Source organism: Cytobacillus oceanisediminis (assembly GCF_022811925.1).
GTDB lineage: Bacteria > Bacillota > Bacilli > Bacillales > Cytobacillaceae > Cytobacillus > Cytobacillus oceanisediminis_D.
Map to the genome: position 1 here is coordinate 5,175,674 of NZ_CP065511.1, position 57,671 is coordinate 5,233,344.

A 57,671-nucleotide genomic window follows, 5' to 3' on the forward strand; every position below is an offset into this window, starting at 1 on the left:
TGGCCCATGGTTTTCTTGCATTAGCTCAGTATCTCTGGTGATTCCATGAGAACGGAATTGCAAAAGCTTTTCATAGTATTTCTTATTGTTCGTAACAATCATACCGCCTTCACCTGAGGTTACATGTTTGACAGGGTGAAAGCTGAACATGGTCATATCACTTAATGATCCCACTTTTTTCCCTTTGTATTCAGCCCCAATAGCATGCGCAGCATCCTCAATAACAACTAAGTCATGCTTCTTAGCTAGTTCATGGATTTTATCTAATTCTACTGGTTGTCCAGTAAAATCTACTGGAATAATTGCTTTAGTATTCTTCGTAATTTTGTTCGCTATTTCATTTGGATCAATGTTATATGTTTTAGGATCAATATCAGCAAAAACCACTGTTCCACCTTGATATAGTACACAGTTGGCACTAGCTGCAAACGTCATTGGAGTTGTGATTACTTCATCACCATTACCAATACCAGCTGCAAAGCAGGCACCATGTAGGGCAGCGGTACCATTTGAAAAGGCTACTGCAAATTTCGCTCCAACATATTCTGCTACTTTTTGCTCAAATGCTTGTATAGCAGGTCCAGTCGTTAAATAATCACCTTTTAAAACCTTAACAACAGCCTCTATATCTTCCTCATCAATCCACTGTTTCCCATAGGGTAAATAGGTGTCTCTAGTCGTTTCAGAAACATTCTTTGTCTTCATTATGGTCCTCCTAAAAAAGAAATGTAATCAAAGATTACATTTCTTCTACTAATGAACGTAATTCGTCAACAGTAAGCCATTCAGTATTCAAATCACTCGTGTATTTGAAACCATCCTCTAATTCCTTACCATCATGTTTATACTCTTCAGACCACCAAGGAAATTCAGGTTGAATTACATAGTAGGATTCAAATTCTAATGTACGTCTTGCATCATCTTCAGTGATCATCGCTTCATGCAACTTTTCCCCTGGACGAATTCCAACATATTCAATTTCACACTCTGGAGCAATTGCTTCTGCCAAATCAGTAACTTTCATGCTTGGAATTTTCGGAACAAAAATTTCTCCGCCGTTCATTCTATCTAAATTATCTAAAACAAACTGCACACCTTGCTCCAATGTAATCCAGAATCTTGTCATTCTTTCATCTGTGATTGGCAATTTACCTGTTTCACGGATTTTCTTGAAGAATGGAACAACACTTCCACGGCTGCCAACTACATTACCATAGCGTACAACAGAGAACCTTGTATCCTTATCTCCTGCATATGAATTTGCTGCAACAAATAATTTGTCAGAAGCAAGCTTAGTTGCACCATATAGGTTAACAGGACTAGCAGCTTTATCAGTACTTAAAGCAATAACCCTTTGTACACCACGATCAATGGCAGCTTCAATAATATTTTGTGCACCATGGATATTTGTTTTAACCGCTTCAAACGGGTTATATTCACATGCACCTACATGCTTTAACGCTGCAGCATGAATTACTACATCAACTCCATCAAAAGCTCTATATAAGCGGTCCTTATCACGAACATCCCCAATGAAGAAACGAATACGAGAGTCAGTGAATTCCTGTGCCATCTCATATTGCTTTAATTCGTCACGGCTAAAAACAATAACTTTTTTAACATCCTGTTGTAATACCTTATTTATAAATTTCTTACCGAAAGAACCCGTTCCTCCAGTTACTAAAATAGTTTTTCCATTCAGATTATACATAATATATTCCTCTTTCTTTTATTTGATTTTTATTTTATTAGATTTCATTAATAGTACTCTTGTATATAACTACTAATATGCACCTTTTCTTAGCAAAACAAGTAATACAGTTTTAATTAAAATCTTAATATCTAATGATAGAGATTGATTATATACATAAAATAGTTCAATATCTACTCTTTCTGGGTAACCAACATCACTTCTGCCACATACTTGCCAATAACCAGTGATTCCCGGTTTTACTGAAAGAAATTCTGCTTTTCTATGTTTATATTCCATTAACTCTTCCTTAACTACAGGTCTTGGACCAACTAAACTCATATCACCTTTTAGAACATTTATGAATTGAGGTAACTCATCTAAGCTTGTTTTCCTAATAAATTGTCCAAATTTTGTTATTCGAGGATCTTCTTCTGGCTCTAATTTATAATTATTAGCTTTATATTTTTCATATAGAGCTTTATCACTCTTAAGTTTCTCCTCTGCTTTTACCACCATGGAACGGAACTTATAGATATAAAATTCTTTACCATCCTGCCCTATGCGAATTTGCTTAAAGAAAATTGGGCCTTTATTATCGCCAAACACATAGAATAGAGAAAGCAAAACGAATGCCGGGAATAATATTATAAGGCCAAATATAGAGCCAATTATATCTAGTGACCTCTTTATACCTCTTTCAAATATACTCTTTTGCAGAATAGGGCTTTCTTTTAAATATTGACTTGAATTCAGTTGAGCTTTTGCCATCACGATACACCTACTTTCTTCTCAAACTCCTTTATTTTTTCTTTCATATAGCAAACAATTTCTTCTTCTAAATCTTTATGTTGTAAAGCAAATTGAATAGTTGTTTTCACAAAACCAGAGGTTTCTCCCACATCGTACCGGTCTCCTTCGAAATCATAAGCAAAAACTCTCTGGATCTGATTTAGATGCTGGATTGCATCTGTTAACTGTACCTCACCCCCGGCACCTTTTTCTTGTTTATCTAGGAACATGAAGATTTCAGGTGTTAAAATATATCGACCCATAATTGCTAAATTAGATGGTGCTGTGCCTGGCTTTGGCTTTTCTACAAAATTACTGACCTGATAACGTCTTCCATTCTGTGTCTCAGGGTCAATAATTCCATAACGATGAGTGTCTTGTTCAGAGACTTTTTGTACACCAATAACAGAAGAATGAATTTCTTCATATTGGTCAATTAACTGTCTTAAGCAGGGCGTGTCGCTTTGAACAATATCATCACCAAGCAGAACAGCGAATGGCTCATCACCAATAAAGTTACGGGCACACCATACTGCATGACCTAATCCCTTAGGTTCTTTTTGTCTAATGTAATGGATATCTGCCAAATTCGTAGAGTAGCGCACCTTTTCTAGTAAGTCGAGCTTCCCCTTTTCAGCCAGATTCTGCTCAAGCTCTGGTGCAAAATCAAAATGATCTTCAATCGCACGCTTCCCTTTACCAGTAACAATAATAATATCTTCAATTCCTGAAGCTACCGCTTCTTCCACTATGTATTGAATTGTAGGTTTATCCACAATTGGCAGCATTTCCTTTGGCATCGCTTTTGTTGCTGGCAAAAATCTTGTACCGAGACCTGCAGCAGGAATAATCGCCTTACGTACCCTCTTCATTAATTCTTTTCTCCTTTCAATTGTCAAAGCTAAAATGCCCAAAATAAATATCTAATGGTAAAACAGGATAACTCCTGTACTAGCATTAGATATTTACATTTTTATATTTATTTCTGTAAGCGAAATAAATCTGAATGGCATAGTGCCACGGGGCATCTAACCCCCCCTCACACCATGCTATCGACGACACCGCGTCTAAGGTAAGTTCTCTACCCACAGCATGGCCGAGTGCCTCCATTGGTATCGGGTTAGGAGACATTACCGGTCATTTTTCTAACATTTAATTATTACTCAAGTAAAAATTACTAAAAGATTCCAAGAAATTTCTTGCGTTTGATTTTCTCGGGTATTTCTTTATAAATATTTTGATTTTGAACTAGAAGCTCCGCATTCTCCGTAAACATGTAAACCATGTCTACTCCATACTGAGTTTCTATTTCATCCAAAGCTTCTGACATTTTAAATGTCCTGTTCTTTATGTTATGTGCATCAGATGCAATAAAGTGAGTTAAGTTCGCTTCTATTAATTGATGTGAGAATTTCTTTATGTTTTTCCCAAAATAGCCACATAAGCTGGATGCTGTTACTTGAGTCAGTGCCCCTTTTTCCACGAATTGATATAGGAGGTCTGACTGCTCCAGTAATTGTTTGTTTCGTTCCGGGTGTACAATAACCGGAATTAAACCTTGCAGCTGAATATCAAATAGAAGTCTTTCAGCATATCTTGGTACATGATTTGAAGGAAATTCAATAAATAGATATTGGGATTCACATAAAGGAAGAATCGTTCCTTTTTCCAGATCCTCTAGTAGCTCACCATATATTCTTACTTCTTGTCCTGAAAGTATTGTTATTGAAATTGCTTCCTCTTTAAGTCTCGTGTTTAATTCCTTTACTTTCAAAAGAATCTCTGGTTTTTCGTTCTGATAAGAAGAGTTATGGTGAGGGGTAGCGATGATAGAGGTAATGCCCTCTTTGACTGCTTCCTTTGCCATCTCCAGGCTATCTTCCATCGTTTGTGCCCCGTCATCTACTCCAGGCAATATATGACAATGAATATCTATCATTTCGCTCAACCCTCCCGTTTTTTGTCAGCTTTTAGTTCTTTTGTAATGGTAACACGTTGCTTTAATACCGTAAAGAGTAAAACCTGTCGATATTTGTCAGTTCGCTCCGTAATAATAATAATGTTGGTTTTCTTTCATTTTCTTATTATTTAATACGACACCTAACAGCTTGCCTTGAGCACCCGTTAACAACTCTTTCGTTTTGATTAACTGATCTTTCTCTGCTTTTCCGCTGCCTGCCACGATGATTGTTCCCTGGCATTTGTTTGATAGTATTTGTGCATCTGTTACTGCCAAAACTGGCGGTGTATCAAATAGGATAATATCAAATTCTTCCAAAGCAGCCTTCATAAAATAATCCATCGCTCTTGATCCCAATAATTCTGATGGATTAGGCGGAATTGGACCGCTTGGAAGTATGAATAAATTCTTCACATCAATCGCTTTAACAGATTCCATAAGCGAAAGCTGGCTTGTTAATACACTAGTTAATCCTGATGTATTTAATACATTAAAGGTATAGTGTACGGTTGGCTTTCTTAAATCCGCATCTACAAGTAGTACCTTTTTACCTTGCTGTGCAAATACAACTGCTAGGTTTGCCGTTGTGGTGGATTTACCTTCTCCAGGACCTGACGATGTCACCATCATGGTTCGAATTTCTTCATCTATAGAAGAGAATTGTATATTTGTTCTGATTGTGCGGTATTGCTCAGACACAGGTGATTTGGGATCGTTCTTTGTGATGAGCTTGCGCTTATGTTCCATCGCCATCTTTTTCACTGCTTTTTTAAGAGCCAATCGTCTCACCCCTTAATCTTGAGCTTCTTTCTGAACGGCTTGGGCTTTCGCTTGTTTCTTCAATCGTTGCAATGACCCCAAGAACCGGAAGGCCTACTGCTTTTTCAATATCCTGTTCATCTTTGATAGTGTTATCTAAGTATTCTAATAGAAAGGCAATTCCGACACCTGCCATCAAACCTACCACCATTGCGATTGCAATATTAAGAAGAGGCTGTGGCTTAACCGGTGAAGGGTTTTCCCCTAATTCGGCTTTAGCAAGGATCGTTACATTGTTAACGTTCATAATATTTACAATTTCTTTTTGGAAAACTTCTGCTGTTTTATTGGCTATATCCGCTGCCATCTGCGGGTCTTCATCCTGCACTGAGATTGTGACAACCTGTGAACTTTGCTCACTTTGAACGGTTATTTTTTCATTCAGTGCACCTGTAATGATATCAAGGTCCAATTCCTTTTTGACTAATTCAAGAATCGCTGCACTTTTAATAATGACGTTATATGTGTTAATTAACTGCAGGTTGGTTTGAACTTCTCCGGCAGTATATACCCCTTGTTCATCTTTCGCCTGGTTAACGAGAATCTGTGTTGATGATTGATAAATCGGTGTTAATAAGAAATAACTGACTATCCCGCTGATCATGACTGCTACAATGGTTATGGCTATAATAAGAGAGAATCTCTTTTTTAACGTCTGGAATAGTTCTTTTAGACTAATCGTTTCCTCCATGATATCCTCCTAGTTATATGTTTAAAACAAAAGGTATTATATCATAAAATATTGCTAAATTTGTGTTTTTTTGTCATAATTTTAATGAAAATGTAAAGAACTCGTAATCACTGTTTCTATTTAACTATAAATTGTAAGATTTTGATAGATGTTATCCCTTTTTGGAAATTATTACATGTATATAAATTTTTCTGGAGGTTGTTATGAAGCATTTATTGATTATTATCCTTGCGATAGGCTGTGCAGTGGTCCTTTTTTTAGGAAATGCCCATTGGAATGAAAGGACTGGGCTTTCTAAACAGGAGCCCGTACAGGAAAGTAAAGAATCAGACTCTGACACAAAGGCATCTAAAACTGAAGCTCCATCGAGTACTTCAAAGGTCACTTTAGAAGAGTTCGAGATTCTTTCCAAAAATTGGCCTGATGCAGCAAAAAAACAATTTGAATTGTCTCTGCAAAAGGAAGAGCCTTTTAAAATTGTCCTTGCTGGCTCTGAAGCCCTTGGCAATGATACCAATGGCTGGGCCCAATTAACAAAGGCAGAGCTTGAGAAAGCATATGGCGCTGATTCATTAGAAGTAGTCATCCAAACTTATAATGGAACCTCCATGGATTTCTCTGCTGAAAATAAAGCTAAGGAACTGGCAGCTCTAAAGCCCGATCTAATCCTTTTAGAGCCATTGACTCTAAATGATAACGGCGAGGTCCGTATTGAGGATTCTCATACCCATATATCTAATTGGATCGATACAGTAAATGCCGAAAATCCGGAAGCCGTATTTATCATTCAGCCTCCACATCCAATCTATCAGGCAAGTTATTATCCTGTTCAGGTGGAAGAGTTAAAAAACTATGCAGAAACAAACGATATTCCGTATCTTGATCACTGGACAGCATGGCCTGATCCGCAGGGTGAAGAAATTCTCGGTTACTTATCCGAAGAAGGAGACGTGCCTAACGAAGAGGGACACCTTCTTTGGAGCAAGTTTGTAAACGAATATTTTATCAGCAAGTAAATTTAAACCACCATTGAAACTTCAATGGTGGTTTTTCATTTTAAAAACAGGAAGAGGGCGTTGATGAATTTGGCAGCAGTTTAATCGGATCAACCGCATTGGACTTCGATCCATTCCATAGCCCCAAATGTGTTTCAAAATGAAGATGCTGGCCTGTTACCTGGCCGGTACTGCCCATCCAGCCAATCTGCTGGCCTGTTTTGACTATCTGGCCTTTCTTGACTGATATGCTCCTTAAGTGGGCATATAACGTCTCCTGTGCGTCTCCTCTGTGTCTAATCATGATGGTATTGCCGTACCCGCTCATTGTCCCTGCATAGCTAACGGTTCCATCGTATGCTGCTTTTACAGGCACATCTCCTTTTTTGGCAATATCAATTCCATAATGGAAGCTTCCCCATCGAGATCCGAAACCTGATGTTAGAGTCCCATCTGCGGGCCAGTTAAAAGGAGGGCAAGAATTCCCGGCTAAAAGACCATAGCCCGTTAACACCTTATCCGTTACAGCACCTGTTCCTCCCAAAACGTATACCTTTGGATCGATTTGATTTACATAATCATAGACCGGGTCCTGTACACTCGTCGGATGGACAAGCACAATATTTGTATTTAATTTTTTTGCCAATCCGGAAGAAGCAACAGCATCCGGATATTCAGGGTATGTTTGATTAGTGGATGTACCCCTTACAAAAATGACATTGTCAGTATTATTATTTAAGTTTGCTGCCTCTACGCTTGTGCTGTAGCGGTTTTCACCTGACACTCTTTGTACTTTAATCCCCTTTGCAGCAAGTGACTTTTTTAGGTTCTCGCTGACCACTCCTGTTCCGCCAAAAATGATTACCTCTTTGATTGCAGGAGGAAGGGTTTTTGGAAGCGAATCCCTTTTGGCAAGATAGATAGGGATTTTATTGATAGCTGAATAGCTGGACGCAGGCAATGCATCGACAATGGTATCCCCGTTTACGAGAATGGCTTTAGCAGATGAAGCCCCTGTTATGGAATTGATGGCAGCTGCCGTATCATAGCGGGTGCTTCCTTTGACCCTTTGTGTGGCAATTCCTTTGTTTCTGATCGCATTTTCCACCCCTGCGCTAATCGCACCTGCTCCACCCAATATGTATACTTTTGCAGCTTTTAAGCGTGACATTTCATTCAAAGTGGCCGCATCTATTGTGTTTGGGTAGGTTAATAGAATCGGAGCATCCTTTACACCAACCAAGCTTGCGGCCGCCAGGGCATCAGCCGGATTATCAGCTCTTGCAAGGATAACGGCTCTTTCCTGTGAAACCAGACCCTTTGGCCAGCCTCTTTGTGATATTTTAATACCTGTATGTATTCGGTTATCTCCCGATATTCTTTCAAGATTTGAATTTGCCTTTGCCTCTGGGATATCAATATTCCATATAATTGCAAACACCGACAACAGCAGGATTAAACATTGACTGATCCTTTTCATTCTTTCCCCCTATATGACATTTATCTGTATTTTTAGACATATTTATCATAGCATTTCTTCTTATATCTAAAAATAGTAAATTATTGAAAAAGGGAAACAAAGGATCCAATCAGTTAATTTTTGCTGTCAGTTCTCTCCTTTATGATGGTTTTCAGTTTCTTCTCCAACTTTGTATTTTCCATTTTCAGTTTTGTATTTTCAATTCTTAGCTCGCTCACTTCTTTTTGCAGTTTGGCTAGTTCCTTTTCATTCTTTTCAGCCTCTTCCTGACTGCTGCATCCGCTAGCTAATAGGATCAATAATATGAATGATAGGTTCATTACTTTTTTCATGATAAGTTATTTCCTTTCTATTATATTGACATAACAAAATCCCCCCATATAAGGAGGGATCCTGCTTACTTTTATACAAGCTTCTTTCTTCTGCTGTGCCATAGCATGATCATGGACCCAGCGAATAACAAAGTCAATCCCAGCGCCAGCATGTTATACATATTCGTCGCTGTGTTTGGAAGCTTCTTGCCTGATTTAGTGTTTTTTACAGTCTGTTTGGCTGGCTTGTTGTCTTTCACGTTCTGATCTTTTGCTGGTGAGCCTGTTTTACCTTTATCTTTTTCCGGTGTTCCGCCTTTGCCGGGATTTTTACCCGGAACAGTGCCGCCATCCTCTTCCTCGGCTTTTTCCGTGCTAATCAGCAGCGAATCAAACGCAACAACTTCTCCATCCAGAATAGCTTCAATGCTAATTTCATAATCAGTACCTTCTCTTAAGCCGGTGAATTCATAGAATGATTCTTCTGGATCCAGGGTTACCGCTAATTCACCATCCAGATAGAGAGAATACTCATCAAGCTCTGAGCCTGTATATTCCCAATAAGCCTCAATCGTGTTTTCTGTTGCTGCTGCATCCACGAACTTTACAGCACTGTCACTGTCTGTCTGAACTTCAGTGGAAGTAAAGGAAACCACTGATTCTTCTGTATTGACCGCCTCAAGGGCTAATGTATAGGATGTTCTCGGCATTAATTCTTCAAACCTATAATTATTTGTTTCGGCGTCAACAAACTCCAGGAACTCGCCATCCAAATATACATTGTAGCCGCTTAGCTCTTCATTCCCTGTATAGTCCCAAGAGGCTTCAATTGAGCTATCAGATGTACTGATATCAGTAAAATTTAAGTCTTCGCTTAACGTCCAAACATAAGCAAAGGCATAGTCTATAAATTCTTCTCCAGACCAAGCTTCTACCACTATTTCATATTCTTTTCCGGACTCCAATCCTTCAAAAGTAAAGAAAGGTTCTGAAGGGTCTGCACTTCCTATTAGCTCGCCATTCAGATACAGCTGATACTCCTCAATCTCCTCTTCCCCTTCATATGTCCAAGAGACATCAATGGTATTACTTGTTGAGGTTATTGAGTCAAAATAAAGCATTCCTTCATCAAAGTCTTCGTATTCAACAAAGACTCCCTTTGCCTGAAGCTGCTCAATGATTTTCATTGCTTCGGAGCCTTCCGACAGATCCAGCTCCTCATTGTTAAATAATATTACATATTCTAACTTTTCAAGCTCAAGCAGAACTCCAATATCACTGATCTGATTATCGTTTGCCATAAGCATGGATAAGTTTTTCATATTCTTCAGTGGTGAGATATCGTTGAGATTGTTTCCAGCAACTGCAAGGCCCTCTAATTGTGTTAAATCTGCAGCCCACTTAAGGTTTTGCATATCTGTATAAGAAGCATCCAAATATAGCAGCTTCATTTTGGACAGCGCTGAAAAGTCGGATACCGGATTGCTTTCAATGGTCAGCATCATCAGGTTTGACAGTCCTTCAAGTCCCTTAAGAGATGTTATGTCGTTGCTGCTCAACTCCAATATCTCGAGGTTTTTCAGCCCGGATAAATCCGGAATGCTTCCGATGCCGTTATTTGAGAGTGTCAAATACATTAAGCCGGATAGGTTATTTAAGCTGGAAAAGTCTTTAATCCCAGTATTGGAAAGAAACAATGCAAACAGATTAGATAATCCTGTAAGCGGTTTAAGGTCTGTAATCGGATTTCCATCCAAATCCAGACTCATTAAATGTGTTAAGCCGCCTAATGGGGATAAGTCTTTGATGTTATTATCCCAAAGAGACAAATCCTCCAAATTGACCGCTTTCTCCAGACCGGATAGGTTCTTAATTTCTGCGGATGATAAGTCTATCGAAATCAGCGTGAGCATGTCACTTTCCTGGATATCGCGATCCAGCCCGAGCCTCTCCTTCAATGCCTTTTCCAGCTTCTTATCCGGAAAATGAATAATCTCTCCACTTGGCAGCTGTGCTGTTTTTACAGTCAGCGCTGCCTTTCCGATTAATTTCCCTTCCTGATAGGCTTTAACTTTAAAGCTATACTCTGTTTCTGGTTTTAAGTCAGTAAAAATCTCTGAATTTGTTTCGCCTTCGATTTCTTTTTCCACACCATCCACAGAAAGCACGTATTGATCAGGATAGGAGTAATCATCCTCTTCCTCTGTCCAATAGTCCCAGGAGATTCCGATTTTCGATTCATTCACAAAATCAGTATAGATTTCCATATTCACATTCTCGTCAAAATCGTAATTCACTTCCACACCTTTGGAACGCAGATACTCAAGCACCTCTATTGATGGGGCATGGTCCTCAATCTGAAGGTTTCCATATAGATAAACTGCTTGAAGGCCTGGAAGTTCTTTTAGGAAAGTAAAATCTTCAAATTCTGTGTAGGATACATCCAGATTGGCAAGCTTAGTCAGATTCTTAAAAATAGAAGAATCCGAAACAGGGTTATCGCCAATATCCAGGATGATAAGCTTTGTTAGACTTTTCAGAGGAGCTAAATCCTCTATATTGTTATCGTAAATAACCAGATGGTCCAAATTCACTGCATCCTCCAAGCCATCGAGCGACTCAATTTCCATTCCCGGAGCAAAAAGAGCCGTCAATCTCTCCATGTCACTCGTATAAAGTTCACGATCAAGGCCAAGCTCTTCTTTGATGGCTGCTTCAAGATTAGAGTCTGATATTGTTACTTTTTCTCCCAATGGAGAAGCTAACGTATTGAAGGAAAACTCATTTTCTGCCATTACACTACCAGCACCTAAAGCGCTTACTTTAATATTATAGGTGGATGAAGGCTTAAGCCCAGTTAAATGATATTCATATACGTCACCTTCCAGTGTGTCAATAACATCTCCGTTAACAGATAAAGTGTATTGATCTACTTTTCCTGACCCGTACATCCCCCATGAAACTTGAGCAGAGGATTCGGTAATCCGATAGACATTTAAAAGAAACGATTTACTGTCATCCAAAACTTCAATCTGAGTGCCTCTATGGGATAAATCCCTTAGCACTTCTGATGGACCCAGGTCCATCTCCAGATTCCCTATTTGAACTTTTTCCAGAAGCGGAAGCATTAAAAGACTATCAATATTCTCCAAAGGCAATGAATTTAGTCTTAATTCAGTTAGGTTCGTTAAGTTTTCAAGGGCGCTGATATCTGATATCGACACATCTTCAATTATTAAATGTTGCAGATTAACCGCAAGCTCTAATCCTTTTAAACTATCGATATCTCCAAGCCGGTCATTTACATTCAGGAAAGTTAACTTTTCCAGATCTTCTTTTAAAAGGGCGCCTTCTGGTTTAGGCAGCTGCTCGCGGATGATTTTTTCAAGATTAGGGTTATCTAGGGTAACCACTTCTCCAACAGATTTAGTTGGTTCTTCTGTTGAAGCGGAATCCTTTTCAGACGCCGGTTGTTCTTGGCTGCCATCTGAAGGCTCGGTAGTTTCAGCCTTTTCTTCTTTGGCCTCTTCTACGGGCTCTTCACTTTCTTCTTGTGAGGATTGGTTGTCCTCTATGTATACTGATACCGTTTTTGCAGCACTTGTTAACTCCACATCACCCTGTTGGCCCTTAATAGAGTAAACATATACTTCATCTTCTGCTGTAGCCTGGTCAATATACTCGTATGTTTTAACGGCATTTTCACCTAGGATTTCATTGGATATCAAAGTTGGCTCGACATCCAGGGTTTCATCGTTTTTAATAATCTGATAGGTTTCCGGGCTTTGATTCTGGACAGATAAAATGGTTTTCCAGGTTAACGTTACTTTTCCATCCTCCACCACAGGGTCCGCCAAATCAATCATGGCAGCTGCAGTTGTCAGTCCATGCGTCTGGGAAATTGGACTAAAAAGTGAGAAAATAATAGCCATAACCACTGCAATGTTTAACCAGTTTTTCCTTTTCTTCATTCGCTTGCTCCTTTTTGGAATTAGTTAATATTTACTATTATTTACTAGAATTATACAATTAAGATAATTATAATGGTTAATAAATAAATGTAAATCTTTATTTTTAGCCGTTTTTCGACAATAAGGGGGAAGGCATGAAAACGCTCATTTATTTGCTTCTATTACTTGGAGCAGCCATTACGGCTTATTCTTTGTTCGAGATAAGAGATTCCCAGATTCAGGTTGAGGAAAGAAAAGAGGAAGCCGTTAAAATGCTTGTTGAAGATACAGAAAAGAAGCTGATATTTGAACAAAATGAAACGATCGGACTTCTTTCGGTTCCTAAAATTAATAAGGATATCCCCATCATCGAAGGAACAGATAATGATCAGCTTGAGGCTGGTGTGGGCCACTACACCGGGACGGCTTTTCCCGGCCAAAAAGATCAAATTGTTCTTTCAGGGCACAGGGACACAGTCTTTCGGAACTTTGACCAGCTTAAAGTGGGGGACATCTTTACTGTGAAATTGTCGTATGGGGACTTTTCTTATGAAATATATGATACGAAGATTGTTGATGCGGATGACCTTACCATTATTAAAAGCACGTCTCCGGAAGAGGTATTGACTGTAACTACCTGCTACCCTTTTAACTTTATCGGGGACGCGCCTGAGCGCTTTGTCTTTTATGCCCGGCCAAAAAATTGAATATAGAAGCCAGGGGACTTACGTCATACCCGACTTAACCAAAGAATTGTTTATATGAGTGAAAGGTTGGCTTAATTCTAATATCACTGTATTTCTTTTCTTAATTAATATACCCCTTGTTATTAGATAAAAAAGAGACAGAACCCCTCTGTCTCTTTCCAAGTTTATTATTGAATTAGTGACCAAATTTCGTCTTCAACGTCAAGGCTCACTGCACCTTTTCCGCCAATAATGGTGTACCACAAGACTTGTTCATCAACAAAAAGTTTTTTTGCAGCTGGGTGAAGTGTATTTGGTGTTGTTAATACAATAGGCTGACCGTAAAATCCTGCTAAGACTGACCCTGTTAGAGCATCTGCAAAGTTGCTTCCTGTTGTCACAAATGCAAAGTCAATTCCAGCCGAGAATAATTGTTTAGATACGTTCGCCGATGTCTCATAGCGGTTTTTACCGCTTATTCGATCAGGGCTAGGCAATTGTTTACGAACATTTTCTGAAACTGCACCTGTTCCGCCAATGACAAATGTATGGCTGTATTTTTTTACTTGAGCTGCAGTTGGTGAAGGCAGCGTATTGGCCTGAGTTAATAAGATTGGAATACCATTCATAGCAGCATACGGCCCAATAGATAAGGCATCCGGATAATTCTCCCCTGAAACGACAACAGATGTTTCTTGAAGCGGCAGCTTATTTGCAATCTGAACCGCCGTTTCATATCTTGTCTTTCCAGAAATGCGTGCCACTGTTAGTCCAAGAGTATTCTTAAGATAGTTCTCGACCCCCTGGGACACAACTCCAGTACCGCCAATGATGGTTACTTTTTTAACATCCAATTCACGAATTGCTTGAATAACAGAGTTTGGCAGCGAATTCTTTGTTGTAAGTAAAATGGGTGCATCCAAATAAAAGCCTAGAGGTGCAGCCGCTAATGCATCCGGAAAGTCTGTACCAGTTGCCAGTAATATTTCATCGGCACCAGAGTATTGCCATCCTTCGTAAGCAACATTTACAGCCGTTTCATATCGATCCTTACCAGAGATTCTGTATAGATCCGGTTCAATAAGAAATGGATTGAAGGTATATTGTTCCCCTCTTGTTGTTTCATAGTTGTCCGTTAATTGTAAATAATATGTGCCGGGTTCTAATTTAGCCTCAGCATAAAACCCTCCGTACTCATCAAATGAACTTTCTGCTTCGGATATATCCTCCCTGGTTCCATCCGGGTTCTCTTTATAAATCACAACACTGATTTGGCCAGTTAGACTAGTAAAGGCTTCCGTTACATGCCCAATAAGCACAAACATCCCTCTTTTTGGAATGGTTATCTTGAACATATCCCTATCTTCTCTGCTCATCGTCCCGGTAACTTCGTCATCAAGTGAGATTGAATTTGCTTCGGTAAAATAATCATTTGGCTCTTGTTCATTAACATTCGGATAGCCCATATCATCTTGCAGCTTGTTGAATTTCTTTTCTTCAAAATTATTGCTGGCTGATGCTGGACTTGAGAATAATGAAGTTGAGAGTAGAACAAACGCGACTAAGAATAATATACTTCTTTTCACATGTATGCCTCCAATTGTAGAAACCTCTCTTAAAATCCAACCTATTAAACTATAGCAAATCGGAAATACTTATCTACAAGATGAACCTTTAATTAAACTTACGACTCTTTACTTCTGAAATAAAGAATTTATTGCCTGGTCTGTCACAACTTTATCCCCGCCCAGTACAAAATAGAGTTCTGCTAGATCAGAGTAAGTTTGGACCGTATCTTTCGTTGTTTGATGAGGTTTAGTTGGATGAGTTAAAATAACAGGATTCCAGGTAGCGGCAGCAAATGCTGATCCAGCCAGTGCATCGGGATAATTTTCACCTGTTGCAATCACCGGTAAATCCATATCAATCGCTTCTTCAAAATACTGAATGACATTGCTGTTTGTTGCATAACGGTTTACCCCGCTAATACGTTCTGGCATTGGAAATGTGCTTGCCACTTGTTCACTAATGACTCCAGTGCCGCCTATAACAAAAGATTCCACCGGCTGTTCTGCTTTAACAAACTGACTTACTGAAGATGGAACCGAATTTTTTTTGGTTAAAAGAATTGGCATTTCTAATTGTGCAGCTATTGGGGCTATTGATAGTGCATCCGGGAAACCTTCCCCAGTCGCCACCACTACACTATCTGAGTTCCCAAGCTGCTTGGCAACTTTTACTGAAGTTTCATAGCGATCTGCACCGCTAATTCTTGTTATTGATGAGATTCCCAGACTATTAAGCTCTTTCTCTATATTTAGAGAAATAACGGACTTCCCTCCAATTAAATATACGCTTTTAACTTTAAGGCGCTTTAATTCATTTTTTACACTGTCCGGCAAGGAGTTGGCTGGTGTTAATAGAAGCGGAGCACCATATTTATAAGCAAGAGGTGTCGCGCTTAATGCATCTGGAAAGTCTTTGCCTGTAGCCATAACAGCAACTGCAGACGTGTCCCAGCCCTCAGCAGAGATGTTTACTGCGGTTTCATAACGATCTTTGCCTGAGATACGATAGGTTGGTGCGTCTTCTGCCTTAGCTTGTCCAAAAGGTAATGCCAGTGTTAATAGAGCTGATAGAATGATAGCCTTTTTCATGATTTCCTCCTAGTTGGTTAAGTATCAAAAGTAATTATAGGGGGGATTACCAAAAAATGATAGATGGATTTCTTGCGTCAGTCATAAATATTTTTCGACAAGGTTTTCTCTTATTGAAAAGGGTTTTAATTAATCCAATTCTGTTTTATGGCAGGCATATCAATCTATATTTATATATGAAGAAATCTTTAGAGGCAATAATCCTAGCATTCTCGAAAGCCCTCTATATGAAACTCAGCAAAAACAAAAAACAGGCTCAACTTACGAGCCTGTTTCTTGTTTTACTTATCTAATTTTGTAATACGACCTTCTGTAACAGGGTTCACTTCGCCTTGATCTTTAATATAGTTAACTAATGCCTCTAAATCTACTACATCGACTACGCGGTTTTTGCCTTCTTTCAGAACGTGCAGCTCATCTCCGCCATCAGCCATGAAGTTGTTAACCGTTACTGAATATGTTTCTGTATCTACAATCGGAGTTCCATCCGCTTTTGCTGCAGAAACAATGCGGCTGCCTACTTCTTTAGAAGTATCATAAGAGAATTTCAAGCCGGCAACTTTAAGAATTCTTTGCTTAGAACCCCATTGCTGTTCTAATAGCGTTTTAATTTGTGCACCTGTCAGATCCATTGTCACAAGGTCATTGCCGAATGGCTGTACAGTGAATGCTTCCTTCCAAGTGATTTCCCCTGCATCAATTTCTGCACGGATACCGCCTGGGTTCATGAATGCAAAGTCAGAACCTGTTGCAGCAATCATAGAGTCAGCAATCAGGTTACCCATTGGAGACTCGCCGTCAGCATTTTCATCTCTGCTAATACCGGTTGTTGTTGTACCAATTTTTTCGTTTAGGATCGGAGCAACGTCTTCAATGTATACATCAAGCATCGCTTTAATTTCTGCATCTGGCTCAATGCCATCGCGGTAAGTCGTTACGATTTCCGCTTTTTTCTCAATAATGTCCTGTGTTACAGGGTCAATCGTAAGATCAACATCAGAAAAAGCTGTTCCGTATGAGAAAGATTGCACCAGAAGCTTGCCATCAACTACTGTGTTCGCATATTGGTGATTATGTCCGCCAAACATGACATCGACTTCATCATCAACTTTATTAGCAATATCCACAAGCTCTTCTGTAGGGTTTTTGCCGTCAGTGTCAGATTTAACAGGATTATGGGATACTACAACAATTGATTTTACCCCTTGGTCTTTCAATTCTTTAGCATACTTGTTGATTGCTTCAGCTTCATCCGTGAATTCAACTCCAGCTACACCGCTAGGAGTAACGATAGTAGGTGTGTCAGAGTATGCCACTCCAATAAATCCGATCTTAACTCCATTTACTTCATTGATTACATACGGATCCAAAATAGGTTCTTTTGTTTTTGAATCAACTACGTTAGAAACTACGTATGGAAAGCTTGCACCTTCGAATTCACCGTACTTATCTACTGTCTTTGGATGGCTTCCTCCGTCGATCAGGCGAAGCATCTCATCAACGCCTTCGTCAAATTCATGGTTTCCAAGTGTTCCTAGGTCAAAGCCAATTTCATTTAATAGCTTAATCGTCGGCTCATCCTGCAGCAATGCAGACACCGGCGAGCTTGCTCCTGCCACATCACCTGCATGAAGCATGAATGTATTAGGATTTGTTGCTTCACGTTCTTTTAAGTAGGCTGCTAAATATTCAATTCCGCCGGCACCTTCAGCACCAAGCTTTGCATTAAATGTATCAAGCTGGCCGTGAAGGTCATTGATTCCTAATAATTGAACCTCAAACGGTCTTGACATGTTAACTGCATACTTGTGGAAGCCGTTTGCTCCTTCGCCAACATATTCAATATTTTCAGTACTTGCTGCAATATCCTTAGCTGCTGGAGATGATTCGAATGTAACATTTACATCACCATATATAGGAGACAGCTTCCAGTTCTGGTCAGCAGATGGATTGATTGTCTTGTTCTTGATGATGTAATTCATGACTACCTGTCGATTTTCGTCAGCAGATTGATAGATGATTCGATTGCCATCAGGGTTAACAACTGACATTGCTGCACGGTAGTTGTTTGTTGCAATGACAAATTCCTGATCTTCCTTAACAGGCTTACCATTGAATTCTAGATTTTTGATACGGCTGGAGCCTTCGTTCACAACTTTTCCAGCTGAATCATATTTAGCCGGCTGAGTTACATCAATTTCATATGTTACGCCATCTAAAGTATCAAAGTTGTAAGCTGCGAAATCACTGTTAATCAGATTTTGTTCTTCTGTTTTTGAAGGGTCAATCTTATTAAAGTTACCAGCTGTCCACTCCAAATACTCCTTCACTTCTGCACCGTTCAATTTAACTGCTTGCACAGTATTAGGATATTTATAAAGGTCAGCCACGTTTTTGATGGTGATTGTACCTTTAGGAATATTTGTATATTCGCTTGCACCGTTTCTGCCTGCTTTAAATGGAGCAGCAGATGATAGCACAGGAAGGTTCTCATATTCTGTTCCTTTAAGTGCATTTTCTACAAATTCTTTTTGTGCATTGCTTACAATTTGTACAGATGGGTCATCTTGTACACGTGCAAAATAGCTATGGATAGGTGCAGTTGTTTCGCCAACAGGGCTGTTAATGTATTTAACCGTTTCTTCATGCGAAGATTTTAGTACATCTACAAGCGCCTGATCGTTAGCCACATCCTTAGAAGTAACACGAACCTCTGATTGGGAATCCTTTACAGTCCATTTTCCATCCACTTTTGCCAAAGTCAGGTCAATAACACCAAGATTGCTTCCATCAACATTCGCTTGTACAGCCGCAACCCCGTTAATGGTTCCTTTAGCTGTATCTACTCCATCCACTTTGAAGGACGCATCATTGCTTGGGAATGATTTATGGGTATGGCCCATTAAAATTGCATCAATACCCTCTACTTCACTTAGGGCAAATGCAGTATTTTCTTTGTTTGTTTTATCCCCGTCAAATCCGCTGTGAGATAATGCAACCACCACCTCAGCACCGTCTTTTTTCATTTCAGGAATCCACTTCTTGGCAGAAGCTACAACATCTTCGGTTACCACTTTGCCTTGAAGGTTGGCCTTGTCCCACTGCATGATTTGAGGGGCAACAAAGCCAATGACTCCCACTTTAACTATCTGCTCTTTACCGCTTTCATCCTTTACTTTCTTTTCGATGATTTGGTAAGGTTTGATGTAGTTTACATCATTAGTTGGGTCATTATCATGGTCATCTTTATATACATTGGCACTTACATAAGGGAACTCAGCACCTTTTAAGCTTCCTTCCAAGAAATCAAGGCCATAGTTGAATTCATGATTTCCTAAAGTTGCACCATCGTAATCCAATTGATTCATTGCTTCATAGATTGGATGTGTTTCGTTTTCGATTAAACCTTCAGAAACAACTCCTTTTCCTCCAAGAAGAACGACGGATTTGCCATCTACAAGTGCATCAGTTCCCGCCGGCAATGAGCCTTGTTTAACCAGCAGCAATGGAGCATCTTCTTTAGCAGCCAGCACAGAGCCTGTTAAAGCATCAGCAAAACCATAGCCATTTGAAACAAATACTTTGCTCTTGATTTCGTCAAGCTCAGTCGCTACTTTTACAGCTGTTTGAAAACGGTCTTTGCCAGAATAGCGTTTTGGATTCTTTACAGCCTTTTCAACAGCTGTACTAATTACGCCGGAACCACCTACAAGAATCGTATTTTCCTTGTTTGCAAGCGCATCAGCAGTTGCTTTTGGAAGAGAGTTCTTGCCTGTTAATAGGATTGGAATGCCATTTTTAGCTGCATATGGAGCAATGGAAAGGGCATCCGGATAGTCCCCGCCGTAAGCCAGGATAGCTGCATCTGCGCTTCCGCCTAATTCACCTGCAATCTCAGCAGCTGTTGCGAAGCGGTCAGCACCTGAAATCCTTTTAACCCAAACTTTCAAATCTTTAGAAATTTCTTGCTGTACTGCTGTAGAAACAGCTCCTGTACCGCCAACAATCAGGACTTTCTTAGCTCCTAATCGCTTAATTTCATTTTTTGTATCAGCATTTAGTTCTTTTGTCTTTGTTAATAGAATCGGGGCATCATATTTATACGCCAAAGGTGTAGCCGCAAGCGCATCAGCAAAGTCATCTGCTCTGGCAATCACAACCACATCGGATGAATCCCAGCCCTTTTTCGAAACTTCTACAGCTGTTTTAAAACGGTCTTTTCCTGATAATCGGTCCGCAAATGTCAGCGGATCTACTTTTGCTATGTAATCTGTATAAGGATTTCCCTGTAAAAGGTCCCCATTATCGAACAGTAAGTTATTTTCGTTCTCCGCACGTTCTTCCTTTATTAAAGTCGATACTTTTACAAGTCCCTTATCAACAGGTGTATCTGAATAATAGTCATGGTTCATAATGCTTCCATGGACATCAGTCGTTTCCATGATCTTAAGTTTTACATATGCCTCATTGGATAAGACATTTTTCGGCAAAGAATCAGCTGAAGCGCCGGATCCTAATGGAGAAAGCATACCAACAGCAAGTGTAGAGACTAGCAATCCGCTAAACTTCTTTTTAATACCCTTTTTCACCTTTTTTCCACCTCTCGTCTAATGTCTGACAAGTCGATTATATACTAAAAATAGTAAAATACTATCATTTTTTGTTAAAAAAATATAAAAATTCCAACGAATTTTGTAATTTTTTTGTAAACGCTGTCAATGTGGTTAAATCAATATTTTAACAAAAAAAGACTGTCTCCAGCACTGATGTACTGGAAACAGTCTTTCATATCTATTTCTTAACAGAGAATGAGTACTCCTGGAAGGAAGAATTATAATAGTTATCTACTTTTATATAATATTTTCCTGCCGGTAATGATACCGTTTTTGTTACTTCTTCTTCTGTGACATTATCATAAGGTGTATACATATACTGCAGCGTTCTGCCGGATCCATCCACGATTTCATAATACCAGCTACTGCCTTCTTTCGTTTTTGCTGTTAAAGAAATCGCCCCTGATTTATCCAATTGGAAAGAGTAGAAGTCATCGTCATTTCCGCCTTGTATGGAGCCTGATATTTGTGCACCAATGCTGATTGGATTGGCGGATTGAACACTATCATTGAACTCTTTCTCATAATTGCTTACTTTGCTGAAGTTCACTATAAATTCATACTCAGCATCTTTACTATCTGAGTAATTTTCAACGACAAGGTAATAATCCCCGGCCGGCAAACCGATAGGAACATTCGAGTAGCCGCTTGCATAATCATCGTATTTTGTGTTGAAGTATGCATATTGCTCACCATTACGGTTCATAACCTGCACTTCCCAGCTTTTACCCGGGGTATTTTTCACGTTTACATTAATTTTGCCTGCAGAATCTAAAGTGAATTTATAAAAATCTACTGTTTCGGATTTACTTAATAAGCCTTTATAGCTTTTATTTAGTTCTAGAATATTTGCAGTTTCGATGGTGTTATTGAATTCCTTTTCAAAGTAATTGCCCTGAATATACTGTACTTTAAACTTGTACTCTTCGTCCTGTGCATCACTATAATTATCAATCAGGAAGTAATAGGTTCCGGCTGGCAAACCAGTCCGATAGCTGGTAGCTCCATTTGCATACGTTCCATACTCAGTAGAGAAGTATGTAAATGTTTCACCTTTCTCATTCAGCAATGTGCCTTCCCACGCAACCCCAGGCTTCTGGTCCATTTTCAATTCCACTTGCCCTGGTGCTGCCAAAGTGAATTTGTAATAATCCAGGTCCCCGCTGTCTTGTAAAGCCCCTTTGTAGTCTGCATTAACATTTATTTGATTTGCTGCTGCAATAGTGTTGTTAATCTCTTTTTCATAATTGTTGCTTTTTGTATATTTAACTGTAAATGAATATGGAACTTTATATCCATCTGAATAATTTTCAATATTAATATAGTATGTCCCCTTCGGAAGCCCCACCGAATTATTCGTTACTCCTGAAGCCCCGGAGTTATAGTTAGTGGAGAAATCCTCAAGTGAATCCCCATTAGCAGTTAATATAGTGGCATACCAGCTTGCACCACTTGTTTGTTTAAGCTGGAGGGTGATATTTCCAGGTTCAGTGATGGTAAACTGATAATAATCTTCATCCCCGTAATCTGCCAGCTTGGCACTATAAGTTTTGTTTACATCAATTTTTGCTGACTTCTCAAAGGTATTATTCGCCTGTAAACCATTCATTTGAGTTAATACATTATTAGAAACAGCTCCATTGCCGCCTAATGCAGTCAAACTTGAGTAAACATTCGAGTTTAGATGGCTCTTAATAGCGTCTGGAAGCTTTGTTGTCTGAACCAAAAGCATCGCTCCATTATTCTTTGCTGCTAAAACAGATCCTGTTAATGCATCCGCAAAGCTGGTACCAGTGGCAACATACGCTGCTGGAGCTTTGGACTGGAACTGGTTAATAATTGCAACAGCTGTCTGATAGCGGTCTTTCCCTGAAACGCGTTTGGCATTGGGTGCTTGAGTCAGCAGGCTATCAGCTAAGATCCCCTTTCCTCCAACAAAAATTGTTTCTGACTTGCCTTTAAGCTTTTCCTTTGTTACTTCCGGCAATGATTTCGTTTCACTCAACAGAATTGGGTATCCCATTCTGGCTGCATATGGTGCAATGGACAAAGCATCCGGGAAGTTTCTTCCATATGCAATAATGGCTTTATTGCTGTTTCCAAGCTTGTCCGCAATTAATGCGGCTGTTATGTATCTGTCTTTTCCGCCTATACGTTCAATGGAAAGTCCCAAAGAGCGCAATTCCGCTTCGACATTTTCCGTAATAATTCCTTTGCCGCCCAGGATTACTGCTTTTTTTGCTTTTAAACTTGAAATCTGTTTTCTGGTTACTTCCCCAAGGGTATTTTTTTTAGTCAGCAGGATTGGTGCATTTAGTTTGTAAGCTAACGGACCGCCGGCTAAAGCGTCAGGAAAATTATCCCCAATTGCCAGCATAACCGTGTCTGCTGTTGTCCAGCCTTTTTTGGAAATGTTAACTGCTGTCTCATAACGGTCCTTTCCGGATAATCTGGTACTTTCTGCATGGGTTACTTCCTGAGTAAAGAAAAAGAGCACTGCCAGACTCAGGAAAACAATTAAAGATCTTTTCATTTCTTCCTCCTATTGTAAAATTTTCCTATTCATTATATTACTATTAAGGACTATTAGTCTAGGTTGAAATAACTATTTTTACTATTTTTGTAAACTGAGATTAAAATTAAAGAGAGCCCCCTTAAGAGACTCTCTAGTTTTAATATTCGACTTTTGTTTTGAAAGAGAAAACTCTCATAATTCAATTACAGCTTGAAGTTTTAAGGAATAGGCAGAATAGTATTTTCTTCAAGTCTTTTCTCCTTTAGATATCAAACCAAAAGGGACAGGAAGATTTCAAGAAAATACTATTTTTATTTTCAGCCAGGATCACTTTAATTATTTTTCTGTAAGGACACGATCGCAGACTTCAAATAAATTTTCCAGGCATTCATTTCTGACTCTTTCATGGCAAATGAATTCATACCTGATTTCATACTCCAGCCGGGCAGCAATTATTGACAGTTTATTTTCGTCTCCATCTTTTGAAAGGTAATTAGAAACCTTTTGCTCAAAATACTCTTCTGTTCCATAGAATCCTTCCATTTTGAACTCCTCCTTTATTTATCCCCCCTATATAATCAATTTCCCCAAAACTTAATAAACAAACCAATATGATATACCTATCCTGCTCCTTTGATAACCCATCTTATCCAATTTCAGGATGCATTATTAAGGGTACGCTAAGTTTATATTAAAGTTATTTTACAATAAGGATTCGAAAGCATCTTTCATATACTATATAGAAGGTATTTAATCCTTCTCAAGGATGTGAAATTAATGAGTAATACTCGCGGACATATTTCTGAAATTCATATATTGAGGGCAATAGGCTGCCTATTTGTCGTTGCTGTTCATGTTTCTGGTTCTTTCTATTATGAGCACGGCGAAACATATAACGAGTTTACATTATTTATCAATCAAATCAGCCGCTTCGGAACACCAATGTTTGCACTTATTAGCGGTTTTCTCTTATTTTATCAGGCAAGATTTAAGGGCTTTGATCTTTATAGATTTGCTACTAGCCGATTTACAAAGATTGGCTTGCCATTTCTCTTTTGGAGTGTTTTCTATTTACTGTTTACGTATTTAGTGCTTGGCGTAAATCCATTAGAATCCGGAGAAAAGCAATTCCTGGTGAACTTCATATTTGGCAATGCTTATTATCATTTATATTTTATGTCCATTGTCTTTCAGTTTTACTTGCTATTTCCGCTGCTGCAGGCAGTTAAGTCAAAAATGATTTGGCCAGTGCTGCTTATCGGAGCAGTATGTATAAACTATTACTTTGTAAAGTCATTCAATCCTGGAGAATTCGAAGGAATCCTAGGGAGTATCCTAAGTCAGCGGGCATTTTTGCCAAGCTGGATTTTCTATTTTATTTTTGGCGGGTTCCTCGCTTATTTCTGGGAACCATTACGTGCATTTTCAAAGAAATATAAAGTTTTATTGGGGATTGCGGTTCTAATTGTCACAGCTGCCGCTGTATGGGAATACAAAACAATGGGGTCCACACCGTCTAATAGAGTGACGAATTTGGTCAACATTCCAATCATTACTCTTTTTGTGATTGGGATCGGAGAACAAATCCAAAAAATCAGCTGGCTGAACAGCATTATTACCAAGATTGGAACATTATCTATGGCCATCTACCTGGTACATCCTTTTGTTCTATACAGCTTTATCCAGGTTGCACCGGATTTTGTCTGGAAAACAGCACTCTTCCCTTTTGTTTATGCCTTAATTTTATTAGGTTCAATAGCAATGGTAAAAGCGATACAATTAATACCGCTTAATCAATATATATTAACAGTGCCGGGCACTAAGAAGCAGAAGAGAAATACCACTGTCAAAACAGCCGCTCTGCGGGTAAAATCAAATTTACAATAAAAGTTAGAGCCCGAGCTACTATTATACAGAGCTCGGGCTTTTTGTCATTTGAAACCAAAAGAAAAAGCGGTAAGCACCGCTTTTGATAAATGAGTTTATATTAATGTTCTGACGGAATTCCTAAGCTGTGTTCTGATGGAATACCAGCTAACTCTATTGGCTTGCCAATACTGTGTTCTGATGGAATGCCAGCTAACTCTACAGGTTTGCCAATACTATGCTCCGATGGAATGCCAGCCTCCAGGTTCCCCGTGAAAGATGCTCCAGCGCCAATTAATCCTAAAGCCAACGCCCCAGCTAAGATTAACTTTTTCATGACATTAACTCCTCTCATTCATAATTTATTGAATTATTTATATATTAACATTTATTGAGTAATTTTTCCATTTCGGATTCAATAATTTGGATGAATTTATCATTTCTTTGCAGTTGCAAGATATAAATGGCTTTCTGAAGGAACTCTATACCCTTTTCTTTATTGCCAAATTTTATATAATTTTCTCCACTTTGATAGTGCAAATTAGCAAACAAATATTGTATTTCTTCATGTATACAAATCTCAATTCCCTTTTGGCAATATACCAGGGATTCCTGGAATTCCCCGATCTCTGTTAAGGCTTGGGATAAACCAAACAAAATCCTGACTTTCCCTCTGCTCTCAAGGATATGCGGAAGTTTCTCCAAATCATTAAGCCCTTTTTTGAACATGGAAATAGCTTCCGTATAAAGGTTCATATCTTTATATAAAATAGCGATACTTGTTAATATTTCGACTTCTCTTTCCGATAAGTTTACCCTTTTTTCATTTGTAAGGTCTAAGGCGCCGTGCAGCAGCTCTATCGCTTTATCAAAATCATTCTCAAGATAAAACACACAGATGCCCTGATGCCATACTAAAAATTGCTTCAGCATGACAGGCTGGAAAATCGGATTCTCCAATTCCTTTTGGACAATTTCGTAAATCGCCTGATAATTCCAATTCCGCTTGTGCTTATTAATAATCTGCATAACAGCTGTAGAATAATTTATGGTAGACTTCGAGGCGATATTAAAGAAGTACGTAAGATCAATATTCATTTTATTTGCTAATTGATTCAGCGTCTCCAGACTTGGATACGCTTTCTCTTTTTCAAAGGAAACTAGCTCCTCTTCAGAGCATATGCCTTCTGCCAGTTCCTTAACACTTAATCCTTTATACTGACGAAAAGATTGTAAGCTGTCGCCAATTAAATACTCACTTAAATTCATCAGCTTTCCCTCACTTAGTATAATTAATAGTATTATCCTACCACAAAAAGTATAGTATCGTTAAAGATTCAGGAGTGTACAGGAACTGCATCAGTCTATATGCGGTACGTTTGAAGTTCTAAGATTGAAGAGTCTACTGTAAAACGAAACTTAACGGGGAAAAACATCTTCGCAGTTACATTAAATTTAACCCCACTATATATTATTCGATAGTACCAGCAAATATCCTTTCATTAATTAGAAATTTTATATATCTCTTTTACTTCGAATGCAGGCAACTTTATTAATTACTTCAATCCCGCGGTGTTTCAATGCAAAATAAAAACCCTTCTATACAGAGGGTTAATTTAACATTCATATTTTATTTACTATTTGGTTTCGTTAATTTCCAACTATTTTTCTCAAGTCATTTTCAATTTCTGATAGAAGCTGGTTAACGCTAATTTCTTTTTCCCCAACACCCTTTTCATATGCTTTGGTAAGCATGTCCAAAAAAAGCTGATTTAATGTATCGAGACCTTCTTTACCCAGCAATTTTTTAACTCCTCCTATTTTTCTATCATTCTTAGACAATATTCTATTTTATTTTCTATCATTTGACAATACTTTTCCAGTTATTAAACAAAAAGAACCGCTTCCGATAGGGAAGCGGCTGAAACTGGAGATTTAAAAGGATGTAAACATCAGTTGCAGTTAGGTTTCTTTCCTAAATGCATTTCACATTATTCATTAAAACATTAATATACAATTCATGTATCATTGATTATTACTCATTATTAATGGTTTTCAGTTCTAAATCTCTTGTTAATACAGGTTTTTAATAGTAAATATAACTATAAGAATATTTTTCAGGGGGTAATCGTTTGGATTTTTCTGTAATCGGAAAAAAAATCAAAGAGTTAAGAAAATCAGCAGGTTTTTCCCAAAAAGATCTGGCAAAAGATATATGTACCCAAGCGCAAATAAGTAAAATCGAAAATGGGGATGTCCTTCCTTTAGCATCCACTTTATATTTTATATCACAAAGGCTGGGGGTTGATATCAATTACTTCTTTGAACACGGAACAACCCCAAGGCTTGATTATGTTCAGGAAGTTAAAAACCAGCTGAAAATGGCCAGGCGTAAACTTGATTATCCCCTTATAAAAGAGATTGTGGAAATTGAAGAAAAAAATCCGCTTTTTACATCCAACAAGAAAAATTTTCAAATTCTCCTCTGGCATAAAGGGATTTACAAATATCATGTCGATCATCAGATAGAGGAAGCACTTTTATTTATCGATAGAGCCGTAGATTTGACATTTGAGAAAGTGTGGAGTGAAAGAGAAATCGAGATTCTGAATAGCAAAGGAATCTTACTATATGAGGTAGGGAGATACACGGATGCCCTTGATATATATCTTCGTGCCATGAGCCATTTAGGGGAGATCGTTTATTTAAATGATGAAACAATACGCAGCAGAATCCTTTATAATGCGGCAAAAACCTATACAGACCTAGAGGACTATGACCATTCTACTAAACTCTGCCATAAGGCTATTGAAATCTGCTTAGAAAAAGATCAGTTATTTCTATTGGGACATCTTCATTATCATATTGGATATAATTATGAACTCAGAGAACAGTTTGTTTTGGCGAAAAAGTACATGGAACAGGCTCTTGATATTTTCCGTCTTCAAAGAGATGAAAGATATAATGACTTTATAAGTGGAAAAGTGGCAATTTTCGACAGAAATATCCAATAGTCACCACGACATAAGTCGACAGTCCCTTGTTATTGTAAAATAATAGTTACTTTTTTGTATAATCATGTAAAAATATGATCTTTTTGGACGATATATGTGATAAAATGGTACAAAAATACGTCCAAGGAGTGATTTGGAAAAGTGAAAAAACAGATGGTTTCAATTGCTGCTGCAGCAATGCTTTCTTCAGCCTTTGCCTCTCAGGCTTCCGCTGATACATACATAGTTAAAAAAGGGGATACCCTGTATCATCTGGCTATTAAATACAAAACTACTGTAACAGATATTAAAAAAGCCAATAATTTAAATTCCGATTTTCTATCAATCAATCAACCTCTTCAAATACCAGGTACAGCAGAAAAACCTGAATCCAATCAGCCATCAGGCGGCACTGCAGCGCCTGCACCAACTAATACTGCCAAAACTTACACAGTTAAAAGCGGGGATACTCTATCTAAAATTGCATTAAATCATAATATTAGTTTAAAAGATTTAATGAGCTGGAATGGGCTTAGCACACATTTAATATACCCTGGACAGGTCTTTAAGGTTTCAAAATCTGTTGGAAACACTTCGGGAGATACTCAAGGGCAGACAGGTTCCACCCCAGCACCGTCAGCACCTTCCAATGGCGGCAGTTCAGAGGTATATGTAGTTAAAAAAGGGGATACTCTAGGCGGCATTGCTGCTAAGTATAAGACTACTGTTCAACAGATTAAAACATGGAATAAACTGAGTTCTGATTTAATCTTGATTGGACAAAAGCTAAATTTAAGTGCAAGCCAGGATTCAAGTGAATCTGTCTCTAACGGGAAGCCAAACAATAATGAGCAGACAGACAATGGGGCAGCGTCATCGGTTCTTGCTGAAGCACAGAAACATATAGGTGTTCCATATCAATGGGGTGGCCAAACTCCTTCAGGCTTTGACTGCAGCGGGTTCATCTATTATGTTCTAAAGCAGACAGGCTCAAAAATGGGACGCTACTCTTCAGAAGGGTACTACAGCCGTTCTTTTTATGTGAACACACCTCAGCCTGGCGATTTAGTATTTTTTGAGAATACATATAAGAAAGGCATTTCTCACTTAGGTTTCTATGTAGGAAATAATAAATTTATCCACGCCGGCTCCTCGGGCGTTGAAGTTTCCAGTCTGGATAATTCATATTGGAAGAGCCATTTTGATGGATTTAAACGATTTTACTAGGACACCTTTTTACAGGTGTCTTTTTTCATATTTGGAAGGAAAATACATATATTTTGAAGAATGATATAGATAGCGGGGTCTAAAGGAGGAGATCAAATGAACATCGTAGGCATTATTACATTTTTGTCATTATCTTTATTATTGATGAGTCTTCTTTTAATTTATTCCAAGCTTAAGCATCAGACGCCAGGCAAGCTGGCTGCGATTATTGTTTTTTTCCTTTTGAATGCAGTACCCCTTGTGTATGTTGTCTATATAGAACAAAGCATGGACTATGCGAGCAGCTCCTTTACACTTGGCTCAGCTTTTATGATTATATGGCTGATTACAGCCGTAATCCTGTTCTTCGGCATCCTGTTTAGGGTCCGGTCAGGAAAGGAAGATCCTTATTATTAGCCATAAAGAAACCAGCAGCACATATGGCTGCTGGTTTTTCCTATCTGGAAAGAAATCCTCTTGATGTGTACTTCAGCATGTCTTTCTTTCTTAACTCCTTTAAGTCTTTCTTTTTCAGTTTTTTCGGTTCCATTGATGTGATGAAGGGAAAATCTGATTTTAAAAATGGCGGTCTTTCCAGAAGAATAAGCTCTCCATTCTCAACCCCTTCTTTCACTTCCTGTGTCTGGTTAATCTTGATGCCTGTCTCGATTTTTTTTCTTTCCACCCGGCCATTTGTCTGAATTACGTATGTATATTTACCTTTCTTCGCCTTCTTAACCGCTTCGGCTGGAACAGTCAGGGTATCCATCACTTCATTTGTTACGATTCGGACATCTACATGCTCACCATGGAAGCTTTCAAGCTCGTTTGATTCATCTATTGCAATAGAAAATTCATAACGGCTCTCTGTTTCTGCATGTGGTACTGAAGTAGGGTGGTTTAAAATCTTTTCAATGGTTCCATTAATCTTTTTATTGCTGCCTTCCGGTGTGATGAATACCTTCATCCCTTCCGCAGCTTTTTTAATTTCCTGCTCAGAAAAAACCCCTGTGACCTTCTGCTCATTGGAAATGACAGTTACCACAGGATTAGTGAGATCATGCTTAATGCTTTTTACTGTCCCGTCAATTTCGCTTTCTACTGTAAGATTTAAAAGACTTTCATCCGCAGATTCGATCAGGTCCTCGTACTTTTCGATTTCACTATCAATTCTGCTAATTTGCAGCTCTTTTTCATAAATATCCCGTTCAAGTGTTTGTATCATATATACATTCGGATTAGGCTGGTCCTCTTCAACGGGTGCACTGGAAAGGGTTCTTTGCATGCTTTCCAGATCACTAATATGGCTTTCAAGATTTTCTTGTTCGTTTTCCAGTTTATCCTTTTCAATTTGGAATTCTTCCTTTGTGAGTGTAATGTCATCCGGAGAATACTCAAATAACCCTGTACCCTGCTGAACTTCATCACCTTTTTCGACGAGAAATCCTTTGAATGTGCCAGTTGAATTTTCATAGTAAAAATGCTGTTCTTCTTTCGGGGCCAATACACCTCTTGCCGGCATGGTTTCAAGAAGATCCTGTTTTTTTACAGATGTCCATTCATCAACATGGTAAGTCCTGTTTATTTTTTCATTTTTAAGAAATAGCAAGGTGATGTTACAAGCCAAAAAGAGAACCACAGCACCTGCTAACAATCTTGCTTTCCAAGTCATTAAAGAATCCCCTCACTTATATAAGCTTTTCCAGGTGGATGGATGAGAGTAAAGCTGAAACAATCACAAAAAACAGATGCGTTCCGAGTAACACCAAAATAAGAAAGCGGGGGCTTCTTTCGGAAACGACTTTTAAGTACTTATATTGCAGGACAAGTGTCCAGATTTTAAATAATGTTATTGCAGAAAGCGTATAGATTAGTAACTCAGGGAATGCTGAGGCTTGAGCAATAATGCCGAATGAGAATATAGAGGAATTGGTATTTATTCCTAAAAACAAAAAGATTGGAATATTGATTATCTTTTCAGTTAGAAGAATCAGCAAAACCATTAATTGAATGCTTATCAGTTTTTTATACTCGACCTCGACAAGGGTCCAAAAGAACAGAGAAGGCACAAAAATGACCAAAATGGCATAAACAATCCCCCAGATAACTTGCCCTGCTCCAAAGAAAAGCTTATACAGTTCATACTCGCTTCTCGAAAGGTCTATAAGGCTTCTCGATGCTTGCTCACTTCCAATGCCAAAGAAGGCACTGACCCCAAAAACTAGCGCACTTAAAAGGATTAATAGCAACACCTGTTTCCATAAACCAGACAGACTTTCCTCTTTCCTCAACTGATGCGAAATTGTATATGGCTCCTTCAATCCTCTCAGAAGCGGTACCCGATAGCCCATAAAGAATCCTCCAACACTGTAATCTACTATTCTTTTATCTTACCTCAAAATCAAAATTTTGGGAAATAGGTAGAATTGTGCAGAATTGAGGCCTTGTCATCCTAAATGATTGTCGAAAAGGCTAAGAGATACGTATTTTCTTTATTTTTTTCCTTTTTCCATAATAATCGTGTCAGAATTTGCAAAAACTTTTGTTGTTTCAAGCTACTAAAAAGGCGGTATAGATAAGTAAGAATTTTACAACTATGTCCTTGTCACGAGAGTTATAAAAATTGAGGAGGGCTTACTAATGAAAATAAAAGCTGGAAACTGGAGAATGCTGAGTGAGCAGGAGAAGCTGTTTATTTTGGAGGCTGTCAGCTTTTTTCAGTCGAGAACGAAAAAACGCCGGTAAGCTATATGGGGATTCAATATTTTTACTATACAGTTTTTCTATTGATTTAGGCACTACAAGTCTTTACATAACGCAAAGGCTGTGGTGCCTAATTACTTTGCCCCGTTATGAGAAATGCCCCTAATTCATTTTGGGCTAACCCTTCTATTCCATATTTCCCGATGGCCTCTTAGTATTTCAGCGCAACATTCTTAACCTGCGTATAATTCCGCAGAGCCTCCAACCCTTTTTCCCTGCCAAATCCGCTATGCTTGTACCCGCGAAAAGGATGAGTAATGCCGGCGCCAGCTCCGTAGTGATTAATAAAGACCCGGCCGCATTCCGATGCATCTGCAACCCGGTGGGCACGGCTGGCATTCTCGGTCCACACTCCTGCTACAAGACCGTATGGGGTGCCGTTTGCAATGTCAATGGCCTCTTCTTCTGTTTCTAACGTGGTGACTGTTAGAACCGGTCCAAAGATTTCCTCATGCGCAAGGTGGTGGTCTGCCGGAACATTGTCAAAAATCGTCGGCGCAGGTAGTACCCTGATTCGCACCCTTCGACTGGCTGGCGTTTTCCTCCTGTTGCCACCCGAATTCCATCATCCTCAGCCACCTGCAGATAAGCCTGAATCCGTTCGAATTGCTTTTGGTTTAACACGGGTCCGAGGTCAGGATTATTGATTCCCGATCCAATGGCCAGCTTTTCCATGGCCGCAGCAGGCTTCAGCACGGCGGCATTGCCGGTTGCAATAGAAACCGCAATGCTCCGTGCTGTGATTTGCAGCGGGTAATTCCAAGGGATGATCAAACTGGTGCTATGGGCCCGGCTGAAGTTTGTCGAAAAAAATAGGAGCTGAATTTGCTTCAGCCCCTAGAATTTATTAGTTCAATAAATTAATGCTTGTAATAATGATTGGCATGGCGAATACATCGATTAGAAACGCGCCAACAATTGGCACAATTAAAAAGGCTTTTGGGGATGGACCAAAGCGTTCAGTAATGGCACCCATATTGGCCATTGCATTGGGAGTGGCTCCTAGGCCATGACCGGTGAAGCCTCCCACCATAACAGCTGCATCATAATCTTTACCCAGTAACCTAAATAGAACAAATACTCCTGCAGCCACAATGAATACAACTTGAATTAAAACAATCATTAACATTGGAAGCGCTAAACCCGCCACTTCCCAAAGCTTAATACTCATTAATGCCATGGAAAGGAAAATGCCAAGAGTTACGTCGCCAATTAAGCTAATACTCTTCATATCCACAATGCTTTTATTAAAGCTATCCAGAATGTTTCTGACTATAACTGCTACAAACATTGCTCCAACATAGCTAGGGAGCACAAAGCCTGTAACGCTGGAGAATAGCTCACCCAAATAGGAACCGGCAGCCATACAAAAAGTTATGATTAAGATCTGTACCATGAATTTTTGGGAATTGAAATCAAAGGCAGATTTCCCCGTTGCGTCTTCATTAGCCGCTGCCGCCTCTACTGATGCATCGGCTTCTGATGGATCCAATTTGTACTTTGTAATAAGATATTTAACTGTAGGTCCTCCGACTAAGCCTCCAGCAATTAACCCAAATGTAGCTGCTGCAAGGCCCACTGAAAGAGCTGAATTTACTCCCAATTCCTCAATTGTTCCGCCAAATGCAGTGGCAGCTCCATGCCCCCCTTCCATGGACACAGCACCAACCATTACTCCTAATAAAGGGTCAAGCCCTAAAACACTGGCCAGAGAAATTCCAATAACACTCTGGCATAATGCCAATACCCCGCACGCAAGCCAATATATAACCAGAAGTTTCCCGCCGAGCTTTACCAATTGAAAGCTCGCTCCCAGCCCGACCGTCGTGAAGAATGCCAGCATGAATAAACCTTGCAGTGAAGTATCCAATGTTATTGTTATAAGTCCTGTCTGTTTTAATATTGTTACTAGAATAGCAAATAACAAACCGCCAACCACTGGTGCAGGAATGCAAAACCGTTTTAAAAATGAAACTTTATTAACCAGGAATCCTCCACCTATGAGTAAAGCAACCGCCAAAAAGATGGTGGTAACATTATTTAATGCCAAGTCCATATTGTACCCCCTAGATTATTTATTAAAATTCATGATTCCTTCCTTTATGAAATGTGCTGCTAATGCAATTGTTTTATTGTCATTATCAAAATCAGGATTAACTTCACACACATCAAAGGAGATTGTTTTCTCCTTTGAAACAATATACCTTATTAACTCTCGCACTTTTTTCGGTTCAAGGCCAAATGGGGAGGGTGCACTTACTCCAGGAGCAAAAGAAGAATTAATGACATCTGTACATAATGTGAGAATAAGATTGTCATATTTTGCAGCAAAATCATCCAGCTGCTTTAAGACACCTGAAGTATCTGGGGATGACAGCTGCTCCTCCACTATATAACTCACATTATACTTACGGGCTGTCTCAAATAAGGCTGCCGTGTTTCCCAGTTTTTGAATGCCAGCGGCTAAGTATCCGCAATTTTGATCTTGATCCAAAATCTGCTTAAACATCGTACCGGAAGAAGTTCGCTGTCCGTACGGCCTCATATCAAAATGTGCATCAATATTAACGATTCCAATACTCGCATCAGGTCCTAAGTACTCCCTGACCCCGAGATAGTGGCCATAAAAGGTCTCATGTCCGCCGCCTATAATTAAAGGAGTTACTCCTTTTTTTAATAGAAAGGAAACGGTTTTTCCGAGTTCAGCTTGAGCCTCTTCCATGTTTTGCCCAACACATTCAATATCACCTGCATCAAACACTTTTGCATTCCCCGGCAAATGCCAGGGGAGTTTTGCAATAGCCCGCTTAACTTCTTCCGGTGCTTTTGCCGCTCCTCTCCTGCCCTGATTCCTTCTAACTCCTTCATCACACTTAAAGCCAATTAGGCCAAACGATTTGCCAGTTTCCACTTCCTTAATTTCAGCTGTTAGATCCAGCAACTTTACCTGCTGATGAACCCGATAACTAAGAGGGTCTGTTTCACTATCAATTCTTCCGCACCAATGATTCCCCGAAGGCTTAATATACATAATTCCTCCTGCTGTTTATAAATTCTGAATTTTTATCCTATAAAAAGTATATTTAAGTTAATATATAATTACCAATACCAAATTTTTATATATTAATAGTCTATAGCTATAAATGAGAGGTGTATACAATTGGATCTTCGGCAGCTTCGTTATTTTACCACCGTGGTACAGGAAAAAAACTTCTCTAAAGCCGCTGGAATACTTCATATTTCCCAGCCTTCTTTAAGCAGCAGCATCATGAAATTGGAAAATGAAATAGGGATTCAGCTTTTGGAAAGGAACACGAGGAGCTTAACTCTTACCGAATCAGGAGAAATGTTCTATACACGTGCCATGGATCTTATCAAAAGGCATGAATATATGCTAAAGGATCTCGAAGAAATTAGACAAACAGGAAGCGGCATGATCTCAATTGGATTGATTGAGTCTTCTAAATACTGGATACCAAAAACAATAAAACAATTTAAAGAAAGGTATCCTAATATAGAAATACATTTTAAAGAACTGCTTGGCCACAAACAGGTTATAGAGTCTCTTTCCAATTATGATGTGCATATTACGATCACAAACCAGCTGATTCACAACAATGAAATAGAGGTTATTCCCATTTATATTGAAAAACTGCTCTTGGTCATGCATAAAGATGACAAGCTTAATGAACTGGTTTCCATATCTTTGAAGGATCTTACGGAACACGACTTTATTATCAGCACAGCCGGTTTTCAGACGAGAGACGATGTTTTAAATGCATTTCATCATGAAAATCTTACTCCAACTATTAAATATGAAATTGAGCGTTTAGAAACAGCCTGCAGCCTGGTTGAACACGACCTTGGAATTGCTATCCTTCCGGAAAGCTATGTTAAATATTACTCCAATCCAAATCTTGTGACCCGCTCTATTAATTCAGGGTTTCTCCAAAGGCCTGTTTATATTGCCTATTGGAAAAATCGAAATCTAACACCGGCAGTATTTCATTTAATAGAAGAAATACAGAGCCTTTTTGTTTGAAATTTACAATAAGGATTGACCTGATAAATTCTAACAATTTTAAATATTATATATACAACTTTTTAATAGGCAGCAACTTCCTTTTACAGGGAATACTGCAATTGTATAATACAGAGCTCTTACAATTACGCTGGTGTATGTTATTCAATCCACCCAGGCCACAAAAAAGTGTCTGCACTCTATCAGGGTACAGACACTTTCCTTACTTCTTTATTGATTATTAAAACCGCCCTTTATGCTCCTCAAATACCTTCTTCACTTTCTCCACTACCACTTTCGATCCGCCGCTGTTTTCCACGCCCTCCATCATCATCGCAATCAGGAGCTTTGGAGACTGCGGGTTGTAGGCAACAAACAGACCATTCTCCTGGCCTTTTTCATCCGCACTCTTCTTCAGCTCGGCAGTTCCGGTTTTCCCAGCCAGCGGGTAATCTTTCATGTAAGCTGTACGGCCGGTTCCGCTTGGATCCTGGATTACTTTAGCCATTGAGGCTGCAACCGTGTTTGCTGTTTCTTCGCTCATCACGCCTTCTTTCAGCACCTTTCCCTTTTCCTCTTCTTCCAGGAGAACAGGCTTGATCATGGAGCCTTTATTGATAAAAGGTGTATATGAAGCAGCAAGATGGACAATGCTCATTTCCACCTGGCCCTGGCCGTAGCCTGAATCAGCAAGAAGGATCTCTGTGTCCAGGCCGCCAATCTTGGATTGTTCAAGCGGGAATGCGTATGGAATTTCCTCTTCAAACGCGAATTTCTTGAGTCCAGCTGAAAACTTTTCTTTTCCCAGTTCAAGGGCCTGCTGGGCAAAATAGATATTATCCGAATACATCATCGCTTTTTCAAAATTGACCGGTCCGCCGGGGTCTTTAACACGAGTGACTTTATAGCCTCCCCATGAACTGTCCTTTTGCCATTGAAGGCCCTTAACATTAATCGTTTCATCAAGCGTTAGTGTTCCTTCTGTCAGTCCGATTGCGCCTGTCAGCGGCTTCATCACTGAACCTGGCGCATAGGTTTGCTTAAATCGTGTCAGAAGCGGCATGTCCTTATTGCCTTCAATTGCCTTCCACTCATCAGCAGTAAATCCAAGTGAAGCCTGGTTCGGGTCAAAGCTCGGGCTGCTGACGAGCGCCAGCGTATTTCCTGTAACCGGATCGATCGCTGCTGCGGTTCCCGGCTTTCCTCCCAGCTCTGTGTAAAGAGACTTCTGCAGGTTCATATCGATGGTAAGCTGAACATTTTCACCGTTCTCTACCGGTTTTTCAGAGAGGACCACTTCAGAGCCGTCTTTCTTCTTGATTCCAATTTTAATTCCATTTGAACCTTTCAAACGTCCCTCAAGGACCTGTTCAAGTCCTCTTTTTCCGATTATATCAGTGCTTGAATAGCCTTCACGCTCTTTCATTTCATCTGCTGTAATCTGTCCAACATAGCCAATTAGGTGAGCAGCCGACTCCCCCATCGGGTAGACTCTGCCTTTGACATCCTGCTTCAGGACGCCTTTTAGTGCGAACACTTTATCTAATGTTGTCCTATCATCTGGGGAAACCTTCTTAATTGGCACGAAGTAACCTGGCTGTACCCAGCTTGCATTCAAGCTTTTATTAATCTGGTCTTCTGACATTCCCAATGCTGCAGACAAACCTTTGATGGTCTGCTCCTTCTGATCACCCATCTGTTCAGGAACAACACCAATTTCATAAAGGGTGCCATTTAAGGCAAGCGGGTCACCTGTGCGGTCCACAATATCTCCGCGCTGTGCAGGTACAGTTGAATAACTGATTTTATCCTCTGGCCCCAGCTCCGGAAAAATATAAGTCGTATCCCAGACAACAAACCAATTGTCTTCCTCTTCCTTTTCTTCCTTCACCAGCTTGGCATCATGGGTAAACTCAATCTTGCCGGCTGCACTATCCATGCTTGCTGAAAAAGGAAAGCTCGCATTTTCTTCTTTTTTGTATTCCTTTTCCATATCCGGCTTGTATGTTACCTTCAGATTATCTATCTCTAAATCCTTATAAATCTTTTCATAACGGGCTGCGAAATCCTCTTTGCTGATTGACTGCTTCGCATCCTTCGACAGGAACTCATACATCTTTTCAAACTCCTGCTTGTTCCAGTGCTCCACATATTGCGAAAAGCGATCCTGCGGCTTTATCTCCTTATTGCACCCGCTCAAAGCGGCCAAAATCAGGACAGCAAAAACAAAAAACAGTACTTTTCTCATAACTCACCCTCCCAACCCTATCTTACCATTTAATTGAAGAATTTTCCTAGTGACAGATACCACCCGTATTTGCCGAATGTGAACTTTGCAAATTTGCATTGTACACTTTAGAATTATAAATCGCCTATCAAAATAAAAATGGATGCAAACGATATAGGTTCGCATCCTTCTAATAATTTAATTTAACCGAATTTTTTCAAAGCCAATTCAATATATAAACATACAAAAAGGCCATCCCCGTAACAGAGATAAAGTAAGCACCATTCCATCTGAATGCAACGGTCAGCCCGTTCTTTTGAACACATTGGCTGATGATGATATTCATGGCGTTTAGAGGTGAAATGGAAGAAGAGAGCATCCAGGTGAAAATGCACATAAATGCCACACTGACTACCGTAATATCAGGCATTTCCGCAAAATTGAGCGAGGTTAGGATCAGCGGAATGACAATAATTTGATGGACCCCGAGAAAGGCCATAAACGTAACAAACAGGATGATAAACAAAAATAAAATACCTATAGACTGCTGTGCCGACCAGTGCATGGACTGTTCCAGCAGCTGTTTTACAGGTGTATGTGATACAGCGTTGCCAAAAAGGCCCGCACTAAGAAAGAGGCAAATTTCCATTTTCTGTGCTAATATTTTGCTTTTATACAGGGAGACTTCTTCCTTTACAGCCTTTTTTTGATTCCGCAAGACTATCCAGCCTGCCGGCACAATGACACAGACCATGCTTACCAGCAAAAGCATTGATTTTTGGGATATCTGCTCCATGACAATCAGCAGGAGCACCAGGCCAAATACAAAGCCAGCCAGAGCATACAGATCCCTTTTTCTGCGTTTGTCATGCGCTGAGCTTTCCGCTTCTCTCTCAAGTGCAGCCGCCTCCGCCACAGCTCGAGCCGGACGGAATAGAATAATCCCCACAGCCATCTGCAAAATGGCAAAAAAGACACCAAATGCTACATATGAAAGATAAGTTATATCTAGATAAAACAAAACAATACCTACTGAAGCAAAAAATGGAGACCAAATAACAGCCGGTGTAAAGCCTATATAATACGACCTCGATAACAACTTCGATGGAATTTTGATATTTTCCACAAAGCCGTGTACAATCCTTAAGGCCCCCATGTTCAAGATGGGAGCCAATGTCATCATAAATGAGCTTATGCCATAAAAAGTATAGGCAGGGTTGTTTTTCAGTTCATTTAAATACGTAATAACTGTGTCAATGATTCCTTCTCTTCTTAAGGGAATGGACAGAAGCGGAGCTAAAATGAGAATGGAAAGCAGAGCCATATTCTGAGTTATTCCCTGGATCAGGAGCATGCCCCTATCTCCGACTGCATAATGAATGATAATCCCCGTAGAGAATAGTCCAAGTGTAAATATCCTGCCCTTCCTATCCAATAAAGGCATCATGGTGAAAAATACAGCTGCAGCCGCCATATTAAAAATGAAGCTAATGTACATATTGGGCACAAATGCCTCAAGAATATAAAGAAAACACATACTTAATACGAGAGAAAAACGTATCATAGGAACCCTTCTCTCTATTATTTTACTCCACTAGAAGGACTTTTAACTGCAGCAGGGACATGACTGCTTAAGAGATTAATAAATTCATTGCCAACCTGTTCAGTTGAAGCATTTCCACCCAGATCCGGAGTTAAGGAACTCTTATGGCGAAGCAGTTCTTTCATTGTTTTCAGAATGGCGCTTCCCCAGGCATGTTCCCCAAAATGATCCATCATCTGGCTGACGGACCAGATGGCGGCAAGAGGGTTGGCAAGTCCTTTCCCGGCAATGTCCGGTGCTGAGCCGTGAATAGGCTCAAACATGGATGGAAACGCTCTTTCAGGGTTGATGTTCGCTCCCGCAGCCAATCCGAGTCCTCCTGTAATCGCAGCGCCCAAATCAGTTAAAATATCCCCAAATAAATTGGAGGTAACGACAATCTCAAATCTTTCCGGCTGCTGAACAAAGTAGAGGCTTGCGGCATCCACCAAATAGGAATAAGTTTTGACATCGGGATATTCCTTTCCAACTTCACTAAATATTTCATCCCAGAATACCATGGAATAATTAAGTGCATTTGCTTTACTGATGCTTGTTAATGTCTTTTTCTGCTCGCGGGCTTCTTCATATGCATAGCGAATTATGCGTTCTGTTCCTTTCCTTGAAAACACACCGGTCTGCAGGACCACTTCCTCCGGCTTTCCTTTGAATAGCCAATCTCCCGCTCCGGCATACTCACCTTCACTATTCTCCCTGATAACCAAAAAGTCTATCTCTTTTTCCCCTTTGTTTTTAAGCGGTGTTAACTCAGGGTTTAAAAGTTTAATAGGCCGAATGTTTACATACTGATCGAATTCCTTCCGGATCTTCAGAAGCAGGTCCCACAGTGAAATATGGTCCGGCACACCAGGATAGCCTACTGCCCCCAAATAGATCGCATCGAATTCCTTTAATTGTTCAATTCCATCATCAGCCATCATCTTTCCATTATCCAAATAATACTCGCAGCCCCATGGGAACTCCGTAAAAGAAAAAGAGAGACTGGGATCCAATTCCTCAATTTTTTTTAATACTTTTACCCCTTCAGCTACAACTTCCGGGCCTATTCCATCCCCAGGGATCAGGGCAATTTTCCACTGTTTCATATCATAACCTCCTATGATCTTGGGCCTCCGGCAACATATAGGACTTGGCCACTAATAAAAGAAGATGCCGGACTTGCAAAAAAGCTTGCCGCCTGTGCGATATCCTCTGGTGTACCTGCTCTGTTAACCGGAATTTGCTTTACTTTGGATTCAATTAATTCCTGAAAGGAGATGCCAAGCCGTTCTGCGACTGCTTTTGTCATATCTGTCATAATAAATCCGGGTGCAATGGCATTCACGGTAATATTGTACTTCCCCAGTTCAATAGCCAGTGTTTTCGTCAAACCCTGGATACCCGCTTTTGCCGCTGCATAATTGGCCTGCCCCCTGCTTCCCAGGGCTGATACGGAAGATAGATTTATAATTCTTCCATATTTGTTCTGAACCATTAATTTCTGGGCATATTTACTGCAAAGGAAAGTTCCCTTTAAATGGACATTCATGACGCTGTCCCAATCATCGGCATTCATTTTAAATAAAAGGTTATCCCGGATGATTCCTGCATTATTGACTAAAATGTCGGCTCTTCCATGCCTTTCCTCAATATAGGAAAAAAGCCGTTCAACATCCTGTTCATTGGTGACATCCGATTTGAACATTTCTGCTGCAAAGCCTTTTTCCTGCAGTTCATGTCTGGTCTCATTTAATGCTTCCTCATTAATGTCAACTAAATAGACATATGCACCTTCCGAAGCCAGTCTTCTGGATATTTCTTTGCCTATCCCCCTGCTTGCGCCAGTGACAACAGCTACCTGGTTTTCTTGACTTAACAATGACTTCGCTCCTATCTATTTAAATTCCTGTACAAAAATTCAAGCTGCTGTTCGTATTCCTGCACAATATCCTTGATAATGTCTTCTGTCTTTTTAATTTCATCTATTAATCCGATTGTCTGCCCTAATGAGATGACACCAGAATTTTCATTGCCATTCTTGATTAATTCCATATAGGCTTCTCCACTTATATATGGAAATATTTCCTCTAAAGCAGCTCCGGCTTCTTCCTTTTTCAGCAGCTCCATCGCACGCTCTGTTTTCATCACTCTCATTGCTTTCCCGATTGATTTTTTCACAAGCAGGGTATCTGTTTCCTGAAGCTTTATCAATTTGTCTTTGATTGACTCATGGAGTGCCGCTTCCCTGGATGCCAAAAACCTTGTACCCATCTGCACCCCTTGTGCCCCTAAAGCAAAAGCAGCAAGAGCAGATTTTCCTGTTGAAAACCCTCCTGCTGCAATGACAGGTATCGTAAGCTCCTTAACAGCCTTTTGAATCAAGGTAAGACTGGTTACATCCTCTTTGCCCGGATGGCCCCCGCACTCATATCCAACCACTGCCACTGCATCGCAGCCAATCGATTCTGCTTTTTTGGCGAATCTTACAGAAGGCACTACATGAACGACCTTTATTCCGTTTGCTTTAAGGCTCTCCATATATTTCTCAGGATTATTGCCAGAGGTGAAAACAATGGGAACACGGGCTTCAATCGCCCCTTCTACATATTCATCCATCGGCTTGCGGATTCCAAGAGCAATATTTACGCCAAATGGTTTGGATGTGAGCTTTCTTGCCGACTCAATATCCTCCATCATTTCTTCCGTGGATGAAAAGCTTCCAGCTGTTATAAGGCCGAGTCCGCCTGCATTCGATACGGCGGACACAAGCAGTGATGTTCCAAGCCCTTGAAGCCCCCCTTGGATTATGGGATAGCGGATGTTAAACATCTCTGTAATAGCTGTGTGCATCATACCTTTTCACCTTTCGAAAGCTTAAAGGTTCCGGTGCAATGTCCAATCAGTTCACCGTCTTCATTCTTTAGCCTGCCTTCAATTAATACCGTGCTGCGGTTTTGATGTATAATCTCTGCCTCGGAATAAACCGTTCCGTCCATCACAGACTTTAGATATTGAATGTTTAGATGAAGTGTCGCAACCTCATCATATCCCAGCGACCTGCCTGCCATGCCCATTGCCGTATCCATTACGGATGCATATATGCCGCCATGGACAGAATTTCTTACATTTATGAAATCCTTCTGTATTGGCAGTGCCAGCAGAACATAGCCTTCTTTTAATTCTTTTAGCCTCAATCCAATAAAGTTCCAGAACGGGCTGCCTTCAAAATCGGCTCTTACTTTCTGCAGATGTTCCGCCGTCATGAAACAAACCCCTTTCCTGCTGCCGCCAGCTGATCCTGATTCGCGATAACAGAAAGCTTCTCACCATTGATTGCACGTAATAGATTCTCCGCTACCAGAATAGAGGTTTGCCTGGCAGCTTCAAGGCTGATTCCTCCAATATGGGGGCTCACTGTCACGTTCTCCAGCTGAAAAAGTGGATGATCAAATGGAGGCGGCTCTTCGGTAAACACGTCTATCCCTGCTCCTAAAATACGATTTTGAGTCAAAACCTTCACTAGATCATTCTCGTTGATCACACCGCCCCTGGCGGTGTTAACCAGTACTGCCGTTTCCTTCATTAACTCTAGTAAACTATTATCAATCATTTTGTCTGTTTCTGCCGTTAAAGGAATATGTAAGCTCACTGCATCACTTTCAGAAAAAACCCTTTCTAATGAAGTGGTTAACTCCACCCCTAAACGATCGGCTGCCTGCTGCTTTTCTTCAGAAATACTTCTGACATAAGCCATCGCCTTCATTCCGAACCCGCTGATTAAAATCTTTGCCGCTTTTTGGGCAATGCTTCCAAACCCTACAAGCCCCAGCTGCTTTCCTTCAAGTTCAAAGGTAAATGCTCCATCTCTTGACGAGAAGTTTCCGCTTCTGGTTTCCCTGTTAAAATAGGCCGTTTTTTTCATCACGGCTAAAAGCAGGCTCACTGCATGTTCTGCGGTGGCGGTACTATTGAGCTTTGGAGCATGCAAAATGGGTATTACCTTTTTCGTCGCATATCCGACATCAATATTATCAAGTCCGACTCCCGCTCCTGATATTGCTTTTACTTGCCGGCAACAGTCCAAAATGGCTGGAGTGATTCTTGCCGGGGCCCGAAGGATGATTCCGTCGACATGATGAATCTGGAGGTAATCACATATCTCCTGTTCGTTAAATTCCGTAAACATCTTCACATCAGCATGTTTGTTCAGCAGATTCTCCCCATCTGCATGATACATGGGGAGAATCTGAACAATATGAGGCCTGTTCATCTAAACACTTCCTTCATGGATATTATGAAACTTGAAGGTTTTCAATTATAGTGGTAATTCCCTGGCCGCCGCCAATACAAAGAGTGACCAGACCATATTTTTCGCCTCTTCGTTCCATTTCGTGCAGCAGCTTTGTCATCAGAATGGCTCCTGTAGCCCCTATTGGATGGCCTAAAGCAATGGCGCCGCCGTTTACATTCACCTTATTGATATCCATTCCGGATTCACGGATGACTGAAAGTGCCTGAGCTGCAAATGCTTCATTCAGCTCAATCAGTCCAATGTCATCCATTGATAAACCACATTGCTTTAACGCTTTAAATGTAGAGGTGACAGGACCAATCCCCATAATCTCCGGAGATACTCCACTCACAGCCTGGGCAATGATTTTCGCTTTCGGTCTTAAGCCATATTCATTGACCTTCGCTTCATTCATCATCAAAATGACGGAAGCACCGTCATTGCGGCCGCTGGCATTGCCTGCTGTCACGGTTCCATTTTCCTTAAAAACCGCCTTAAGCTTCGAGAGCTTCTCGATATTTGTACTGCGCGGGTGCTCATCCACACTAAAAAGCTGTGTTTCTCTTTTTTGCTTATATTCAACCGGGCTGATTTCCTTTTCAAAACGTCCAGATTCAATAGCCGCCTTTGCAAGCTCCTGGCTGCGAAGCGCAAATTCATCCTGTTCTTCCCTTGAAATAGTATACTTCTCAGCCAGGTTTTCAGCGGTTAAACCCATTGTCAGGTTCCCGTATTTTTCGATTGGCTGGGAACAAGGCTGGCTTTCGGTATTCGGGTCCAGAATTTGTGCATTTCCGGCCTGGAAGCCATAACGGGCGTTCCGGATATAGTAAGGGGCTGTGCTCATGCTTTCAGCTCCTCCGGCCACGACTACATCAGAGTAGCCAAGCCTGATTTGCATATCCGCATTATTGATGGCCTGCAGCCCGGAACCGCATTGACGGTGAACCGTATAGCCTGTAACCTCAATTGGAAGCTGAGCTCTTAAGGCAGCAAGACGCGCAAGATTGGAAGTATCCGCACTTTGCTTGGCCTGGCCAAGAATCACCTCATCCACTTGTACATCAGTATGAGAGCGATTTAATACTTCCCGAATGACCTTCTCTGCAAGATGATCAACTGGGACGTCTTTTATGGTTCCGCCCATTCTGCCAATAGCTGTCCGGACAGATTCGACAATATATGGCTGATTCATGCCTTACACCCCCACATAGGAAGATTCCCGCTTAAGCTCATTCGCAATGATATTGCGCTGAATCTCAGAGGTTCCTTCGTAGATTTTTGTAATTCTTGCATCCCTGTAGTAGCGTTCAATCGGATAGTCTCTCATATATCCGATTCCGCCATGGATTTGTACGGCTAAGTCTGCCACTTTGTTATATACCTCTGAAGCAAATAGCTTCGCAATGGCTGCTTCTTTCACAACCCTCATTTTCTGATCGGTCATCCAGGCAACCCGGTAAGTCATGGATCTAAGCACTTCGATTTGCATGCTGATTTCCGCCAGCATATGCTGAACAGCCTGAACCTCGATGATCGGCTTGCCAAATTGCTCCCGTTCCTGGGTATATTGCAGGCAATGCTCAAGAAGCTTTTCACAGGAACCAAGGTTTCTGGCAGCCAGGCCAGCGCGGCCATTGGCCAGGATTTTCAGTGCGTTGATATATCCCTGTCCTTCTGTACCAAGAACGTTCTCGGCGGGAACCTCCATATTTTCAAAGAAAAGCTCTGCCGAATGGGAGCCTCTTAACCCCATTTTTTGTTCAACACTCCCCAGTACAAAGCCGGGGAAGTCTTTTTCAACAATAAAGGAAGTAATTCCTTTCGCTCCTTTTGCCCGATCCGTTACAGCCATTACAGTAAAGACATGCCCGTCAACTGCATTTGTAATATAATGCTTGGATCCGTTTACTATATATTTGTCACCTTTTCTGACGGCAGTCGTCTTTAGCGCCGCAGCGTTCGAGCCAGCGCTCGGTTCAGTTAAAGCAAAAGCGCCTATCCATTCCCCCGTTGCCATTTTCGGCAAATATTTTTGCTTTTGCTCTTCCGTTCCCAGTTCTACTATTCCGACAGAGCCGATTCCCGTATGTGCCCCTATTAAAGTGGTATAGCCATTATGTGTTTTGCCAAGCTCTTCGTAAATAGCGCACTTTCCGACCATGTCAAGCCCGAGCCCGCCATATTCCTCCGGAATGCTTAATCCGAATAAGCCCATTTCCTTGGACATCTCCACCAGCTTTTCCGGTATCATATCTTTTTCTTCAATTTCCATCGCCAATGGTTCTGCTTCTTCTTTTACAAATTTACGCACATTTTCCCTTAAAAAATGTATATCTTCAGAAAAATTAAAGTCCATTTCTGTCTCTCCCTTATTGGTTAGTAAACTCCGCCGTTCTTTTTTCCAGGAATGCCGCTGTACCTTCTCTTTTATCCTCTGTCCCAAAAGCTACAGCCTGTGAAAGCTTTTCAATCAGCATGGCTGTCTCCAGATCAATATCAAAGCCTTTGTGGACTGCAAGCTTTGCCAGTTTAATGGCAACCGGGCCTTTTTTAAGAATCTGAGAGGCAACCTCCTCTGCTTTCCTTTCCAATTCATCATCGGCTGCAAGGTAAGACACAAGTCCGATTCTTTCGGCTTCTTCTCCATCAATGATTTTGCCGGTAAGAATCATGTCAAGTGCCCTTCCCTTGCCAACCACTCTGGACAGACGCTGTGTTCCGCCTGCTCCAGGAATGATACCCAGATTAAGCTCCGGCAAGCCGAATTTTGCTTCCTTCGCTGCGATTCGAATATCGCAGGCAAGGGCCAGCTCGCACCCTCCACCCAGTGCATACCCCTTTACAGCCGCAATCGTTACTTTGCCCGATTGTTCAATTTTTTTGTAGAGCCCCTGCATGCCCGGAATCAATGCCTCAAGCATTTTTCTTTCATGAAGCTGCTTTATATCTGCTCCTGCTGCAAAGGACTTTTCCCCTGCTCCCTGGATGATGATGCATTTCACCTCATCATTTGCATCTGCCCAGCTAAAGGCATCGGCGAGCTCCTGGAGAGTCTCCTGATTTAATGCATTACGCTGTTCAGGGCGGTTAATGGTCAGCCACATAACCCCCTGTTCGATTTGAACAAGCAGATTTTCGTATTGATGCACGTTCTCACCCCTTAAGAATATTGATAGAAGCCGCTGCCGCTCTTTTTCCCCAGCCGTCCGGCTTTTACATATTTTATAAGCAGCGGACAAGGGCGGTACTTTTCCCCAAGTGTCTGGTATAAATACTCCATATTGCGCAACCGGGTATCCAAGCCTACTAAATCTGCCAGTGCAAGCGGGCCCATCGGGTGATTAAGCCCCAGCTTCAGGGCTTTATCGATATCTTCAGCAGAGGCTACCCCTTCCATCAGCATGTTCATAGCTTCATTGCCGATCAGGCAATTCATCCGGGAAGTCACAAATCCCGGAAATTCATTCACTTCAACGGTTTCCTTCTTAAGCTTTTCACCGACTTCTTTCACCATGCGGACAGTGTCATCAGATGTTTCCAGTCCACGGATAATTTCAATCAGCTTCATTTTGTGGACCGGATTAAAGAAGTGCATGGCCACCACTTTATCGGGCCGGGATGTTTGTGCCCCAATCTCCGTTGGGCTCATTGTTGAAGTATTTGTGGCCAGAATAGTTTCCGGAGAACAGATGCGCTCCAGCTTTTTAAAAATATCAATCTTCAATTCTATCTTTTCCAGGACTGCTTCAATGACAAGGTCCGCATTTTTGGCAGCTGCCTCTAAATCTGTTTCAAAATGAAGCCGGTCTTTTGCCTTCCCATATTGTTCTTCAGAAATAAACCCTTTTTGAAGGCTGCCTTCCAATAAGCTATAAATATCGTTTTTGGCTTTATCTACTATTTCCTGATTAATGTCATTCAAGTAAACGTTAAAACCCGAAACGGCACAGGTATAAGCAATCCCTTTTCCCATAACACCTGAACCTACTACTGTGATGGTGTTCATTCTGTTCCCCCTTAGTTTGATAATGTATTGGCCACTGTATTTCTAGGTATAAACTTTTGATATAAAAACATTGCCGCCAGGATGGCAAAGCCGATAATGTCTGATAATAATCCCGGGTTGACCATCAGAAGAGCCCCGATAAAAAGAACGGCTCTTTCATACCAATAAGAATGACGGAACAGCCACCCTTCTGCAGCCCAGGCAATCCCAATAATTCCAATGATGGAGGTTGCAACTGATAGAATAATATCCGGAACGTCTCCAACAAGCAGCAAGGTTTCCCCGTATACAAACATATAAGGGACAATAAATGCCGCAAGGCCAAGCTTTACTGCAGTTAAGCCTGTTTTCATCGGCTCGGAACCGGCAAGCCCTGCCGCCGCAAATGCAGCCAGTGCTACTGGCGGTGTTATGGCAGATAAGGCTGCAAAATAGAAAACAAACATATGGGCTGCAAGCGGGGATACACCCAGCTCGATTAATGCAGGAATGGTGAGCGGAACCTGTACGATATATGCAGCTACTGTAGGCAGTCCCATTCCAAGAATGATGCTCGTGATCATCGTGAATACAAGCGTAATGATTAAAATGCCGCCTGATAAATCAATGATTAAACTGCTGAATTTAAGGCCAATCCCGGTAAGACCAATAATTCCGATGATAAAACCAGATGCAGCACAGGCAATAGCCGTCTCAATTGCAGCTCTGGCTCCTAAATCCAATGCCTTGAAAATTTTAGAAAAAGATAATCTCGTTGCCCCTTTTAAAGCTGCAACCAATATCGTCACCCCGATAGAGTAGAGTCCAGCCTTCATTGGTGAAGAGCCGGATGCAAGCATGACCACAATCACTACTAAGGGGATAAAGAACATGAATCCGGTTTTCAAAACACTCGAAACCTTTGGAAGTTCCTCTTTCTTTAAACCAACAAGCCCCAAACGTCTTGCCCTCATATCGACCTGGAAATACAGGCAGCAGTAATAAAGAACTGCGGGGATTATGGCAGCTATGGCTATGTCCATATAAGGCACACCTAAATAGGAAGCAATGATGAAAGCGGAAGCTCCCATGATCGGCGGCATGATCTGGCCTCCAGTAGATGAAACTGCTTCAACCGCAGCTGCAAAGTGACTCTTATAGCCGGTTTTCTTCATTAATGGAATCGTAAAGGCACCTGTTGTTACCGTGTTTGCAACGGCACTCCCTGAAATCGTTCCCAAAATGGAGCTGGCCACGATAGCCGTTTTGGCAGGACCTCCACGATATTTCCCCATACCAGCCACTGATAAATCGATAAAAAATTGACCTGCTCCCGAAACCTCTAAAAACTTTCCGAAAAGGATAAATAGGAAGATAAAGGTTGCGGATACCCCAAGAGGAGTACTAAAAATACCCGTTACTGTATAAAAGAGGTGATCAATAATCCACATCATTGTAAATTCACGGTGGGAAAGAGACCCAGTAATCAGATGACCCCAAACTCCGTAAACGATGCAAATAAAGATAATGATCACTAGCGTATTTCCAATCACGCGGCGTGTTGCTTCAATCAGCAGCAAGCCGGATATGATTCCTATTGCAATTTCCAGTGCTGTCAGCGGCTCAATATAACTCATCCGCGAAGAAATGACCTGGGAATTCATCACATAATAGGAATAACAAGCAATGGACAAAACCATAAACAGCCAATCATACCAGGGGATGCTTTCATTTTTTACCGCTTTCTTGGATGGCTTATAAATGGCAAATGTCAAAGCCAGCGCAAATGCAAGGTGAGCCGACCGCTGCAGGATGGATTCAAATACCCCAAAGAAAGCTGTATACAAGTGAAAAAGAGACATTAAAACGGCAATAATTGAAATGATTTTGGCAGCCGCGCCCTTTAATAGGCGCAGCTTGCTGTTTAGATTTCCATCTTCATCATATTCCGCAATCATTTTTGAAGCTTCCACTTCCGATACGTCATGTTTAGACATCATTTCACCTTCTTTTTAAAAGGATAATTTTGGTTTATTTAAGTGCCCCGACTTCCTTGTAATATTTTTCTGCTCCCGGATGAAGCTTGCCCACGTTGTTTTGCACTGAATACTCTGCATTAAAGTCTTTCATAATCGGGGATAATGTCGTCCATGTATCTTTTTCTTCCACCATCATTTTTGTCAGCTTATAAACTGACTCTTCATCCATTAGATCATCATTCACCAGCAGAACCGTATAGCCGGCAACCGTTTTAACATCTTCTTTCACATTAGAATAAGTCCCGCCTTCAATGTCATATTCCAAGTATCCTTCATTTAACTCATGCAGGCCTTTTACTGTTTCATCGTCTAAAGGAATCAGACGAATTCCGAGGGTTGTGTCCAGTTCCTGGAAAGTGGAAACCGGTGCAGAAACCATTCCTACAATGGCATCGATATGTCCGTCACGCAGAAGGTCGGCTCCATCAGCCGTTCCGATATATTCAATGCCGCCAAGATCGTCATAGCTCATGTCATTCAGCTTTAGAATATCCAGGAATGCCAGCTCTCCGCTGTATCCTTTAATTCCCGGGCTAACCTTCTTCCCCTTTAAATCTTTCACGGACTTTATATCAGAATCTGCTCTAACAACGATCTGGAATACATTTGGATACAGGGTTGCAACCGTGCTGACATTATCGACTTTTTCTTTAAAAGCATTGATTCCGTTGAGTGCCTCAGGTACTGTTTGTCCATTACTGAATCCAAGAGCAAACGTGCCCTGGCTTAAGCCTAAAAGGTTGGAAACAGATCCGCCCTCTACTACCGTAACGGAGGATTCCGGGTAAACTTCCTTCATTTTCTCTCCCATCGCACCGGACAATGTGTACCAGAAACCGCCTACCGTCGCAGAACCGAAAGCCATATCCCGCGGGGCTCCCTCTGCTCCTCCGCCTCCGCTTGCTTCACCGCTGCTTCCCGCCTCATCCGAAGAACAGGCTGCCAATACGACTAACATAAAAGCCACCAATACTGCCAATAATTTTTTCAACTTATTTTCCCCCTTAGTTTGTTTCAATTTTGGTTTTTTCCAGCACTTGAAATTCAGCATCTGTCATCTCACGCAACGCTTCGATCGAAACATCGGAGAGAGTTTCTATGAGGTACATTTTTCCTTCAAGAAACTTAAATACAGCATGTTCGGTGACAATCATATCTGCTTTTCTTGTACCGCTGCTTGGAAATGATAATTTTTTCACAATTTTCGGACTTCCGTCTTTAGACAAGTGCATGGAAGCAATAATCATCCGCCTTGCTCCCGCAACTAAATCCATGGCCCCTCCCACTCCAAGAATGGTTTCACCCGGTACTGCCCAATTGGCGACTTCTCCTGTTTCATCGACCTGCAAAGCCCCCAGTACAGCGGTATCGATATGCCCTCCGCGAATCATCAGGAAAGAATCCGAACTATCAAAGAGTGATGCCCCTGTGTCCATGGAAACGGGCTTCTTACTGGCGCTGATCAAATCCATATCAATGTCGTCATCAGACGGAGTCGGACCCATCCCGAGAAGACCGTTTTCTGATTGAAGGTAAACCTTTTTGTCATCGAGGTAATCCGGAATAATGGTAGGAATGCCGACTCCTAAATTGACAATTTCTCCTTCCTTCAATTCCTGTGCTACCCTTTTGGCAATTTTAATTCTGTCAGATAGACTCAACGTATCTCCCTCCTTTTTTTACATATTGATTGATTACGACATAATCTACGTATAAGTGAGGGGTTACCACTTCTTCAGGTGCAAATGAACCGGCTTCCACAACCTCATCCACTTCAGCTATAACCACCTTCGCTGCAGTTGCCATAACCGGGTTGAAATTCCTCGCTGTTTTGTCATAAATTAGATTTCCCAGTGTATCAGCCTTAAGTGCTTTAATAATGGCCACATCCCCTTTGATTGCTTTTTCAAAAATGTAGGATTCGCCATCGATCACTTTCTCTTCTTTCCCTTCAGCAAGTCTGGTGCCAGCACCTGTCTTCGTATAGAAACCGCCGATGCCTGCCCCGCCGCATCGGATGGCTTCTGCCAATGTGCCCTGAGGGATTAATTCAATCTCCAGTTCACCTTTTGACCAGGCCTTAACCGCATCTCGATTAGTGGTAAAATAAGAGCCTTTCGCTTTTTTCAGCTTACCTGCCACCAGCAGTTTTCCAAGTCCCTTCCCTTCCTCACCTAAGTTGTTGCTGATGACTGTAAGATTCTCTTTATCGGATTTCACAAGCTCATCTATTAAAGTAAGCGGTGTTCCCGAAAGGCCGAATCCTCCTACAAGCAATGTGTCACCACTTTTAATGAACTGCAGTGCATCAGCAGGATTTAATCTTTTTTTCATTGTGTTCCTCCTCTTGTTTCTGGGTTTCCGAGTAATTTATATAAGCAGACAATGATTTGATTGCTGTATTTTCATGAAAGAAGTAAGGTTTCTTTGTTTCCTTTAATATGTCAATGGCCAGCTCCCCCTGGTATCCCTGGGACATGAAGATCGGAATGAAAATACTATCTCTTTCTTCCATCAGCTTTTTCATTTGTTCCGAGAGGATTTCATTTTGATAGTCCACCTGGAACGGAAAAGGAACAATGATATTATCAAAATCACCTGATTTATGTAACACTTCCAGACAGGAGGTCAATTTTGACAAGTCATCGTATACGATGGTGGTCAAATCTAAGGGATTCATGAACGACTTTTCGATTCCTGTAATCGTTTTTATTTGCTGCTGAAGCTCTGATGATAGCTGCTGAAGCTGAATCCCATATTTATCGCATAAATCCGCAAGGTAAATGGAAGTAGCCCCTGCCCAGGAAAAAATGACTGTACGCTTTCCTGCAGCTTTTTTGTAGGTATCAAACAGCCATGAAATAGCAACAACTTCATCAATACTTTCGGCTTTTAACAGCCCGGGGTGATTGACCATATTCCAGGGAATAGAGTAATCATTATTTCTTCCAAGGTGATATCTAACTGCCATTCTCGAAATCTTCGAATGGCCGATTGGGAGCAGGATAACAGGCTTCTGCTTGATATAGGCCTGATGCAGCAAACGGAAAAAACGCTCTTCTTCAGAAATAGATTCAATGATTAATAGAATCGTCTCTGTCGAGGGATCACTAATTAAAAATTCAAAGCAATCGTTAATAGTGATATCCATCTCATTTCCAGGTGATAGCCAATAAGAAAATCCGAGTCCTTTTTCATTGGCATCAAGTACAGCCCGGCCTAAACTTCCTCCATGGCTGATCAGTCCAACAGATCCCTTATGAAAATTTTTCGGCTCGAAACGGGGTGAAAAAGAGATTCCCCAGTTTCCTATAAAATGATAGAATCCTGGCGAGTTTGGACCATAAACTGCAGTTTCTGTACCTTTTACCATTTCTTTTAGCTCTTCTTCCCGGTGTATCCCATCCGGCCCGCTTTCAGAAAAACCAGAGCTGATAATGATGACGCTTTTTACTTGCTTTTCTACACATTCTCTTAAAATTCCCGGGGTATGTTTAGAGGGAACGATTATACACGCCAAATCGACTTCTTCTTTGATCTCAAGTACACTGGGATAGGAGTGAATTCCGGAAATTGTGTCATAGTTTGGGTTTACGAGATATATCTCCCCGGAAAATTTCGATTTTTGAAGATTGACCATGACACGTCCGGCATTCTGATGAAACCTTTCCGAAGCTCCTATTATGGCAATGCTTTTAGGGGAAACAAGCGTCTGCAATGATCTCATGATTTTAATAATCCCCTTTCTAATTTTTTTACCTTTCGAACGATGGTGGAAGGATTCACTTCCAGCACACGGGCAATGCCCCGGTATGATTTTTCAGACTGTGACGCCTTATATATCAGCTCTCTTTCAAGTACTTCTACAGCTTCTTTTAGCGGTAATAACTGATTTACTACAATGGCTTGATCATGATTCATTCTTTGGTTATCGCCTTTGCTGAATAAAGAAAGAACCTCCTGCTCCCCCACTTCCAGATTCGAAGCTGTTACGTATATTCTTTCAATAATATTGACGAGTTCCCTTACATTCCCTGGCCACTGATAATTAGTAAGGACCTGTATAGCTTTCTTGGTGAATTTGAGATGTTTGTGATATTTTGCTGCGAACATTCTTGCATACGCATCAATTAGGATCGGGATATCCTCAACTCTTCTTCTTAGCGGCGGAATTGATATAGGAATAACATTGAGCCTATAAAATAAGTCCTCCCGAAAACTTCCTTCTTGAACCAATTCTTTAAGATCCCTGTTTGTAGCTGCTATTACCCTCACATCAATCTTTGTCGGTTTTGCTGATCCCACCCTGGTAATCTCCATTTCCTGCAATACCCGCAAGAGCTTGACTTGCAGGTGGATGGGGATTTCCCCTATCTCGTCCAGGAAGATCGTTCCATTATTTGCTTGTTCAAATAAACCGGCTTTTCCCTTTTTCAAGGCACCTGTAAAGGCACCGCCTTCGTATCCAAAAAGCTCAGATTCCATCAGTGATTCAGGAATAGCCCCACAGTTCACCTTAATAAAAGGGGCTTCCGACCTCGGACTCGACTGTTGGATCAGCTTGGCAATTTCCTCTTTCCCCACTCCCGACTCACCTGATAATAGAACCGTAACATCCACCTTTGCCACTTGCTGAACGGTCTCAAGCAGCCTTTCCATTTCAGGGGATTTCGCAATGAACGTTTCGGATCTTTCGGAAAGATGCATATGTTCCAGTATTGACTTTGTTTTTGCCAGCTCACTTCTGAGTGCATCGAATTCAGTCATGTCCTTCACATTGATAACAACTCTTTCAATTTGATTGCTGCTGTTCTTAATAGGATTTGCCGTTATAATTAAGGAATTTTTATTTTCTTTGCTTGTTTCCATGATATTATGCGATCTGCCCTTAGCTTCTACCTGCCGGGCTATATCTCTTATGTAGTCAGGAGTCTCATTTCTAACATCAAAAAGTTGCCTGAAACTCTGGTTGCATTTAATAATGGTTCCTTCCCCATCCGTAATACAGATCCCGTCTGTAGAGTTATCCAATATCGTTTCCTGTTCCTTTAAGAGCTGCTTGACGGATTCAAGTTCACTTGATACAAATTCGATTTCTGAAATATCCTGAAAGACGCCAACCGCTCCCACAAGAGTTTTGCCATCATAGAGGGGCGTTCGATGGGTTAAATATTTTCTTTTTCCTACACGGTATTTTTCTGTATGCCCCTTTCCTGTACGGATAACATTCAATAACCCGCTTGGAGTTACAACATCAGTTAAAAACTTTCCAAGGGCTTTCTCCTTAGTTGTCATAGCCATTTTTTCTGCTGGAGGATTCATTGAGGTAATCCTTCCCTCCAGATCAATCGAAAGAATCCCATTATGAGCAGAATTAAAAATGGCATCCATGCGGCCGAGTTCCACCTGAGAAGTTCTGGCATAGGCCTCCAGATACTGTTCTTTTGTCAGGAAGCCTGTGATCTGCCTATTCTTATTAAAAATTGGCCAGATTTCCTGATCATTAAGCTTTAAATTGTTTAACTCATCCATTTCGTTAAGGAAACAAAAGTTAGTCTGATAAATTTCTGATAGTACCTTATTTTGATTTAACAATCCTTCTAATAGATTATGCTCTGTAAAACATCCCGCTAACTCATCTCTAACGTTATAGACCAGCCCGCCTTTCATATGGGATTCAAGTAAGGTTTTTACAGCTCTATCGATGTAATCGTTTTCAAAAAATTTTATAGAAGTACGAGTCATCGCATCTTTTACTAACAATTTTCCCGCTCCCTCTGAGTGATTCACTCATAAAATTAATAATGCAAGAAGTGTGCCAACATTAGAAAATTAATAAAATGCTGATATTTCTCACATTTTGTAATATTTAAACTATATATCGAGTGAATAAATGTTGCAACACCGCAACAGGTGTTGCGCTAACGCATTAAAGGCTGAAAAAAACAAGTTTCCAAAAGGAAAAAGGACCCATTCTTCATTTTTATCATTTTAAAATCGTTGCATTTTTGCAACATTTCTTGAATTTAATAACTAGAACGATAATATGAGTATCTTATAAGTACGGACAACCTCGTTCGCGAGAGGCACCACCCAATTTTTCGAAAAAACAAAAAGGAACTCCACATCAAGGTGAAGTCCCAATAATAAATAGATTAAGAAAATAGTTTAATAAGGAAGCTCAATAAAATCCCCACTACCCCAAAGTCCGAGTCTCCAAAGGTAGTCCCTTCAAATCCCAGTGATCCCAGAACCGGCAGCAATAAGGCCGGAAGGAATGAGATTAATAGACCGTTGGCAAATGCCCCGATCATCGCTCCTCGTCTGCCTCCAGTCGCATTTCCAAATACCCCTGCCGCAGCACCTGTGAAGAAGTGCGGAATCAGGCCTGGCACGATTATTTTCAGACCGAATAATGGAAGAAGGAACATTGAAAGCAAGCCTGCTATGAAAGAGAACAGGAACCCGATAATAACCGCATTTGGAGCAAAAGGAAACACTGCAGGACAATCAAGGGCAGGCTTCGCATCTTTTACCACTTTATCAGCGATTCCTTTAAAAGCTGGCACGATTTCCGCAATCAGCATCCGCACACCAGCAAGGACCACATATACACCAGCTGCAAACGTAATCGCCTGCATAAGCGAGAATACGAGGAAGTTAACTCCTCCGCTCAGTTCAGATTCTACATAGCCTTTTCCGGCGATCGGCGCCACAACCAGGAAGAGAATCGTCATTGTCAGAGACATCGCAACAGATGTATCGCGCAGGAATCCAAGTGATTTAGGAACCTTGATATCCTCCGTCGATTTTGATTTATCGCCTACACGCTTACCAATAAAGCCGGAAACAAAGTAGCCGAAAGATCCGAAGTGGCCGACAGCTATGCTGTCATTGCCTGTGATTTCGCGTACATACGGCTGGACAAGCGCAGGCATAAATACCATTAATAATCCTAGAATAATAGACCCGATAATGATCAGTGGGAGCCCCGTCACTCCGCCGGTTGCAAATACAGCTGAGATCAGGCAGGCCATGAATAAAGTATGATGGCCGGTAAGGAAAATATATTTAAACGGTGTAAAACGGGCAATTAATATGTTCATGACCATCCCGAAAAGCATGATCATCGCGGTTTCTTTCCCAAATGTCTGCTGGGCAATCGCTACGATGGCTTCGTTGTTCGGAATAACGCCCTGAATATGAAAGGCCTTTTCAAACATTTTTCCGAAAATATCAAGTGAGCCTATTAAGATGCTTGCTCCTCCATTCAGGATGAGAAAGCCCATGATCGTCTTAAGCGTACCTGATATGACATCGGCAATTCCTTTTTTCTGCAGAAGCAAGCCAAACAAGGCGAATAAACCAACCAGGATGGCGGGCGTGCCCAATATATCATTCATGATGAAATCAAACATGTTTACCCCTCCTTTTTAAATCCTCTGTATCTATCTTTCAATCTAACCAGCTTTCAGGTTATACTGTATTTGTTCTTTTTATTTTTCAGCGGGCGAGTCTATCGCCTGCTCTTTTTTT

47 protein-coding genes and 1 pseudogene (1 of these 48 cut by a window edge) are annotated in these 57,671 nt (G+C 40.7%); 7 read left to right on the plus strand and 41 right to left on the minus strand.

Going from position 1 to position 57,671, the window contains the following annotated elements; genetic code table 11:
• The 7 genes from pseC to IRB79_RS26050 all read right to left on the minus strand — a co-directional run.
• Window positions 1-705 carry the 5' portion of a UDP-4-amino-4,6-dideoxy-N-acetyl-beta-L-altrosamine transaminase gene (gene pseC, locus IRB79_RS26020; RefSeq protein WP_243506020.1) on the minus strand. 480 nt of this gene lie to the left of the window's left edge, so 705 of the gene's 1,185 nt are visible here — the first part of the coding sequence; the start codon lies at window positions 703-705; its stop codon lies off the left edge, out of view.
• A 34-nt stretch (window positions 706-739) separates the two neighbouring features.
• Complete coding sequence (gene pseB, locus IRB79_RS26025; RefSeq protein ID WP_243506021.1) at window positions 740-1,711, minus strand: UDP-N-acetylglucosamine 4,6-dehydratase (inverting); 972 nt, start codon at window positions 1,709-1,711, stop codon at window positions 740-742.
• A 72-nt stretch (window positions 1,712-1,783) separates the two neighbouring features.
• Window positions 1,784-2,461, minus strand: a complete 678-nt coding sequence (locus IRB79_RS26030; RefSeq protein WP_243506022.1) for a sugar transferase — start codon at window positions 2,459-2,461, stop codon at window positions 1,784-1,786.
• The gene (gene galU, locus IRB79_RS26035; RefSeq protein WP_243506023.1) at window positions 2,461-3,354 is read right to left on the minus strand and encodes a UTP--glucose-1-phosphate uridylyltransferase GalU; all 894 of its coding nucleotides are present in this window, start codon (window positions 3,352-3,354) and stop codon (window positions 2,461-2,463) included. Before galU ends, IRB79_RS26030 begins: the two co-directional genes overlap by 1 nt.
• 305 nt (window positions 3,355-3,659) lie before the next feature.
• Window positions 3,660-4,421 (minus strand): tyrosine-protein phosphatase, encoded by a 762-nt coding sequence (locus IRB79_RS26040; protein ID WP_243506024.1) that lies wholly within the window; start codon window positions 4,419-4,421, stop codon window positions 3,660-3,662.
• Between the two features lie 96 nt (window positions 4,422-4,517).
• Window positions 4,518-5,189: a CpsD/CapB family tyrosine-protein kinase gene (locus IRB79_RS26045; protein ID WP_243509671.1), complete on the minus strand. Its 672-nt coding sequence runs from the start codon at window positions 5,187-5,189 to the stop codon at window positions 4,518-4,520.
• A gap of 22 nt (window positions 5,190-5,211) precedes the next feature.
• Window positions 5,212-5,952, minus strand: a complete 741-nt coding sequence (locus tag IRB79_RS26050) for a YveK family protein (protein WP_243506025.1) — start codon at window positions 5,950-5,952, stop codon at window positions 5,212-5,214.
• 203 nt (window positions 5,953-6,155) lie between these two features.
• On the opposite strand from IRB79_RS26050, the gene IRB79_RS26055 reads away from it, so the two are divergent.
• Entirely contained in the window at window positions 6,156-6,968 is an 813-nt protein-coding gene (locus IRB79_RS26055) for an SGNH/GDSL hydrolase family protein (protein ID WP_243506026.1), read from the plus strand.
• A gap of 40 nt (window positions 6,969-7,008) precedes the next feature.
• On the opposite strand, the gene IRB79_RS26060 is transcribed toward IRB79_RS26055, so the two are convergent.
• From IRB79_RS26060 to IRB79_RS26070, 3 genes are all read right to left on the minus strand, one after another.
• The gene (locus IRB79_RS26060) at window positions 7,009-8,427 is read right to left on the minus strand and encodes a cell wall-binding repeat-containing protein (protein ID WP_243506027.1); all 1,419 of its coding nucleotides are present in this window, start codon (window positions 8,425-8,427) and stop codon (window positions 7,009-7,011) included.
• A 113-nt stretch (window positions 8,428-8,540) separates the two neighbouring features.
• The gene (locus IRB79_RS26065) at window positions 8,541-8,759 is read right to left on the minus strand and encodes a SadB/YajI family lipoprotein (protein WP_243506028.1); all 219 of its coding nucleotides are present in this window, start codon (window positions 8,757-8,759) and stop codon (window positions 8,541-8,543) included.
• A gap of 71 nt (window positions 8,760-8,830) precedes the next feature.
• The gene (locus IRB79_RS26070; RefSeq protein ID WP_243506029.1) at window positions 8,831-12,709 is read right to left on the minus strand and encodes a leucine-rich repeat domain-containing protein; all 3,879 of its coding nucleotides are present in this window, start codon (window positions 12,707-12,709) and stop codon (window positions 8,831-8,833) included.
• 134 nt (window positions 12,710-12,843) lie between these two features.
• On the opposite strand from IRB79_RS26070, the gene IRB79_RS26075 reads away from it, so the two are divergent.
• On the plus strand, window positions 12,844-13,395 hold the full coding sequence (locus IRB79_RS26075; protein WP_243506030.1) for a class D sortase: 552 nt from the start codon (window positions 12,844-12,846) through the stop codon (window positions 13,393-13,395).
• 167 nt (window positions 13,396-13,562) lie between these two features.
• On the opposite strand, the gene IRB79_RS26080 is transcribed toward IRB79_RS26075, so the two are convergent.
• The 5 genes from IRB79_RS26080 to IRB79_RS26100 all read right to left on the minus strand — a co-directional run bounded on the left by IRB79_RS26080 (window position 13,563) and on the right by IRB79_RS26100 (window position 23,702).
• Window positions 13,563-14,960 (minus strand): cell wall-binding repeat-containing protein, encoded by a 1,398-nt coding sequence (locus IRB79_RS26080; RefSeq protein ID WP_243506031.1) that lies wholly within the window; start codon window positions 14,958-14,960, stop codon window positions 13,563-13,565.
• A 108-nt stretch (window positions 14,961-15,068) separates the two neighbouring features.
• Entirely contained in the window at window positions 15,069-16,031 is a 963-nt protein-coding gene (locus IRB79_RS26085; protein ID WP_243506032.1) for a cell wall-binding repeat-containing protein, read from the minus strand.
• Window positions 16,032-16,312: 281 nt separating this feature from the next.
• Window positions 16,313-20,620, minus strand: a complete 4,308-nt coding sequence (locus IRB79_RS26090) for a bifunctional 2',3'-cyclic-nucleotide 2'-phosphodiesterase/3'-nucleotidase (RefSeq protein ID WP_431833403.1) — start codon at window positions 20,618-20,620, stop codon at window positions 16,313-16,315.
• Window positions 20,621-20,822: 202 nt separating this feature from the next.
• A complete protein-coding gene (locus tag IRB79_RS26095) occupies window positions 20,823-23,177 on the minus strand; it encodes a cell wall-binding repeat-containing protein (protein WP_243506033.1) in 2,355 nt (784 codons plus the stop codon).
• Between the two features lie 318 nt (window positions 23,178-23,495).
• On the minus strand, window positions 23,496-23,702 hold the full coding sequence (locus IRB79_RS26100; protein WP_221879673.1) for a hypothetical protein: 207 nt from the start codon (window positions 23,700-23,702) through the stop codon (window positions 23,496-23,498).
• Between the two features lie 234 nt (window positions 23,703-23,936).
• On the opposite strand from IRB79_RS26100, the gene IRB79_RS26105 reads away from it, so the two are divergent.
• Entirely contained in the window at window positions 23,937-25,046 is a 1,110-nt protein-coding gene (locus IRB79_RS26105; protein WP_243506034.1) for an acyltransferase, read from the plus strand.
• 100 nt (window positions 25,047-25,146) lie between these two features.
• Here IRB79_RS26105 and IRB79_RS26110 read toward each other — a convergent pair whose 3' ends face one another.
• From IRB79_RS26110 to IRB79_RS26120, 3 genes are all read right to left on the minus strand, one after another.
• Window positions 25,147-25,362, minus strand: a complete 216-nt coding sequence (locus tag IRB79_RS26110) for a hypothetical protein (protein WP_217026287.1) — start codon at window positions 25,360-25,362, stop codon at window positions 25,147-25,149.
• Between the two features lie 44 nt (window positions 25,363-25,406).
• A complete protein-coding gene (locus tag IRB79_RS26115) occupies window positions 25,407-26,294 on the minus strand; it encodes a helix-turn-helix domain-containing protein (protein WP_243506035.1) in 888 nt (295 codons plus the stop codon).
• Window positions 26,295-26,675: 381 nt separating this feature from the next.
• Window positions 26,676-26,828, minus strand: coding sequence for a YwzD family small protein (locus tag IRB79_RS26120; RefSeq protein ID WP_243506036.1), 153 nt, complete (start codon window positions 26,826-26,828; stop codon window positions 26,676-26,678).
• A gap of 329 nt (window positions 26,829-27,157) precedes the next feature.
• Between IRB79_RS26120 and IRB79_RS26125 the strand changes: the two genes are divergently transcribed.
• From IRB79_RS26125 to IRB79_RS26135, 3 genes are all read left to right on the plus strand, one after another.
• Window positions 27,158-28,039: a helix-turn-helix domain-containing protein gene (locus IRB79_RS26125; RefSeq protein WP_243506037.1), complete on the plus strand. Its 882-nt coding sequence runs from the start codon at window positions 27,158-27,160 to the stop codon at window positions 28,037-28,039.
• Between the two features lie 141 nt (window positions 28,040-28,180).
• Window positions 28,181-29,245: a C40 family peptidase gene (locus tag IRB79_RS26130; RefSeq protein WP_243506038.1), complete on the plus strand. Its 1,065-nt coding sequence runs from the start codon at window positions 28,181-28,183 to the stop codon at window positions 29,243-29,245.
• Window positions 29,246-29,341: 96 nt separating this feature from the next.
• Entirely contained in the window at window positions 29,342-29,641 is a 300-nt protein-coding gene (locus IRB79_RS26135) for a hypothetical protein (protein WP_243506039.1), read from the plus strand.
• Between the two features lie 40 nt (window positions 29,642-29,681).
• On the opposite strand, the gene IRB79_RS26140 is transcribed toward IRB79_RS26135, so the two are convergent.
• The 5 genes and pseudogenes from IRB79_RS26140 to hutG form a co-directional block, all read right to left on the minus strand.
• A complete protein-coding gene (locus tag IRB79_RS26140) occupies window positions 29,682-30,896 on the minus strand; it encodes an efflux RND transporter periplasmic adaptor subunit (RefSeq protein ID WP_243506040.1) in 1,215 nt (404 codons plus the stop codon).
• A gap of 16 nt (window positions 30,897-30,912) precedes the next feature.
• Window positions 30,913-31,575 (minus strand): hypothetical protein, encoded by a 663-nt coding sequence (locus IRB79_RS26145; protein ID WP_243506041.1) that lies wholly within the window; start codon window positions 31,573-31,575, stop codon window positions 30,913-30,915.
• A gap of 563 nt (window positions 31,576-32,138) precedes the next feature.
• A pseudogene (locus IRB79_RS28270) lies at window positions 32,139-32,761 on the minus strand (aldehyde dehydrogenase family protein).
• Between the two features lie 73 nt (window positions 32,762-32,834).
• On the minus strand, window positions 32,835-34,043 hold the full coding sequence (gene gltS, locus IRB79_RS26155; protein ID WP_243506043.1) for a sodium/glutamate symporter: 1,209 nt from the start codon (window positions 34,041-34,043) through the stop codon (window positions 32,835-32,837).
• Window positions 34,044-34,058: 15 nt separating this feature from the next.
• Window positions 34,059-35,018, minus strand: coding sequence for a formimidoylglutamase (hutG, locus tag IRB79_RS26160; RefSeq protein ID WP_243506044.1), 960 nt, complete (start codon window positions 35,016-35,018; stop codon window positions 34,059-34,061).
• Window positions 35,019-35,147: 129 nt separating this feature from the next.
• On the opposite strand from hutG, the gene IRB79_RS26165 reads away from it, so the two are divergent.
• The gene (locus IRB79_RS26165; protein ID WP_243506045.1) at window positions 35,148-36,029 is read left to right on the plus strand and encodes a LysR family transcriptional regulator; all 882 of its coding nucleotides are present in this window, start codon (window positions 35,148-35,150) and stop codon (window positions 36,027-36,029) included.
• A 220-nt stretch (window positions 36,030-36,249) separates the two neighbouring features.
• On the opposite strand, the gene IRB79_RS26170 is transcribed toward IRB79_RS26165, so the two are convergent.
• From IRB79_RS26170 to IRB79_RS26255, 18 genes are all read right to left on the minus strand, one after another.
• Window positions 36,250-38,256, minus strand: coding sequence for a penicillin-binding transpeptidase domain-containing protein (locus IRB79_RS26170; RefSeq protein WP_243506046.1), 2,007 nt, complete (start codon window positions 38,254-38,256; stop codon window positions 36,250-36,252).
• 196 nt (window positions 38,257-38,452) lie between these two features.
• The gene (locus IRB79_RS26175) at window positions 38,453-39,799 is read right to left on the minus strand and encodes a hypothetical protein (RefSeq protein WP_243506047.1); all 1,347 of its coding nucleotides are present in this window, start codon (window positions 39,797-39,799) and stop codon (window positions 38,453-38,455) included.
• A gap of 17 nt (window positions 39,800-39,816) precedes the next feature.
• Window positions 39,817-40,923, minus strand: a complete 1,107-nt coding sequence (locus tag IRB79_RS26180) for a tartrate dehydrogenase (protein ID WP_243506048.1) — start codon at window positions 40,921-40,923, stop codon at window positions 39,817-39,819.
• An 11-nt stretch (window positions 40,924-40,934) separates the two neighbouring features.
• Window positions 40,935-41,696 (minus strand): 3-oxoacyl-ACP reductase FabG, encoded by a 762-nt coding sequence (gene fabG, locus IRB79_RS26185; RefSeq protein WP_243506049.1) that lies wholly within the window; start codon window positions 41,694-41,696, stop codon window positions 40,935-40,937.
• A gap of 11 nt (window positions 41,697-41,707) precedes the next feature.
• Window positions 41,708-42,670: an NAD(P)H-dependent flavin oxidoreductase gene (locus IRB79_RS26190; RefSeq protein ID WP_243506050.1), complete on the minus strand. Its 963-nt coding sequence runs from the start codon at window positions 42,668-42,670 to the stop codon at window positions 41,708-41,710.
• Window positions 42,667-43,080, minus strand: a complete 414-nt coding sequence (locus IRB79_RS26195) for a PaaI family thioesterase (protein WP_243506051.1) — start codon at window positions 43,078-43,080, stop codon at window positions 42,667-42,669. The genes IRB79_RS26190 and IRB79_RS26195 overlap by 4 nt, the downstream gene beginning before the upstream one ends.
• Complete coding sequence (locus IRB79_RS26200) at window positions 43,077-44,087, minus strand: NAD(P)-dependent oxidoreductase (RefSeq protein WP_243506052.1); 1,011 nt, start codon at window positions 44,085-44,087, stop codon at window positions 43,077-43,079. The genes IRB79_RS26195 and IRB79_RS26200 overlap by 4 nt, the downstream gene beginning before the upstream one ends.
• A 22-nt stretch (window positions 44,088-44,109) precedes the next feature.
• Complete coding sequence (locus tag IRB79_RS26205; RefSeq protein WP_243506053.1) at window positions 44,110-45,303, minus strand: thiolase family protein; 1,194 nt, start codon at window positions 45,301-45,303, stop codon at window positions 44,110-44,112.
• Between the two features lie 3 nt (window positions 45,304-45,306).
• Entirely contained in the window at window positions 45,307-46,467 is a 1,161-nt protein-coding gene (locus IRB79_RS26210; RefSeq protein WP_243506054.1) for an acyl-CoA dehydrogenase family protein, read from the minus strand.
• Window positions 46,468-46,480: 13 nt separating this feature from the next.
• Window positions 46,481-47,260 carry an enoyl-CoA hydratase/isomerase family protein gene (locus IRB79_RS26215; protein ID WP_243506055.1) on the minus strand — a complete coding sequence of 260 codons (780 nt, stop codon included), beginning with the start codon at window positions 47,258-47,260 and terminating at the stop codon, window positions 46,481-46,483.
• A gap of 11 nt (window positions 47,261-47,271) precedes the next feature.
• A complete protein-coding gene (locus tag IRB79_RS26220) occupies window positions 47,272-48,117 on the minus strand; it encodes a 3-hydroxyacyl-CoA dehydrogenase (protein ID WP_243506056.1) in 846 nt (281 codons plus the stop codon).
• Window positions 48,118-48,128: 11 nt separating this feature from the next.
• Window positions 48,129-50,096, minus strand: coding sequence for a TRAP transporter permease (locus IRB79_RS26225; RefSeq protein ID WP_243506057.1), 1,968 nt, complete (start codon window positions 50,094-50,096; stop codon window positions 48,129-48,131).
• Between the two features lie 31 nt (window positions 50,097-50,127).
• The gene (locus tag IRB79_RS26230; RefSeq protein WP_243506058.1) at window positions 50,128-51,126 is read right to left on the minus strand and encodes a TAXI family TRAP transporter solute-binding subunit; all 999 of its coding nucleotides are present in this window, start codon (window positions 51,124-51,126) and stop codon (window positions 50,128-50,130) included.
• A 13-nt stretch (window positions 51,127-51,139) separates the two neighbouring features.
• Window positions 51,140-51,796 (minus strand): 3-oxoacid CoA-transferase subunit B, encoded by a 657-nt coding sequence (locus IRB79_RS26235; protein ID WP_243506059.1) that lies wholly within the window; start codon window positions 51,794-51,796, stop codon window positions 51,140-51,142.
• Entirely contained in the window at window positions 51,783-52,469 is a 687-nt protein-coding gene (locus IRB79_RS26240; RefSeq protein ID WP_243506060.1) for a CoA transferase subunit A, read from the minus strand. Before IRB79_RS26240 ends, IRB79_RS26235 begins: the two co-directional genes overlap by 14 nt.
• Window positions 52,444-53,862, minus strand: a complete 1,419-nt coding sequence (locus IRB79_RS26245) for a CoA-binding protein (protein ID WP_243506061.1) — start codon at window positions 53,860-53,862, stop codon at window positions 52,444-52,446. The genes IRB79_RS26240 and IRB79_RS26245 overlap by 26 nt, the downstream gene beginning before the upstream one ends.
• Window positions 53,859-55,898 carry a sigma 54-interacting transcriptional regulator gene (locus IRB79_RS26250; protein ID WP_243506062.1) on the minus strand — a complete coding sequence of 680 codons (2,040 nt, stop codon included), beginning with the start codon at window positions 55,896-55,898 and terminating at the stop codon, window positions 53,859-53,861. The genes IRB79_RS26245 and IRB79_RS26250 overlap by 4 nt, the downstream gene beginning before the upstream one ends.
• 392 nt (window positions 55,899-56,290) lie before the next feature.
• Entirely contained in the window at window positions 56,291-57,553 is a 1,263-nt protein-coding gene (locus tag IRB79_RS26255; RefSeq protein WP_243506063.1) for a PTS ascorbate transporter subunit IIC, read from the minus strand.
• Window positions 57,554-57,671: the final 118 nt, after the last annotated feature.

Excerpts from the sequence above, each read along its gene's own strand:
- pseB (WP_243506021.1), bottom strand. The coding sequence starts at position 1,711 with ATGTATAATCTGAATGGAAAAACTATTTTAGTAACTGGAGGAACGGGT.
- IRB79_RS26030 (WP_243506022.1), bottom strand. The coding sequence starts at position 2,461 with ATGGCAAAAGCTCAACTGAATTCAAGTCAATATTTAAAAGAAAGCCCT.
- galU (WP_243506023.1), bottom strand. The coding sequence starts at position 3,354 with ATGAAGAGGGTACGTAAGGCGATTATTCCTGCTGCAGGTCTCGGTACA.
- IRB79_RS26040 (WP_243506024.1), bottom strand. The coding sequence starts at position 4,421 with ATGATAGATATTCATTGTCATATATTGCCTGGAGTAGATGACGGGGCA.
- IRB79_RS26045 (WP_243509671.1), bottom strand. The coding sequence starts at position 5,189 with ATGGAACATAAGCGCAAGCTCATCACAAAGAACGATCCCAAATCACCT.
- IRB79_RS26050 (WP_243506025.1), bottom strand. The coding sequence starts at position 5,952 with ATGGAGGAAACGATTAGTCTAAAAGAACTATTCCAGACGTTAAAAAAG.
- IRB79_RS26055 (WP_243506026.1), top strand. The coding sequence starts at position 6,156 with ATGAAGCATTTATTGATTATTATCCTTGCGATAGGCTGTGCAGTGGTC.
- IRB79_RS26060 (WP_243506027.1), bottom strand. The coding sequence starts at position 8,427 with ATGAAAAGGATCAGTCAATGTTTAATCCTGCTGTTGTCGGTGTTTGCA.
- IRB79_RS26065 (WP_243506028.1), bottom strand. The coding sequence starts at position 8,759 with ATGAAAAAAGTAATGAACCTATCATTCATATTATTGATCCTATTAGCT.
- IRB79_RS26070 (WP_243506029.1), bottom strand. The coding sequence starts at position 12,709 with ATGAAGAAAAGGAAAAACTGGTTAAACATTGCAGTGGTTATGGCTATT.
- IRB79_RS26075 (WP_243506030.1), top strand. The coding sequence starts at position 12,844 with ATGAAAACGCTCATTTATTTGCTTCTATTACTTGGAGCAGCCATTACG.
- IRB79_RS26085 (WP_243506032.1), bottom strand. The coding sequence starts at position 16,031 with ATGAAAAAGGCTATCATTCTATCAGCTCTATTAACACTGGCATTACCT.
- IRB79_RS26095 (WP_243506033.1), bottom strand. The coding sequence starts at position 23,177 with ATGAAAAGATCTTTAATTGTTTTCCTGAGTCTGGCAGTGCTCTTTTTC.
- IRB79_RS26100 (WP_221879673.1), bottom strand. The coding sequence starts at position 23,702 with ATGGAAGGATTCTATGGAACAGAAGAGTATTTTGAGCAAAAGGTTTCT.
- IRB79_RS26105 (WP_243506034.1), top strand. The coding sequence starts at position 23,937 with ATGAGTAATACTCGCGGACATATTTCTGAAATTCATATATTGAGGGCA.
- IRB79_RS26110 (WP_217026287.1), bottom strand. The coding sequence starts at position 25,362 with ATGAAAAAGTTAATCTTAGCTGGGGCGTTGGCTTTAGGATTAATTGGC.
- IRB79_RS26115 (WP_243506035.1), bottom strand. The coding sequence starts at position 26,294 with ATGAATTTAAGTGAGTATTTAATTGGCGACAGCTTACAATCTTTTCGT.
- IRB79_RS26135 (WP_243506039.1), top strand. The coding sequence starts at position 29,342 with ATGAACATCGTAGGCATTATTACATTTTTGTCATTATCTTTATTATTG.
- IRB79_RS26140 (WP_243506040.1), bottom strand. The coding sequence starts at position 30,896 with ATGACTTGGAAAGCAAGATTGTTAGCAGGTGCTGTGGTTCTCTTTTTG.
- IRB79_RS26145 (WP_243506041.1), bottom strand. The coding sequence starts at position 31,575 with ATGGGCTATCGGGTACCGCTTCTGAGAGGATTGAAGGAGCCATATACA.
- gltS (WP_243506043.1), bottom strand. The coding sequence starts at position 34,043 with ATGGACTTGGCATTAAATAATGTTACCACCATCTTTTTGGCGGTTGCT.
- hutG (WP_243506044.1), bottom strand. The coding sequence starts at position 35,018 with ATGTATATTAAGCCTTCGGGGAATCATTGGTGCGGAAGAATTGATAGT.
- IRB79_RS26170 (WP_243506046.1), bottom strand. The coding sequence starts at position 38,256 with ATGAGAAAAGTACTGTTTTTTGTTTTTGCTGTCCTGATTTTGGCCGCT.
- IRB79_RS26175 (WP_243506047.1), bottom strand. The coding sequence starts at position 39,799 with ATGATACGTTTTTCTCTCGTATTAAGTATGTGTTTTCTTTATATTCTT.
- IRB79_RS26180 (WP_243506048.1), bottom strand. The coding sequence starts at position 40,923 with ATGAAACAGTGGAAAATTGCCCTGATCCCTGGGGATGGAATAGGCCCG.
- IRB79_RS26190 (WP_243506050.1), bottom strand. The coding sequence starts at position 42,670 with ATGATGCACACAGCTATTACAGAGATGTTTAACATCCGCTATCCCATA.
- IRB79_RS26195 (WP_243506051.1), bottom strand. The coding sequence starts at position 43,080 with ATGACGGCGGAACATCTGCAGAAAGTAAGAGCCGATTTTGAAGGCAGC.
- IRB79_RS26200 (WP_243506052.1), bottom strand. The coding sequence starts at position 44,087 with ATGAACAGGCCTCATATTGTTCAGATTCTCCCCATGTATCATGCAGAT.
- IRB79_RS26205 (WP_243506053.1), bottom strand. The coding sequence starts at position 45,303 with ATGAATCAGCCATATATTGTCGAATCTGTCCGGACAGCTATTGGCAGA.
- IRB79_RS26210 (WP_243506054.1), bottom strand. The coding sequence starts at position 46,467 with ATGGACTTTAATTTTTCTGAAGATATACATTTTTTAAGGGAAAATGTG.
- IRB79_RS26220 (WP_243506056.1), bottom strand. The coding sequence starts at position 48,117 with ATGAACACCATCACAGTAGTAGGTTCAGGTGTTATGGGAAAAGGGATT.
- IRB79_RS26225 (WP_243506057.1), bottom strand. The coding sequence starts at position 50,096 with ATGATGTCTAAACATGACGTATCGGAAGTGGAAGCTTCAAAAATGATT.
- IRB79_RS26240 (WP_243506060.1), bottom strand. The coding sequence starts at position 52,469 with ATGAAAAAAAGATTAAATCCTGCTGATGCACTGCAGTTCATTAAAAGT.
- IRB79_RS26245 (WP_243506061.1), bottom strand. The coding sequence starts at position 53,862 with ATGAGATCATTGCAGACGCTTGTTTCCCCTAAAAGCATTGCCATAATA.
- IRB79_RS26255 (WP_243506063.1), bottom strand. The coding sequence starts at position 57,553 with ATGTTTGATTTCATCATGAATGATATATTGGGCACGCCCGCCATCCTG.